Origin of the sequence: Methanoculleus sp. DTU007 (assembly GCF_001512385.1) — an archaeon.
GTDB lineage: Archaea > Halobacteriota > Methanomicrobia > Methanomicrobiales > Methanoculleaceae > Methanoculleus > Methanoculleus thermophilus.
Map to the genome: position 1 here is coordinate 1 of NZ_LFRO01000029.1, position 53,971 is coordinate 53,971.

General features: G+C 57.9%; 53 protein-coding genes. 26 read left to right on the forward strand and 27 right to left on the reverse strand.

The window, feature by feature from the left end; genetic code table 11:
* Both ACI94_RS02630 and fdhF read right to left on the reverse strand, forming a co-directional pair.
* Positions 1-392 (reverse strand): coenzyme F420 hydrogenase/dehydrogenase beta subunit N-terminal domain-containing protein (locus ACI94_RS02630; RefSeq protein ID WP_286681063.1); only part of this gene is annotated, 392 nt, incomplete at its 3' end.
* A gap of 2 nt (positions 393-394) precedes the next feature.
* Entirely contained in the window at positions 395-2,461 is a 2,067-nt protein-coding gene (fdhF, locus tag ACI94_RS02635) for a formate dehydrogenase subunit alpha (RefSeq protein WP_066958300.1), read from the reverse strand.
* 416 nt (positions 2,462-2,877) lie between these two features.
* Here fdhF and ACI94_RS02640 point away from each other — a divergent pair, with 416 nt between their 5' ends.
* Positions 2,878-3,477: a hypothetical protein gene (locus ACI94_RS02640; RefSeq protein ID WP_066958299.1), complete on the forward strand. Its 600-nt coding sequence runs from the start codon at positions 2,878-2,880 to the stop codon at positions 3,475-3,477.
* A 77-nt stretch (positions 3,478-3,554) separates the two neighbouring features.
* On the opposite strand, the gene ACI94_RS02645 is transcribed toward ACI94_RS02640, so the two are convergent.
* Positions 3,555-4,481, reverse strand: a complete 927-nt coding sequence (locus ACI94_RS02645; RefSeq protein WP_066958297.1) for a hydantoinase/oxoprolinase family protein — start codon at positions 4,479-4,481, stop codon at positions 3,555-3,557.
* A complete protein-coding gene (locus ACI94_RS02650; protein WP_066958295.1) occupies positions 4,478-5,368 on the reverse strand; it encodes an ATP-grasp domain-containing protein in 891 nt (296 codons plus the stop codon). Before ACI94_RS02650 ends, ACI94_RS02645 begins: the two co-directional genes overlap by 4 nt.
* An 83-nt stretch (positions 5,369-5,451) precedes the next feature.
* On the opposite strand from ACI94_RS02650, the gene surE reads away from it, so the two are divergent.
* Together surE and rpiA are read left to right on the forward strand one after the other, a co-directional pair.
* Positions 5,452-6,231 carry a 5'/3'-nucleotidase SurE gene (gene surE / locus ACI94_RS02655; protein WP_066958293.1) on the forward strand — a complete coding sequence of 260 codons (780 nt, stop codon included), beginning with the start codon at positions 5,452-5,454 and terminating at the stop codon, positions 6,229-6,231.
* 37 nt (positions 6,232-6,268) lie between these two features.
* Complete coding sequence (gene rpiA / locus ACI94_RS02660; protein ID WP_286681064.1) at positions 6,269-6,967, forward strand: ribose-5-phosphate isomerase RpiA; 699 nt, start codon at positions 6,269-6,271, stop codon at positions 6,965-6,967.
* On the opposite strand, the gene ACI94_RS02665 is transcribed toward rpiA, so the two are convergent.
* The 4 genes from ACI94_RS02665 to ACI94_RS02680 all read right to left on the reverse strand — a co-directional run bounded on the left by ACI94_RS02665 (position 6,956) and on the right by ACI94_RS02680 (position 10,940).
* Positions 6,956-7,336 carry an ArsR family transcriptional regulator gene (locus tag ACI94_RS02665; RefSeq protein ID WP_066958289.1) on the reverse strand — a complete coding sequence of 127 codons (381 nt, stop codon included), beginning with the start codon at positions 7,334-7,336 and terminating at the stop codon, positions 6,956-6,958. The genes rpiA and ACI94_RS02665 overlap by 12 nt on opposite strands.
* Before the next feature lie 347 nt (positions 7,337-7,683).
* Positions 7,684-8,247 carry a TATA-box-binding protein gene (locus tag ACI94_RS02670; RefSeq protein WP_066958287.1) on the reverse strand — a complete coding sequence of 188 codons (564 nt, stop codon included), beginning with the start codon at positions 8,245-8,247 and terminating at the stop codon, positions 7,684-7,686.
* Between the two features lie 41 nt (positions 8,248-8,288).
* Positions 8,289-10,187: an acetate--CoA ligase gene (acs, locus tag ACI94_RS02675; protein WP_286681065.1), complete on the reverse strand. Its 1,899-nt coding sequence runs from the start codon at positions 10,185-10,187 to the stop codon at positions 8,289-8,291.
* A gap of 438 nt (positions 10,188-10,625) precedes the next feature.
* Positions 10,626-10,940 carry a transcription factor S gene (locus tag ACI94_RS02680; protein ID WP_066958284.1) on the reverse strand — a complete coding sequence of 105 codons (315 nt, stop codon included), beginning with the start codon at positions 10,938-10,940 and terminating at the stop codon, positions 10,626-10,628.
* A 171-nt stretch (positions 10,941-11,111) separates the two neighbouring features.
* Here ACI94_RS02680 and artA point away from each other — a divergent pair, with 171 nt between their 5' ends.
* The gene (gene artA, locus ACI94_RS02685; protein ID WP_066958282.1) at positions 11,112-11,936 is read left to right on the forward strand and encodes an archaeosortase A; all 825 of its coding nucleotides are present in this window, start codon (positions 11,112-11,114) and stop codon (positions 11,934-11,936) included.
* A 131-nt stretch (positions 11,937-12,067) separates the two neighbouring features.
* Here artA and ACI94_RS02690 read toward each other — a convergent pair whose 3' ends face one another.
* Entirely contained in the window at positions 12,068-12,700 is a 633-nt protein-coding gene (locus ACI94_RS02690; protein WP_066958280.1) for a CDP-alcohol phosphatidyltransferase family protein, read from the reverse strand.
* Between the two features lie 142 nt (positions 12,701-12,842).
* Between ACI94_RS02690 and ACI94_RS02695 the strand changes: the two genes are divergently transcribed.
* Positions 12,843-13,535, forward strand: coding sequence for a dihydrofolate reductase family protein (locus tag ACI94_RS02695; protein ID WP_066958278.1), 693 nt, complete (start codon positions 12,843-12,845; stop codon positions 13,533-13,535).
* An 81-nt stretch (positions 13,536-13,616) separates the two neighbouring features.
* Here the strand turns inward: ACI94_RS02695 and truD are convergent, their stop codons facing one another.
* Both truD and pth2 read right to left on the reverse strand, forming a co-directional pair.
* Positions 13,617-14,888 carry a tRNA pseudouridine(13) synthase TruD gene (truD, locus tag ACI94_RS02700; RefSeq protein WP_066958276.1) on the reverse strand — a complete coding sequence of 424 codons (1,272 nt, stop codon included), beginning with the start codon at positions 14,886-14,888 and terminating at the stop codon, positions 13,617-13,619.
* On the reverse strand, positions 14,885-15,247 hold the full coding sequence (gene pth2 / locus ACI94_RS02705; RefSeq protein ID WP_066958274.1) for a peptidyl-tRNA hydrolase Pth2: 363 nt from the start codon (positions 15,245-15,247) through the stop codon (positions 14,885-14,887). Before pth2 ends, truD begins: the two co-directional genes overlap by 4 nt.
* A gap of 756 nt (positions 15,248-16,003) precedes the next feature.
* On the opposite strand from pth2, the gene ACI94_RS02710 reads away from it, so the two are divergent.
* From ACI94_RS02710 to gyrA, 8 genes are all read left to right on the forward strand, one after another.
* The gene (locus tag ACI94_RS02710; protein ID WP_236707448.1) at positions 16,004-17,137 is read left to right on the forward strand and encodes an NAD(P)/FAD-dependent oxidoreductase; all 1,134 of its coding nucleotides are present in this window, start codon (positions 16,004-16,006) and stop codon (positions 17,135-17,137) included.
* A 63-nt stretch (positions 17,138-17,200) separates the two neighbouring features.
* On the forward strand, positions 17,201-17,839 hold the full coding sequence (cbiM, locus tag ACI94_RS02715) for a cobalt transporter CbiM (RefSeq protein ID WP_273258983.1): 639 nt from the start codon (positions 17,201-17,203) through the stop codon (positions 17,837-17,839).
* A complete protein-coding gene (locus tag ACI94_RS02720) occupies positions 17,839-18,189 on the forward strand; it encodes a PDGLE domain-containing protein (RefSeq protein ID WP_066958269.1) in 351 nt (116 codons plus the stop codon). The genes cbiM and ACI94_RS02720 overlap by 1 nt, the downstream gene beginning before the upstream one ends.
* Before the next feature lie 30 nt (positions 18,190-18,219).
* The gene (locus tag ACI94_RS02725; protein ID WP_066958267.1) at positions 18,220-19,053 is read left to right on the forward strand and encodes an ATP-binding cassette domain-containing protein; all 834 of its coding nucleotides are present in this window, start codon (positions 18,220-18,222) and stop codon (positions 19,051-19,053) included.
* Entirely contained in the window at positions 19,050-19,865 is an 816-nt protein-coding gene (cbiQ, locus tag ACI94_RS02730) for a cobalt ECF transporter T component CbiQ (RefSeq protein ID WP_066958266.1), read from the forward strand. Before ACI94_RS02725 ends, cbiQ begins: the two co-directional genes overlap by 4 nt.
* A gap of 108 nt (positions 19,866-19,973) precedes the next feature.
* Positions 19,974-20,288, forward strand: a complete 315-nt coding sequence (locus ACI94_RS02735) for a hypothetical protein (protein WP_066958264.1) — start codon at positions 19,974-19,976, stop codon at positions 20,286-20,288.
* Positions 20,289-20,490: 202 nt separating this feature from the next.
* Positions 20,491-22,461, forward strand: coding sequence for a DNA topoisomerase (ATP-hydrolyzing) subunit B (gene gyrB / locus ACI94_RS02740; protein WP_066958263.1), 1,971 nt, complete (start codon positions 20,491-20,493; stop codon positions 22,459-22,461).
* Positions 22,451-24,868, forward strand: a complete 2,418-nt coding sequence (gene gyrA / locus ACI94_RS02745; RefSeq protein WP_286681066.1) for a DNA gyrase subunit A — start codon at positions 22,451-22,453, stop codon at positions 24,866-24,868. Before gyrB ends, gyrA begins: the two co-directional genes overlap by 11 nt.
* 45 nt (positions 24,869-24,913) lie before the next feature.
* Here the strand turns inward: gyrA and ACI94_RS02750 are convergent, their stop codons facing one another.
* The 6 genes from ACI94_RS02750 to ACI94_RS02775 form a co-directional block, all read right to left on the reverse strand.
* Entirely contained in the window at positions 24,914-25,627 is a 714-nt protein-coding gene (locus ACI94_RS02750) for a PP2C family serine/threonine-protein phosphatase (protein ID WP_224732832.1), read from the reverse strand.
* A gap of 56 nt (positions 25,628-25,683) precedes the next feature.
* A complete protein-coding gene (locus ACI94_RS02755; protein WP_066958260.1) occupies positions 25,684-26,622 on the reverse strand; it encodes a radical SAM protein in 939 nt (312 codons plus the stop codon).
* Positions 26,623-26,870: 248 nt separating this feature from the next.
* The gene (locus ACI94_RS02760) at positions 26,871-27,236 is read right to left on the reverse strand and encodes a hypothetical protein (RefSeq protein WP_286681067.1); all 366 of its coding nucleotides are present in this window, start codon (positions 27,234-27,236) and stop codon (positions 26,871-26,873) included.
* Positions 27,237-27,273: 37 nt separating this feature from the next.
* A complete protein-coding gene (locus tag ACI94_RS02765) occupies positions 27,274-27,897 on the reverse strand; it encodes an ArsR family transcriptional regulator (protein ID WP_066958256.1) in 624 nt (207 codons plus the stop codon).
* A 36-nt stretch (positions 27,898-27,933) separates the two neighbouring features.
* Positions 27,934-29,400: an IMP dehydrogenase gene (guaB, locus tag ACI94_RS02770; RefSeq protein WP_066958255.1), complete on the reverse strand. Its 1,467-nt coding sequence runs from the start codon at positions 29,398-29,400 to the stop codon at positions 27,934-27,936.
* 3 nt (positions 29,401-29,403) lie between these two features.
* Positions 29,404-30,093 carry a (5-formylfuran-3-yl)methyl phosphate synthase gene (locus tag ACI94_RS02775; protein ID WP_066958254.1) on the reverse strand — a complete coding sequence of 230 codons (690 nt, stop codon included), beginning with the start codon at positions 30,091-30,093 and terminating at the stop codon, positions 29,404-29,406.
* A gap of 44 nt (positions 30,094-30,137) precedes the next feature.
* Between ACI94_RS02775 and ACI94_RS02780 the strand changes: the two genes are divergently transcribed.
* Both ACI94_RS02780 and tmk read left to right on the forward strand, forming a co-directional pair.
* Complete coding sequence (locus ACI94_RS02780; RefSeq protein WP_066958253.1) at positions 30,138-30,818, forward strand: HisA/HisF-related TIM barrel protein; 681 nt, start codon at positions 30,138-30,140, stop codon at positions 30,816-30,818.
* Positions 30,812-31,429 (forward strand): dTMP kinase, encoded by a 618-nt coding sequence (gene tmk, locus ACI94_RS02785; RefSeq protein ID WP_066958252.1) that lies wholly within the window; start codon positions 30,812-30,814, stop codon positions 31,427-31,429. Before ACI94_RS02780 ends, tmk begins: the two co-directional genes overlap by 7 nt.
* Here tmk and ACI94_RS02790 read toward each other — a convergent pair.
* Positions 31,386-33,980, reverse strand: a complete 2,595-nt coding sequence (locus tag ACI94_RS02790; RefSeq protein WP_273259077.1) for a valine--tRNA ligase — start codon at positions 33,978-33,980, stop codon at positions 31,386-31,388. The two genes, tmk and ACI94_RS02790, sit on opposite strands and share 44 nt — an antisense overlap.
* Positions 33,981-34,175: 195 nt before the next feature.
* Here ACI94_RS02790 and ACI94_RS02795 point away from each other — a divergent pair, with 195 nt between their 5' ends.
* Complete coding sequence (locus ACI94_RS02795) at positions 34,176-35,372, forward strand: DUF92 domain-containing protein (protein ID WP_286681068.1); 1,197 nt, start codon at positions 34,176-34,178, stop codon at positions 35,370-35,372.
* A 417-nt stretch (positions 35,373-35,789) separates the two neighbouring features.
* Here the strand turns inward: ACI94_RS02795 and ACI94_RS02800 are convergent, their stop codons facing one another.
* The gene (locus tag ACI94_RS02800) at positions 35,790-36,617 is read right to left on the reverse strand and encodes a hypothetical protein (RefSeq protein ID WP_286681069.1); all 828 of its coding nucleotides are present in this window, start codon (positions 36,615-36,617) and stop codon (positions 35,790-35,792) included.
* Between the two features lie 2 nt (positions 36,618-36,619).
* Complete coding sequence (locus tag ACI94_RS02805; protein WP_286681070.1) at positions 36,620-37,120, reverse strand: pyruvate kinase alpha/beta domain-containing protein; 501 nt, start codon at positions 37,118-37,120, stop codon at positions 36,620-36,622.
* Positions 37,121-37,293: 173 nt separating this feature from the next.
* Between ACI94_RS02805 and ACI94_RS02810 the strand changes: the two genes are divergently transcribed.
* Entirely contained in the window at positions 37,294-38,463 is a 1,170-nt protein-coding gene (locus ACI94_RS02810; protein ID WP_066958244.1) for a redox-regulated ATPase YchF, read from the forward strand.
* 109 nt (positions 38,464-38,572) lie between these two features.
* Positions 38,573-38,893, forward strand: coding sequence for a hypothetical protein (locus ACI94_RS02815; RefSeq protein ID WP_066958242.1), 321 nt, complete (start codon positions 38,573-38,575; stop codon positions 38,891-38,893).
* A gap of 245 nt (positions 38,894-39,138) precedes the next feature.
* Here the strand turns inward: ACI94_RS02815 and ACI94_RS02820 are convergent, their stop codons facing one another.
* The 4 genes from ACI94_RS02820 to larB form a co-directional block, all read right to left on the reverse strand.
* Complete coding sequence (locus tag ACI94_RS02820; protein ID WP_286681071.1) at positions 39,139-39,975, reverse strand: hypothetical protein; 837 nt, start codon at positions 39,973-39,975, stop codon at positions 39,139-39,141.
* Between the two features lie 84 nt (positions 39,976-40,059).
* The gene (locus tag ACI94_RS02825) at positions 40,060-41,361 is read right to left on the reverse strand and encodes a hypothetical protein (RefSeq protein ID WP_286681072.1); all 1,302 of its coding nucleotides are present in this window, start codon (positions 41,359-41,361) and stop codon (positions 40,060-40,062) included.
* Positions 41,362-41,405: 44 nt separating this feature from the next.
* Positions 41,406-41,912: a nicotinamide-nucleotide adenylyltransferase gene (locus tag ACI94_RS02830; RefSeq protein WP_066958237.1), complete on the reverse strand. Its 507-nt coding sequence runs from the start codon at positions 41,910-41,912 to the stop codon at positions 41,406-41,408.
* Complete coding sequence (gene larB, locus ACI94_RS02835) at positions 41,909-42,682, reverse strand: nickel pincer cofactor biosynthesis protein LarB (protein WP_066958236.1); 774 nt, start codon at positions 42,680-42,682, stop codon at positions 41,909-41,911. Before larB ends, ACI94_RS02830 begins: the two co-directional genes overlap by 4 nt.
* A 48-nt stretch (positions 42,683-42,730) precedes the next feature.
* On the opposite strand from larB, the gene ACI94_RS02840 reads away from it, so the two are divergent.
* The 4 genes from ACI94_RS02840 to ACI94_RS02855 are packed head-to-tail and all read left to right on the forward strand — an operon-like array spanning position 42,731 to position 47,182.
* Positions 42,731-43,063, forward strand: coding sequence for an ABC transporter permease (locus ACI94_RS02840; RefSeq protein ID WP_066958234.1), 333 nt, complete (start codon positions 42,731-42,733; stop codon positions 43,061-43,063).
* A gap of 16 nt (positions 43,064-43,079) precedes the next feature.
* Positions 43,080-44,312 carry a histidine--tRNA ligase gene (gene hisS / locus ACI94_RS02845; RefSeq protein WP_066958232.1) on the forward strand — a complete coding sequence of 411 codons (1,233 nt, stop codon included), beginning with the start codon at positions 43,080-43,082 and terminating at the stop codon, positions 44,310-44,312.
* A complete protein-coding gene (locus ACI94_RS02850) occupies positions 44,299-46,101 on the forward strand; it encodes a DNA topoisomerase VI subunit B (protein WP_066958231.1) in 1,803 nt (600 codons plus the stop codon). The genes hisS and ACI94_RS02850 overlap by 14 nt, the downstream gene beginning before the upstream one ends.
* Positions 46,094-47,182: a DNA topoisomerase IV subunit A gene (locus ACI94_RS02855; protein WP_066958230.1), complete on the forward strand. Its 1,089-nt coding sequence runs from the start codon at positions 46,094-46,096 to the stop codon at positions 47,180-47,182. The genes ACI94_RS02850 and ACI94_RS02855 overlap by 8 nt, the downstream gene beginning before the upstream one ends.
* Before the next feature lie 49 nt (positions 47,183-47,231).
* Here ACI94_RS02855 and ACI94_RS02860 read toward each other — a convergent pair whose 3' ends face one another.
* Entirely contained in the window at positions 47,232-47,591 is a 360-nt protein-coding gene (locus ACI94_RS02860) for a helix-turn-helix domain-containing protein (protein ID WP_066958228.1), read from the reverse strand.
* An 86-nt stretch (positions 47,592-47,677) separates the two neighbouring features.
* Here ACI94_RS02860 and hcp point away from each other — a divergent pair, with 86 nt between their 5' ends.
* Positions 47,678-49,294 (forward strand): hydroxylamine reductase, encoded by a 1,617-nt coding sequence (gene hcp, locus ACI94_RS02865; RefSeq protein ID WP_066958227.1) that lies wholly within the window; start codon positions 47,678-47,680, stop codon positions 49,292-49,294.
* Between the two features lie 95 nt (positions 49,295-49,389).
* On the opposite strand, the gene ACI94_RS02870 is transcribed toward hcp, so the two are convergent.
* Both ACI94_RS02870 and ACI94_RS02875 read right to left on the reverse strand, forming a co-directional pair.
* On the reverse strand, positions 49,390-50,058 hold the full coding sequence (locus ACI94_RS02870; protein ID WP_066958225.1) for a cyclase family protein: 669 nt from the start codon (positions 50,056-50,058) through the stop codon (positions 49,390-49,392).
* On the reverse strand, positions 50,031-50,705 hold the full coding sequence (locus ACI94_RS02875; RefSeq protein WP_066958224.1) for an HAD family hydrolase: 675 nt from the start codon (positions 50,703-50,705) through the stop codon (positions 50,031-50,033). Before ACI94_RS02875 ends, ACI94_RS02870 begins: the two co-directional genes overlap by 28 nt.
* Before the next feature lie 167 nt (positions 50,706-50,872).
* Here ACI94_RS02875 and ACI94_RS02880 point away from each other — a divergent pair, with 167 nt between their 5' ends.
* The 3 genes from ACI94_RS02880 to ACI94_RS02890 all read left to right on the forward strand — a co-directional run.
* Positions 50,873-52,177: a CDP-glycerol glycerophosphotransferase family protein gene (locus tag ACI94_RS02880; RefSeq protein ID WP_066958223.1), complete on the forward strand. Its 1,305-nt coding sequence runs from the start codon at positions 50,873-50,875 to the stop codon at positions 52,175-52,177.
* Between the two features lie 334 nt (positions 52,178-52,511).
* Positions 52,512-53,585 (forward strand): glycosyltransferase family A protein, encoded by a 1,074-nt coding sequence (locus ACI94_RS02885; protein ID WP_083524843.1) that lies wholly within the window; start codon positions 52,512-52,514, stop codon positions 53,583-53,585.
* A 207-nt stretch (positions 53,586-53,792) separates the two neighbouring features.
* Positions 53,793-53,971: GDP-mannose 4,6-dehydratase (locus ACI94_RS02890; RefSeq protein ID WP_286681073.1), on the forward strand; the 179-nt coding region annotated here is incomplete at its 3' end.

Consider the following 53,971-nt stretch of genomic DNA (forward strand, 5'->3'; position numbering starts at 1 on the left):
CCACCACAGTTGACGCCGATCATCAGGATGTTGTCCAGGTTGACCTGGTTGCGCTTCGCAAGTTCGTAAAGACCCATCGCGTCGCAGCCCTTGACCGTGACGGCGATCTTCATATTCTCGGCGCCGTCGAGGTACTTCTTGACAAGTTTCGAGAGCAGGAGCGTACCACAGTGGAGGGATCCTGCCGTCTCTGCGATCTCTGCGGGGTCGGTGATGAGTGTGGGGACGGCGTCATAAATATCCTGTCCCTTCTTGACTGCAAGGACTGCGTCCACCATGCCGGATTTAAGGGCGTGCGTCAGCAGAGCGGTGATCGCTCCACCGCACTCGCCCCTCTCCTGGCAGACGGCGTCGGCTGCCCATGCGTAGAACATGTCGCCTTTTGCTGCCATTTTCAGGCCTCCTTTGTGATCTTCTCGACCTTCACGGCACAGGCCTTGAACTCCGGGATCTTTGCGATCGGGTCGAGAGCGTTGTTCGTCAGGACGTTCGCTGCGCACTCGGCGAAGTGGAACGGCATGAACATGACGCCCTTCATGATGTCAGGGGTCACCTTTGCGGGGACGTCGACCGAGCCACGGCGGGTCGTTGCGCGAACGATCTCTTTGTTCTGTATGCCGAGCGCCTTTGCGTCTTCGGGGTTGATCTCGATCCAGCCCGTGGGGACCTCGTTATCGAGCGTTACAGACCGGCGGGTCATGCTGCCGGTGTGCCAGTGCCAGAGGATACGGCCGGTTGTGAGCACGAACGGGTACTCCTCGTCGGGGACCTCCGCCGGCGGTTTCCACTCGATTGGCGCGAAGATGCCGAGACCGTCGGGGGTGGCGAACTTCTCGCGGTGCAGGATGGGCGTTCCAGGGTGGTCCTCGGATGGGCAGGGCCAGTGGAGAGCTTCAGGCTTCTCGAGGCGGGCGTAGGACATGCCGTGATAGGACGGCGTGACCGCGGCGATCTCGTTGAAGATCTCCTCGGGGCTCTTGAACGAGAACTGTTTCTCGTAGCCCATCCTTGCGGCGAGTTCGCAGATGATCTGCCAGTCTTCCTTCGCCTCACCGGGCGGGTTCTGGGCCTTTCTCCAGCGCTGGACGCGCCGCTCGGTGCTGGTCTGGGTGCCGTCGCGCTCAGCAAAGCAGGCGGCGGGGAGAACGACGTCGGCGAGTTCGGCGGTCTCGGTCATGAAGATATCCTGAACGACGATGAACTCGGCGTTCTTGAGGCCCTTCTCGACGTGATGAAGGTCGGGGTCGGAGAGCATCGGGTTCTCGCCCATGATGTAGAGCCCCTTGATCTCGCCGGGCTTGTCGGCGAGGACGTTGATCAGTTCGGTGACCGTGTAGCCGACCTTGCCCTCGGCAATATCGTCGACGCCCCATGCCTCGATGAACTTCTTGCGGGTCGCTTCGTCGGTGACCTTCTGGTAGCCGGTGTAGACGTTCGGGAGGGCTCCCATGTCGCAGGCGCCCTGGACGTTGTTCTGGCCGCGGAGTGCGTTCACGCCGGCGCCGGGCTTGCCCAGGTTGCCGAGCAGCATCTGGAGGTTCGCGACCGACCGGACGTTGTCGACGCCGACGGTGTGCTGGGTGATGCCCATCGAGTAGAGGATTGCGCCGGGCTTACAGGTGCCGAGCCACTCTGCGGTCTGCTTGAGGCTCTCGACGGGGATGCCGGAGATCTTCGAGACGTTCTCAAGGCTGTAGTCCTCCTTCATGACGACTTCCTTGAGTTTCTCGAAGTCTTTCGTCCTCTTCTCGATGAATTCCTTGTCTTCCCAGCCGTTCTTGATGATCTCCTGCATGAGACCGTTCAGGATAGCGACATCGGTCCCGGAGATGAACGGCATGTAGAGATCGGCCTGCCGGGCGGTCGGGGTGTAGCGCGGGTCGGCGTAGATGATCTTTGCGCCGTTCTGCTTTGCCTGGACAATCTTGCGGCCGATGAGCGGGTGCTGCTCGAAGGTGTTGGACCCGATGATGAAGAGGCACTTCGACTCGGCGATATCGTTGATCGAGTTGGTCATCGCACCGGAGCCGAACGAGGCGGCAAGACCGGCGACGGTGGACGAGTGGCAGAGCCGGGCGCAGTGGTCGATGTGCGGAGTCTTGAGGACGGCCCGGGCGAACTTCATCATCAGGTAGTTCTCTTCGTTAGAGACACGGGCTGATGCGAGGCAGGCGGTCTCACCGGGCTTGTAGGACTTGAACTTCTGTACGATCAGGTCGTATGCCTCGTCCCAGGTCGCCTCGACGAACTTGCCGTCCTTCTTGATGAGCGGCTTTGTGAGACGGTCCGGGCTGTTTACGAACTCATGAGCATAAGTCCCTTTGGGGCAGACCCTTCCCTCGTTGACTGGAGAGCGGGTGTAAGGCTGTGTGCCGACAACCTTCCCGTCCTTCACGACGAGGTTGAAACTGCACCCGGTACCACAGTACGGGCACGTTGTCTGTACATACTTGAGATCCATGGTAAAACCTCGGATACACAAATATGGACTATGGGAATATTTAACAGTAGTGATTAACAGGTCTGTTTTTGATGAATATGTGTGGGTAAACCCGGTCCCATCCGGTTAGGTCGGATACGGTCATAGGAGTAAAGGGTCCGATCCGGTCTTGGAGGGCGGAGATGGGTGCATATCACGGTGCGCCCCTTCAGAACAAAACTGCCGTAATTGACGCCAAGCAGGAGATGGTCGCCCATACCCTCAAGTTCCATATGGTGCCCTGATTGATACGTGAGTATGTGGCTGAGTAAAAAGATGCAATATTGTATCCGAAAACGGCCTTTACGCCATGAATTAGTTGTCTTTCATGTTTTGGGAGTGATGTTTATTATTGGTGGACACCTATTTTTACATACCACAGCGAGAGGACTGTTGTTGTGAAGAAGAAACTCTTAATTCCCCCGATGCTCGTCGATCTGGTGGGAAATGCCCTTTCGTCGATGGAAGGTGCCAAGTTCGTCGATCTTGATGCCTGTCCATCGTGCGGCGGTCCGGTGAGCGGACACGATCTGCGGGCAAAACGATTTGCCGTTCTGCTTGAGGACGGAAAAGAGCGAACAATCCAGGTGTATGTGAAGCGATTCTACTGCCTGAAATGCGGCGCCCTCTGCTACGCCGACGCGCCATTCTATCCCGACACCCGTCTAGGATCACCCATCGTTGACCTCTGCCTCGTTCTCTCGCATCAGATGCCCTTCAACCGCGTGGCACAGTACCTCCGGGCAATGGGGATCGTCGTTGATCGAGGGACGATCCGGAACTACGCCTCCCGCGACTTCGGTCCAATTCCGGCAACCGAACTCTTTGGCATCCCTCTACCGCTCTCCCTGCTGAACCTAGCCACTTTCATCCTCGACTCTGAGCGGCGACCCGTCATAGGGGCAGAAGCGCTCGCTGCCTGCGGTTTCCCAACCGCAGGTCGGGCAGCGCTTCATGGCTGGCGGTCTTCCAAAGAGCGGGATCAGCGGTATAAATAGAAAGAGCAGGAAGAACGGAAAGCCTAGGGCCAGCGAGACTGCCGTGATGGCGATCGAGACTGCCAACAGAGCGAGGGTCAGTCTCCAGCGCGATGCCGTGATGCCACCTCCCTGACTGCGTACGCCGGCAGTGCATCCGCGACTTCCCCAATCTCCCCGTTCAGTGTGATACCCCCCAGTTCACGGGCAAAAAGGTCTGCCCCAATGCCCGCCGTGATCACCTGCTCGGCTCCACTCTTGAAGAGCGCACGCCCCACTGCGCGAGCGATCAATGTCCGCTGGGCTTCCCAGAACTGCCGTGCCACCTGGATTGCCCCGGATTCCCCGATCTCATCGAGATCCGCGCAGACAACCCGGGCAAGCCTGCGGAGCGCACCCTCTGTGGTCTTCGCACCATTATCGGGTGTCGGGCAGGTGTACTCCTCCGGGGTGATATGGCCGAGAACGAGGTGTGCGTCGGCGCTTGAAGCAAAGTACTCGGTACTCACCGGCGTCGCGGTCCCGTCAAGCGTGACCGTGGAGAGGATCGTGGCGATATTCGTACGGAGCATGCCGGTGTAGACGAGGTACTGTTTCTGTAGCCGCATGGTGTCGGTCAGCCCTTTGAGGCTCTCGAAGTCGTTGAGAGGGATGATATCGGCGGTGGTGCTCCCGACGTCAAGGAGGACCGCATCGGGATACTCCTCGCGCAGATAATCAGCCGAAGCCAACCAGTTCGCGGCGGCAAGGTTCGGGACCGGCTGGGTATGGAAGGCTGCATCGGTGCCGTAGAATATGGCGCTGGGGACAGTGCTCTGGACGGCCCCAACGATCCATCGAATACCCTCGATTTTGCTTGGAAAGCAGTCTGCGAGTTCTCCGCTCATCACCACGGCAGCGGGCCCTTCGTACTCTTTGAGAAGCTCTCTGAGTGGTGCGCCCTGCCAGAGCGGGCAGTAGTGAATATGCACGCCGTCGTCGTCGACGACCTTGAGGTTCGCGCCACCGACATCGATGCCGATCATAGCAGGTTGATCCTCCCGCCTTTATCAAACCGAACTCTCCCGGAGAGGTTAACTTCTCCGGGTGCTTCGCCATGAGACGCTTTTACGAGGATATCGGCGATCTCCTCCTCCATTACGGCCGCGATGCCAACTAGACTGGTCGTGGGCCGGGGATTGACGTCCACTACGTAGATGTCATCATCACCGACGATGACGTCGACCCCGGTATACCCCTGGCACCCAAGGACGTTCATCGCCCGGATGGCGGTCTCGACGATCTCGTTCTCACGTTCGTGGTGGACGGGCGTCTCGCCGCCGAGGTACTCAAACCTCCCATCGTCAGTTATGGCAATCTCCTGCCTGTTGACGGCAAGCAGGAGCGGTGGGTTGCCTGAGTAATACTCGCAGACGTCACCGGTCACCCGGCTCCCCACAAGGCTTACGCTCAGCGCTTCTCCCTCTATGTACGCCTGAGCAAATTCGCCGTCGCCGGGTTCCTCATCAGTCAGTCTTACTCCCTGAGTGCCGCAGCCCATTATCGGTTTGACAACCCTTCTTCCTTCGCCGGCATCAGGGGGGACCGCTATCCCGTTCCTGGAGAGAATCGCTGCTGCCCGCTGCTTGTTTGCGCAGACAGCCGCATTCATGCTTCCACACCCGATGTTGTGGGTGAACTGCTCAAGAAGATACGTATACCGAAAGAGTAGATGGTCGGGGGCAATGACCAGACCTACGTCGCATCCCGGGGCAAGCCTCCGGATCTCGCCCTCGAAGTCGGCTTTCTCCGGCGTCACCACATCATAGCCGCACCGGGCAAAACTCTCGCTTATTGCGGCGAGCATGGCCGCACCCTCGGGCGCAAGCTCGGGGTCGTTGCATATGGAATACTCGGCAAGAAATGCCTTCATCGTAGTACTGATTGGCTGCCAGGCATTTGACCCTGACGATCGGGCAAGTATTTGACACGCGGAGACGATCCCTATAGGCAAGGATGAAGCCGAAGATTATGCTCACCAATGATGATGGTATCACGTCGGCGGGACTCTGGGCTGCCTACGATGCGCTTGCACCCATCGCTGATGTTACTGTGGTCGCACCTGCTACCCAACAGAGCGCCGTAGGGCGTTCGATCTCCATCTTTGAGCCTATTCGCGCGACGCAAGTGACGATGAACGGCGTGCCGGCGTACTCGGTCGGCGGAAAACCTACCGACGCCGTGATTATCGGGCTCTTTGCATTGCACCTGAACCCGGACCTTGTCGTCAGCGGGATCAACATCGGTGAGAACCTCTCATACGAATCCATCATGACATCGGGCACTGTCGGGGCCGCACTAGAAGCTTCCAACCAGGGAGTTCCATCCCTTGCCTTCTCGCTTCAGGTTGAGGATCAGGGCGACAAGTTTGACGATCCATCAAGGATCACGGACCGGTTCTCTGATGCAAAACGGGTTGTCCGCGAGATCTGCGAGAAGATCCTCTCAAACGGGTTCCCCGCGAAGGCTCACGTCATCAACGTCAATATTCCAACTCCGGTTCGCGGCGGCTACGAGGTAACCCGCCTTGCTAAGAAACTCTTCTACACCGGCGTCGAAGAGCGCCTCGATCCTCGCGGGCGCCCCTACTACTGGATCGACGGACCGCTGCATGAGGATGCGGAAGAGGGGACCGATGTACATGCGGTGCAGAAGGGCAACATCTCCATAACCCCCATCACGCTGGACTGTACGGCCTTCGATGCTACGGACGACCTCCGGAGCATCTTCTCCTGACGGCACGGCTATCTGGGTTCGAGGTGAAGAGTACGTCATGAATGCAGCAGAGCAGGTTGGATCGAAGCGGAATGCAGGCTACCGGGCGGCCGATATGGTCGAAGACGGAATGATCGTTGGCCTCGGTACCGGATCGACCGTCTTTTTTGCGATGGAGCGGCTTGGTGAGCGGATTGCCAGTGAAGGTCTTTCGATCGCCGGTATTCCGACATCATACCAGGCGGCCCTGCGGGCACGCCAGTACGGCATCCCGATCACAAGCCTCGATGAGCACCCTGAGATCGATATTGCCATTGACGGGGCTGATCAGGTTGATCCGGACCTGAACCTGATCAAGGGACGGGGAGCGGCCCTCCTCCGGGAGAAGTGTGTCTGTGACGCAACCCGGAGGATGCTTATCGTTGTTGACCAGACTAAGATGGTGGATACCCTGAGCGCGCCTGTACCGGTTGAAGTACTGCCTTTCGCCTCAGCATCTGTTTCCCGGCGCCTCACTCTCCTTGATGGCAGGCCGGTCCTCCGGGAAGGGATAAAGAAGGACGGCCCTGTCATCACCGACAACGGCAACTTCATTCTCGATTGCGACTTCGGGGCGATAGCAGACCCGCGGCACCTGGAGGCAGAGGTGGCCTCGATACCCGGTGCACTGGAGTGCGGCCTTTTCACCGCTTATGGAGAAAAAATTGTGGTCATTGTTGGTGAGGAAAAGGGTTGTCGCATAGTATCATTGCGTTGAGATACAGTCCCGCATCTTCTGGATAAGGTCTAGTTGGTGCCGGGCTTCTTTCCTTTTTTCGTTCTCAATCGTATCCATGATCTCGGTTATCGGGCGAGAGAGTGCATATATCTTCACTGGCCGTCCTTTGCTCTCGGACTTGCTCTCGCGGATATTGATCCAATCACACTCTTTGAGGTAACGCATGGCAATGCTGACTTCGGGTTGACGGAGATCTGTGCCCCGCTCAATGTCCCGAGATGTTGCCTCCTTGGTATTTGCAAGATATACCAGCACTTTGGAGACATTTCGCTTGATACCGATACCCATGAGAAGCTCGGCGAGTTCTTCATCACGCGGTGTAAAATACCGTACCTTATCTGACCTCATCCGTTCACCATCAGATATCTATTGTTTTAAATCTAACTATAAAAATATTATTATCTCAATAGGAGATCTGGCGATTGTGGTGGTCTAGAGAGATTCATTCGAACATCGCATTGATCTGATCAGCCTGTTCTCTGCTGAATCATGCTTTCCCGATAGTGAAAGGATATTTCCGGATATAGATTGGAAGCCTCGGTTCCTTTGCGGAGAAATCCTGGCAGGATGCGCCCTGGCGCAGTTGCTTGGATTAGTTCCGGTGTTCTCACCCTGGACGGGCGCCTCAGGGTATCCTGGTGGGCTGCCGGCGAATCAGCAGTCACAAAGTATGGGAGTAGAAGTAAAAAAAGAGGTTAGATGAGCCCGAGGTTGGATAACTCAGAGAGGATTCTCTGTACTGCCCGCCGGGCATCCTCGGGTACTTTACCGCCCGTGATGATCAGTTTGCCGGACCCAAAGAGGAGGACGACAACCTTTGGATCGTCGAGCCGATAGACCAGGCCGGGAAACTGCTCTGGCTCATACTCGATCTTGTCCAGGTTGAACCCTACTGCAATCTTATTCAGGTTGATCGGCGTCCCGAGGTCTGCGGACGTGACAATGTTCTGGATCTTGTAGGTCAGGTTTTCAGGTATATCGATACCGAGCGCTCGCAGCTGGTCGCCAAGGATCTCCAGGCCGCGTGAGAGGCTGTCGATACTCTTTGCACCGGTCAGAACGACCTTGCCGGAGCCAAAGATGAGCGCAGCAATCTTCGGGTCTTGCATTCGGAGAACGACGCCGGGAAACCTCTTTTTATTATATTCCGCATCCTTCAGCTGGGAGGCAAGAGAGGGGAGATCAAGGGATTCAGTCACTTTTGCTGAAGCAACTATATTTTCTATCTTGAGAGACTCCTCTGGCTTGTGCTCATTCATATTTATAACATGCTTAAAAGAGTATATAAAGAGTTGGTTATTTATTCCTCTAGAGTTGAGATGTCTCCGGGATCCATCCCCAATTCTCGCGCTTTTAAGACACGCCGCATGATCTTGCCGCTCCGGGTTTTAGGGAGCGCGTCGACGAAATCTATCTCGGACGGTATGGCGATGGGCCCGAGCGTCATCCTGACATGGTAGACAAGGTCGTTTTTCAGTTTCTCACTGGGCTCGCGACCGTTCTTGAGGATGACGAAGGCCTTGATGGTGTTCCCCTTCAGTGCATCTGGTTTTCCGATAACGGCGGCCTCCGCGACGGCTTCATGAGAGACAAGCGCGCTCTCGACCTCTGCGGTTCCGATGTTGTGCCCGGCGACGACGATCAGGTCGTCGGACCGGCCGATGACCATGATGTAGCCGTTTTCATCCTTCACTGCGAGGTCTGATGCAGTGTAGCACCCGGGGATGGTGTTCCAGTACTTGCAGTAGCGCTCGTCGTTGTTCCAGATCGTCCGCATCATGGATGGCCAGGGCTCCTTGATGACCAGGAGGCCGCCTGTCCCGGGTGGGACCGGGTTGCCCGCCATATCAACGACATCCGCAACGACTCCGGGGATCGGCTTACCGGCGAATCCCGGGCGCATGGGCTCACCGATCATCGTGGTCACCATGTGCATCCCGGTCTCGGTCTGCCACCATGTGTCCACGATCGGGTACCTCTCCTTCCCGATGACACGGTAGAACCATTCGAACGCCTCGGGGTTGAGAGGTTCGCCGACAGATCCGAGGACCCTGAGCGATGAGAGGTTGTAGCGGTTCGGCCACTCTTCACCCACCCGCATGAACATGCGTATTGCCGTCGGGGCGGTGTAGAAGATGGTGACACCATACTCATCGATGAGATCCCAGTAGGTACCCGGGTTCGGGTAATCCGGGGTTGCCTCCGCGATGAGGCAGGTGGCGCCGTTCAGGAGCGGACCATACACCACGTAACTGTGGCCGGTGATCCAGCCGGGATCGGCGGTGCACCAGTAGACGTCGTTGTCTTTGACGTCGAAGACGTACTTCGTCGTGTAGTAGGTCCCGACCATATATCCGCCGCAGGTGTGGACGATCCCTTTCGGGGAGCCCGTGGTGCCGCTCGTATACAGAATGAAGAGCGGGTCCTCGGCGTCCATCGGCTCGGCCGGGCACTCCCGTTCTACGCCCTCCATCAGGTCGTAGTAGTCCACTTCCATCTCCGGGTGGAGTTCAACGGGCTTATCGGTGTCCCGACGGAGAATGACGATTCGCTCTACGCTCGGGGCGTTGACGACCGCTTCCTCCACGATATTCTTGAGCGGGATTGCTTTGCCGCGCCGGTAGGTGACGTCGGCAGTGATCACAACCTTTGCGTCGATCCCGGTGATCCGCTGGTTGAGCGCGCTGACGCCGAACCCGCCAAAGACGACCGAGTGAATGGCTCCGATCCGGGCGCAGGCGAGCATCGCAATGATCTGCTCGGGGACCACCGGCATATAGATGCAGACCCGGTCGCCCTTCCTGACGCCAAGGCGTTTCAGTCCGTTCGCGAATCGGCAGACTGCCTGGAAGAGCTGGCGGTAGGTAAGGATCCGCTCTTCGTCTTCGGTCTCTCCCCGCCACATGATCGCGACCTTGTTGCGCCGCTGGTTGTATACGTGGCGGTCCAGGCAGTTGTAGGTGATGTTGAGTTTAGCATTCAAGAACCACCGGGCGTATGGGTAGTTCCACTCTTTAACCTGGCTCCAGGGTTGGAACCATTCGAGTTCCTTTGCAATGCGGTCCCAGAACCCGTCGGGGTCTGAAAGGAATTCCTGGTAGGCCTGGTTGTAGTTGCCTACCCAGGTGTGCTCTCTACAGCTGGCCTCGGGAGTGTAGTACTTTGCCTCCTCGAGTTTGACATCAAATTTCTCAGCCATCCGGTTACCCCGTATTATACATTATTAATAATGTATATTGTATATCAACATTCTGGTCAGGAGGACCTCGACCCGGTGGAGGCGGCAGATCCGGGTTCGGTTGTCGGGAATTCTGTGGGACGGATCAGGGTTAAAGACTCGCTAGATTCGGGGTGATATTCTCGATTCGCTCCTGGTGAGCGTTGCAGAAGGTGATGAGGGTTTCCCGAGGGGCACGCAGGTGGAGTGTCCCGGTCGCGGGGCCGGGTATACTGACAAAGGGAACGCCGCGGCCCATAGTTTTGGACGGTCCTCACATCTGCAGGATCAGAAGAGGTGGTGCGGTGTGATGAGATCGAGAGCGAGTTCGGGCTCGTACGGGTAGGGTTTACTGCTGCAAAAAAACAGTGTTAAATCGGGAAAAGAGGATGGTGCCCGGGATGGCAGAGCGAGTCAAACTTAATCGTATTCGCGCCACGTCTTTCCGCAGGCGGTGCAACGGAAGAATCTGACCTCGCTCTCATCCGCCGCCCGCAGTTGCCGCAGCCACCAGTATGCTGTCGTACACTCGCACTCCGGACATTTGATGTTCGTAGTCGGGAGCGTTGCTACTTTATCCTCTTCATCGACGATGGTGATCTCTTTTTCGATGCGTTTATCTGTCATTTTCAACCGGTCACCGGCCTCTATCTCCCGGATATAACCACACTTTTTGCACTTTAACTGGCCTCCGGACGATATCATCAGGCCTTTGCACTGTGGACAGAACATCATTATAAGAGATGGGGTCCCAATCGAAATTAATTTGTGGGGTGGGGCAACCTCATCTGTGAGTGCGGGGTTGTTACCTTCCAGTCGCACTGCAATAGCGTGGCCACACAGCAGGTGCCTCGTTCGAATGGGGCGCACAAATGCTTTAATGCCAGATACACCGAAAGGTAAGGGATGAAGGATTACCTGGTGCTGATCTCCTGCATCTGCTTTCTCGCCTTCCTTATCCCGGGAAGGTTCCGAAAGTATCTCGCCATCGGCGGGTGGGCAAGCATCGTCGGATATCTCCTCCTTGAGCTCCCTTACTACTTCTCGATCAATAACTTCCTGTACCCGACAATAACCATCCTCTCCCTTCCTTTCCTCTATATCACCGCAAAATACCTGCTTCGTGCAGACCCCCGGGTAATGCAGCTCTCGACGATAGCGGCTGTTGCGTTCCTTATTTACGCTCCCTTCGGCTACATACCGTCACTCGGGAACTGGCTGATCGCGGTCGTCGCGGAACAGACATCCGTCGCGCTCTCAGCGGTTGGATATCCTGTAAACTTTGAGGCCTGGAACCTGATGGAGCGCAACGGGTTCCGGACCGAGATCATCCTCGCCTGCACCGGGATTCAGAGCATTGCGATCATGCTCGGGGTCGCATGGGGTGTGCGGTCGACGACAAGACAGAAGATCGCTGGATTTCTCATGGTCTTCCCGACGATCTACATCTTAAACATCTTCCGCAACGTCTTCGTGGTTACAGCGTATGCCGAACAGTGGTTCCCCTACTTGCCTGAGATCGCCGGCAACGGCGAGTTCGGCTACGAGAGTTTCTTCTGGGCGCACAACGTCATGGCTGAACTGGGCGCGCTGGTATTCCTTGTGATCCTTGCGTATGGGCTCTTCTGGCTCCTCCCCGAACTCGGCGACCTCGCCAACGGTCTCTACCATCTCTACCGCAATGAAGTAGTGCAGATTGTCCGGCCGAAGATCAAAGAATCCGAAGTCTAACCTCGTGTGGGTTCATCTGGGTCTCGTTGGCGGGAGGCCCGGATGAGCCCCCATGTTTTGGGGTTTATCTGCCGCGTACGCGGCAAAATTCGGATGAATTGAGTCCAGAGGGGGGCAGGTCTCTTCAACCGTCAGGAATACTGCCGGTAGAGGTAGAAGAGCCGCTGAATCGCAGAGATGTTTGTGCAGACTGCGATGAGGAGTATCGAGACCCAGATGTAGCCGGTGACGCCTCCGAGCACCAGAACGAGGATCGTCTCGGGCCTGCCGAAGAAGCCGACGCCTTCGAGAGGGTCCTCAATCTTGCCGGCAATCCTCTCGGTATAGCCGATCTCTGCGTAGGTCACCGGCTTGATGAATGTATTGATCAACGACCCGATGAGCGCCAGCCCCACGATGCCGAAATCGGCCATCTCCGGGAGATTCATGAGGTGGCTGACGATAGGGATGCCCGAGAGTCCCACACCGAGGATGACCGCTGCATCGACGTATTTGTCTGCAACCCAATCGAAGACGGCCCCAAATTTGCTCTCGGTATGGTTCTTTCGGGCGACGCTGCCGTCCACCAGGTCAAGGACCGCCGAGACAAACAGGAGCAGGCCGCCTGCAAGGAAATAGCGTTGGGAGAAGGCAAGTGCGCATAAAAAGCCAAAGAGCAGGGCGAGGGCCGAGACCTGATTCGGGGTAACGCCCAGGCGTGCAAAAAATGACGCGATAGGCTCAGTATATTTGATGAATTTCGGCCGTAGAGAGGTTATATTCATCGCATATTTTTATCAGTCTGTAAGAGTTTAACCTTTGCTGCCTCCGGCAGAGGGGCAACATCCCCTCTGAATGGCGCATACGCTCCAAAATCACCAGATTCATAAATGCTCCCGTTAGATAGATCTGTGGGAAGGAGATCCAATGGCTGAATACGACAGGCCGCACGTTCTTATGATGTCGGAGATCACCGTCGACGGGAAGCTCACCCTGAAGCGCGGGGCCTCCAGCAAGATCCTTATGAAATACATGGCACCCGAGACCGAGATTCTTCTTCACCAGACCCGGGCAGCATGCGATGCCATCATGGTCGGAGCAAACACTATCCGGATCGATAACTCCTTCCTGACAGTTCGGCTGGTGGAGGGGAAGAATCCGCTCCGCGTTATTCCGTGCAGCCGGGCCGATCTCCCACCGAATGCAAACGTGCTCGGACCGGACGCGCGGACGGTCATCGCGGTCAGCAAGGCCGCGCCGGCGGAAAATGTTGCCCGTCTCCGGGAGACCGGAGTCGATCTCGTCGTTGCCGGAGAAAACGAGATCGACCTGCCCGAACTGATGCGGATCCTTAAGAGGGATTACGGTGTCCGCCGGATGATGATCGAAGGTGGACCAACGCTGAACTGGTCCATGCTGAACCATCACCTTGTCGACGAGATTCGCCTGATCCACCTGCCGTTCATCGTCGGCGGTGCCGATACCCCGTCGCTCGTCGGCGGCATGCACATCGAGACTGAAAAAGAGATGATCCGGCTCGCCCTGAAGCGCCACTTCATGTGCGGGAGCAACCTGGTCACCGAGTGGGACGTACTCTACAGAGACGGTCCCGAAGAATAACCATTTTTCACTTGCCCTCTTGAGTGCCCCTTCATATCGCCGGGGGAGTGAATGATCTGATCCGGAACCTGCCTTTGCGTCTCAGATCATCACGTAGGGATCCGCCTTCATAAACTCCCGGCAGACCGTCGTCGCGTAGTGGCCGGGGGGGAGGGTAAACCGGAGCCGGACACTCTCACCGGATATATCAGCCTGAACATCCGCAGAGAGACTGATCGCCCGGAGAGTTCCGGCGAACTTGGTCTCCACGAACCGGGAGGCACGCTCGAAGTCTTCTGCAGTGATCCCCGACTTCTCCATCAGATCCTGCATGATCTCATCCATCGGACCGTGCGATGCCATCGGTTCGGAACCCGGAATGAATAGGGCAATCCGGCACCGGCCGCGGCGGATCTGCATGAGAGCCGCCTGCCGGTTCCGCGACGAGACGATATCCTCGCGGCCGTTTGCAAAGAGGAGACGGTCGCCGACCTCCGGCTCGGTGAGCGAGAAGCCTGCATCGATGCGGGAGGAGAGCGCGCAGTTGAAGAGATACGACTGGAACGCGCTTACGAGGAGCGAGAGGAGTTTTGGCGGAAGAACCCGGAGCGCGCCGGCGTAGTCGCCGGGGTTCGCGACGAGGTGGTTTGCCATCGCCCGCTCGTACGTCATCTGGATGGGAAGGTCGGCGAGCGCCGCCCGTGCATCGCGGGTCTCTGCAAAATTGCGCCTGGCCCGTTGCGCCGTCTCCGTCTCGAGGGGATACGTCCGGCCGATGTACGTGACCACGGCGCCCTCGTAATTGCCCTTGAGGATCTCCTCACCGACGATATGAGTGACCGGCCGGACGACGCCGAATCGCTGGAGCCCGTAGTAGTTTGGCACCCCGGCGGATACCGCCTCTGTGGCCGCCTGGACACGTTTAGCAAGTTCCTCCGGGTTACAGTCCCGGATAACGATATCGAACCGGTTGCCCGCAAGATCTCCGAGGCTGAGCGGATGCTGCGACCGGCCCACGACCTCAAGCAAGATATCTTTGATGCGCACCAGCCCGACCGCTTCGGGCGTGACATCGTAGATCGATATGAACTGGGTGGTCACCGCGTTCTTGTCCTTGGTCCCCGCCCAGGCGATCCGCCGGTGGCTGATCCCGAGGTGCTTAGCAATCTCTTTGACCGCCTGCTGGAGTTCCCAGTTCTTCTTGGTGAGCCGGCAGATGAGGTATGGTCCGTTCGGGTCGCTGATGGGAAGCGGAAGTTCTTCGACGACGAAGTCTTCGGGGCTTGAACGGAGCCGCCCCCCGATACCGGGGGAGTCGGATGCGTAATAGCGCATCCCGAGGTCTTTCTCAAGGGGATAGGGTGAGGGCATCATAGCAGGGAGAGGTCGCCGGTGATCCGGTCGAGGTCTTCGGAACGAGCGGGTCCAAGACCGAGCGCCGTCACGGTCCCCGGCGGGATCTCGGTCAACCCGGCGTCCTGGATGATCGAGGCGGGGATGCCCGCCTGCTCTGCGATCGTCTTGAGTTCAAAGAGCTGCCGCTCATTTTGCACCTTCAGCACCACTTTCTTCTGCCCTTCGTCGAGCCAGGCCTTCTTTGCGATCTTATCGGCCTTCTCGTAGGCGCTGACGGCGGCGTGGGCGATCTGCGCACACTTCTTGCCGCAACTCATCTTGATGTCGGCGCGCACGACCAGACACTGCTTCCACTTAAACTCCCGTTCTTCCGGCATTTCGGTACTACCTGGGGCATGATCCGTCAAATATGCAGCTAATGGGGGCAGGGGGCGGCAGGTGCTACTGGTATCGTTGATCTGAATGCTGGGGGGCACGATAGGACGAAAAATTAGGTATTCGGCGTGACTCACACTCGGGTGTTCCTGCTCTGTCCCGGGGTGTGTTGCATATTGGATCTGGTCTAAAAACCGGAGCCCATCCATGAGGTTTTGTTCTTAAGAGTGTGTGCACGGCTTTCCATGGGGCATCGTATCTGGGGGGTGGGGACAGGGGAGGGGGGCGTGCCCCCCTCGCACCTACCGGTGCTCGAGCTCCGGTCCTTCGGACCGTCGCACTCCCCGTCAGCCCCACCCCCCATGGCGATTCCCCCACGGTCCAGTGCAAGGGGTTTTGTGGGCGCATTCACCGTTCTGATTTAAAGCAAATATGCTCTGGAACTACCTATCCCTCAAATTTTTGAACTAGACCCGACAGGTTGCACAATTAGGAACAGACAAAACAAGCAAACTCAAGTGTGAGTCAACACTCTGAAGAACAAAACCTCATGAGATGGCTGTTGTTGGAAGTCCAATGGATGCCTTATCTGTCCAATCCGAAGACCGGCCGTACGACTATAAGTACCTCTCATCCACCCCATTTTATGCCTCCATAGGTCTATTATTGTCAGGAACCAGGTGCCGGCCTGAACACACGCACCCGGTCGCCGGAAACCCACGTCTGCGAGGCATGGTAATCTGATCTGGGATGTAGTTGTGGTTGGCGCAGGCCCCGCCGGGAGTGCTGCCGCGCGGGCCTGTGCTGAGGAGGGGCTTTCAACGCTCTGCATCGAGGAGCATGGAACGATCGGGTACCCCGTTCAGTGCGCGGGCCTCCTCTCCGCGTCCGCGTTTGCGGAGTGCGACGTCTCGAAGAGGTCGGTCTTGAACGAGGTGACCGGCGCCCGGATGTTCTCCGGTCTTGGCGGGGAACTCCTCTTCGACGCGGGGGTCACGAAGGCGTACGTCGTGGATCGGTGTCTCCTCGATCGGGAGATGGCGGAGAATGCAGCGAACGCGGGAGCGGAGTTTTGCTTGAAGACCAGCGCCTGCGGCATCCGGGGCACCACGCTTCTCGCCCGCGGGGTTTGCGGGCGCGAGGAGATTCCCTTCCGCCTCCTGATCGCCGCCGACGGCCCGCGCAGTTCCATCGCCCGAATGCTCGGTCTGCAGCGAGCGGAGACCTACCTCGCCGGGGTGCAGGCGGAGGTGCCGCATGAGATGGACCCGCGCTATGTGGAACTGCACCCCAACGCCTCCCCTGACTTCTTCGGGTGGGTGATCCCGGTGTCGGAGACCCGGGCACGCGTCGGGCTCTGCGCACGGGAGCAGGCAAAGGACCACTTCGATCGGTTCATCGCCCGATACGGGGATAATATCCTCCACCTCGTAAGCGGAGTCATCCCGCTCGGGGTCATGCCACAGACCTATGGCCACCGTGCGCTCTTCGTCGGCGATGCGGCGGGGTTTGCGAAACCCACGTCGGGAGGCGGGGTCTATACCGGCGTCCGGTCGGCAAAGCACGCTGCCGCAGTCGCAGCGGCCTGCGTGGCCCGCATGACGTTCGACGACGAAAGCCTCCGGGATTATGAACGACGCTGGAAGAAGGATTTCGGAAGAGAGCTTGATATCGGGATGAAGGCGCTTAGGATGAGGCAGAGGATGACGCCGGAAGAGATCGACCGCCTCTGCCGGGCCCTTAATGACGAAGACCTCATCGCGACGATTGTGGAGCACGGCGATATGGATCGGCCGGGTGCATTGCTCCGCAAACTCGCCCTGAAACCCGCATTAGCCAGGGCAATGGGCATACTTTTCGCATCAGGAGTACGTCAGATTCTTACCGGCTGATATCCCCGTCACGTTTAGTAATAACTTTATATCAAAACGTATTACAGTTCGTCAGGGTGCGACATGCATATTCCTGACGCGTTTATACCGATGGGACAGGCCCTGGTCTACTGGGTCATTGCCCTTATCTTCATTGCTCTCGCCCTCCGGTGGGCGCGACGTTCGATGGGAGAGGAGAAGGTGCCGCTGGTTGCCGTGCTTGCGGCAGGCATCTTCGCCATTCAGGCGTTGAACATCCCCATTCCCTGGGGAACGAGCGGCCACATGGTCGGCGCAGCGCTCGCGGCAATCGTCCTCGGGTCACCGTATGCAGGCGTCTTTGTCCTGACGCTGGTGCTCCTCGTGCAGGGCGTCATCTTCGGTGACGGCGGCATCACCGTCATGGGCGCCAACATCGTCAACATGGGCGTCGTCGGCGGATTTGTCGGCTACTACGGGTATACCGCCGTTAAGGGCGTAATAGGCAACTCGTATGCCGCTGCATTCATCGCCGGCTGGGCATCGCTCTTCATCTCCGCGATCCTCTGTGCGGTCGAACTTGCAATCGCCGGGACGTTCCCGCTTGGACTCGGCCTCACCATGATGGGGACCTACCACGCCGTCATCGGTCTCATCGAAGGAGGCATCACCGCGGTTGCTCTCTACCTGATCGCGTCGGCACGGCCCGACATCCTTGAACATCCCACGGTGGTGAGTGCGTAATGGAGAGAAAGCAGTTTGTCATCATCGGTATCGCGATCGCCCTCGTGATCGCCGTTGCCGCGCCGTTCCTCGCGTCAGGGGACCCCGACGGGCTAGAGAGTGCGTTCTTCAGCATCTACGGGGCAAAACCCTTCATGGGGAGCGAACTCGATGAAGATGCCGCCGGCGCCGCAGAGGAGCAGGTAGTCGCCGTGACCGGAAACGACTTCACGTATGAGGCGCTCATGCCCGATTACAGCATTCCCGGGATGGATAAGGCCGGAGAAGTGATCGCGATCGTGATCGGCACCCTCCTCATGCTCGTCCTGGTGCTCGGTGTTGCGAAGATCTCCGCACGGCCCGATAACTAAATACATAAAAAGTTCCTATTTTTTGCTATCATGCACCTGATCGAGACCCGCGATCTCACCCATATTTACCACGGCGGTGTTCGTGCCCTCGAGAGTGTGAACTTCATTGCAGAGCGAAAGTCACGCATCGCCGTCATCGGGCCGAACGGGGCCGGAAAGAGCACCCTTTTTAAGCATTTCAACGGCATCCTCAAACCCACGTCCGGCGAGGTGCTGGTCCGGGGCGAGCCGATCACGAAGGAGAACCTCCGCGAGGTGCGCAAGTTCGTCGGGATCGTCTTCCAGAACCCCGACGACCAGATCTTCTCTCCGACCGTGGAGCAGGATGTCGCGTTCGGTCCGACCAACCTCGGCCTCGACGAGACAACGGTTGCTCACCGCGTCGAGGAGGCGCTGCATCTCCTCGGGATCGAGGAACTGCGGGATCGCGTGCCGCACCACCTCTCGGGTGGCGAGAAGAAACGGGTGGCCATCGCGGGCATTCTCGCGATGGAGCCGCAGGTGCTGGTGCTTGATGAACCGACCGCGGGGCTCGATCCACAGGGTGTCTCCGATCTTGTCGAGTTCATCAATCGACTGCCCAATGAGTACGGCATGACGGTGGTCTTCTCGACACACCATCTCGACCTCGTTGCAGAGATGGCGGACTTCGTTTACGTGATGGATAAGGGGAGCGTGGTCGGCTCAGGGACGGTTGAGGAGATCTTCGCCCGGTCTGAGTTGCTTGCCCGTACAAGGCTCAATATACCGCCTATACCGAAATTGATCCGGTCGCTCCAGGAGAACGGCATTCCCATCGAGATGGCCTATACCTACGAGGATGCGAAGAAGTCGTTTCTCGAAGCCTATGCAAGAAGAGTATGATCGACGACCTCTATGCAATCGAGAAACATGCTGGCAGGATAAGCCCCATCCACCAGCTGGATGCGAGAATTAAACTTCTTATAACGCTCGCTGCCATTGTGGCCATCGTCGCCGTACCTTACTCGACGAGGATTTACGAGCTCGGTACCGTCTTCTTTGCTCTCTTTGCCGGACTCTGGGTTGTATCCCGCCTCTCTCCGGTTGTCTACCTCCAGAGGCTTGCGATCATCCTGCCGTTCGGGATCTTTCTCGTTATCTTTCAGGTCTTCATCAAAAATCCGTACTATGACGCCTTTCATACGATTGCAACCCTTCCCTTCGGGATCGAGGTCTACGCAGAATCTGTAGAGTTTGCGTCGATTCTCCTCGTGAAGTTCATCGTCAGCGTATCGTTCATCATCCTGCTCTCGTCAACGACAAAGATGCAGGATATGATCGAGGCCGCGGGGAGGCTTGGTCTGCCGCGGGAGTTCACCCTCACGCTCGGTATGATGGTCCGCTACATATTCGTCTTTGCCGAGATGTTCGGCAGGATACGGACCGCGATGGAGACCCGGTGTTTCGATCCCCTCGACCGGACGCTCCCCTACCGCTACCGGCTGCACCAGATCGGCTACACGGTCGGGACGATCTTCATCCGGTCCTACGAGCAGGGCGAGCGCACCTACACGAGCATGCTCTGCCGGGGCTACGGAGCGAACGCGAGCCTGTATATCCGGCGAAAGCCTCTCGGTGCCGGAGAGATCGTCTTCTTTGTCGGAGTACTGGCCTTCATCGTGCTCTCTACGGTGCTCATCTATATGCAGCCGTAGGTCGGTGGTGCCTGCAAGCCCCGCCCCCACACTTCCTAGATGGAACAGGGATTCTTCTCTGCCGCACAAAACGGATCATTCATATCAATCGGGTGTACATAGGAGAGTATGGCCGCAAAAAGCGAATTCGGCAGAGGCTTTATCGTCAATCTCATGCTTCTTTCGCGGCACTTCGGTCTGCCGCCGGAGAGGGCCTTCATTGGCGCCGCCGATCACCTCAACGACTTCATCGTGCCGGAACAGTTCCGGGGGACCGAGATCGAAGAGCTCGCTGAGCGTCTTCGCAAGATGGTAATCTGGCACCAGCCGGGTATCATGGACAAAGAGGATGCTGCAGACGTAAGAAGGCTTCTCAACCGGATAGCAGTAGCCATCGATACAGAGCTTGGCATACCGAACCCCGACACAGGGAAATACGATTGATTGGGATGCTCCTCTCCTGCACGGTCGGGCTGTTCATATTCCCTGGCAGATGCGGGCGAAAGCTCCATTGTGCTGTGGACCGCGAGGATAATCCTGAAACGATGAATTTTTTGGAGCCATACAGTATAAGTGGTTATAAGACCAATATATAGTGTGAGTTTTGTTGCGATTCAGGACACCGCTCTTCTAGCGGAGGTCATAGATGACTGATACTTACGATGCTTCTCATATTACGGTACTGGAAGGCTTGAGACCGGTGCGGGAACGTCCCGCCATGTACATCGGCAGTACGGATACCCGGGGGTTGCATCACCTGGTCTACGAGGTCGTGGACAATGCTGTGGATGAGGCTCTTGCCGGGTTCTGCGATCGGATCCTGGTGATCATCAACCGGGACGGTTCGATCACGATCGATGATAATGGCCGGGGTATCCCGGTCGATCTCATGCCGCAGTATGGCAAGAGCGCTCTTGAGATCGTCCTTACCGTACTCCATGCCGGTGGGAAGTTCGATAAGAACACGTACCAGGTCTCCGGCGGTCTGCATGGTGTCGGTGTCTCGGTCGTCAATGCTCTCTCAAGCTGGCTCGATGCAACGGTCTATAGGGACGGCAAGATCTACACGATGCAGTTCCGGCAGGGTCTGGTTACAAAGCCGCTTGAGAGCCGCCAGGAGACCCAAGCCGAGATGGAGGTGCGCTACGCGGAGCGATACGGCGACCGGCCGGGACGTCATATCGACTACGAGCGTCTTCGGGGCACCCGGATCACGTTCCAGCCCGACCGCTCGATCTTCGAGACCATCGAGTTCGATTATGATGTTCTGGACCACCGGCTCCGCGAGCTTGCCTACTTAAATAGCGGCCTTACGATCGTCCTCCGGGACGAGCGGACCGGCGATGCGGTCACATACTGTTTCGAAGACGGTATCCGGCAATTCGTCGCTCACATCGGCGAGGGGAAGGAGAGCCTCCACGATGATATCATCTACTTCCAGAAGCGCGACTCCGAGAACATGGTTGAGGTCGAGGTCGCCCTGCAATATAACAACTCATACACGGAGACGATCTACACCTACGTCAACAGCGTCAATACCCGCGAGGGAGGCACTCACCTCGAAGGCTTCCGGAGCGCTCTCACCAGGGCGATCAACGGCGCCGCCCACCGTAACAACCTCTTAAAAAGCAACGATGCCCAGGTACGGGGCGAAGATGTCAGGGAAGGGCTCGCGGCCGTCATCAGCACCCGGATCGCGAACCCCCAGTTCGAGGGGCAGACCAAGATGCGCCTTGGAAACAGCAACGTTCGGGGCATCGTGGACTCGCTCGTCTACTCCTCCCTCACCGAGTACTTTGAGGAGCATCCAAAGACCCTCCAGGCGATCGTGGAGAAGGCAATGGCGGCAGCCCGGGCCCGTGAAGCTGCCCGGGCCGCGCGCGATCTCGCCAGACGCAAGAGCACGCTTGAGTCAACCGGTCTTCCTGGGAAGCTCGCCGACTGCCAGGAACGTGACCCGGCGAAGAGCGAACTCTATATCGTGGAAGGAGACTCTGCAGGCGGTTCTGCGAAACAGGGCCGGGACCGAAAGTTCCAGGCGATCCTCCCCCTCCGGGGAAAGATCTTAAACGTCGAGAAGGCGTCGGCACACAAGATCCTCAAGAACGCTGAGATCCAGGCTCTGATCTCCGCTATCGGCACCGGGGTTGGGGACAATTTCGACGTGGAGCGAGCCCGCTACCACCACATCATCCTGATGACCGATGCGGATGTCGATGGGGCACATATCCGGACGCTCCTTCTCACGTTCTTCTACCGCTACATGGTGGAGATCATAGAGAAAGGCTACGTCTACATTGCCCAGCCGCCGCTCTATCGGATCGTCAGAGGAAAACAGGTGCAGTATGCCTACCGCGAAGAGGAGTTGCACAAGATCATCTCTGAGTCCGGCGAGAAAGGTCTCACCATCCAGCGTTACAAGGGTCTTGGTGAGATGAATGCAGAGCAGCTCTGGAGCACCACGATGGATCCGGAGAATCGGATCCTCAAACAGGTGAGGATCGAAGATGCCGCTTACGCAAACGAGATATTCGAGAAACTCATGGGAGAAAACGTAGACGCCCGGAGAGACTTCATCCGCCGGCACGCAAAGGAGGTGAACAACCTTGACATCTAAGCAGGTTGTTCCGATAAACATCGAAGACGAGATGAAGTCATGCTACATCGACTACGCGATGAGCGTGATCATCGGCCGGGCCATCCCCGACGTGAGGGACGGCTTGAAACCGGTCCATCGCCGCACCCTCTACGCCATGCGGGAGCTCGGCAACACCAGCGACAAGCCCTACAAGAAGAGCGCCCGTATTGTCGGAGACGTAATGGGTAAATACCATCCTCACGGCGATGCAGCCATCTACGATACGCTCGTGAAGATGGCCCAACCGTTCTCCTACCGCTACACGCTGGTGGACGGCCAGGGGAACTTCGGCTCCGTCGACGGGGACTCTGCTGCCGCCATGCGATACACGGAGGCGAGGCTCACCAAGGTCGCGGAGGAACTGCTCGCCGATATTGAGAAGGAGACCGTCGATTTCGTTCCGAACTTCGACGGATCGCTTGAGGAGCCCGCTGTCCTCCCTGCCCGGATCCCGAACCTCCTCGTCAACGGATCGAGCGGGATTGCGGTCGGTATGGCGACGAACATGCCGCCTCACAACCTCCGCGAGGTCTGTGAGGCGATCTGCCGTGTCATCGACGAGCCGGGTGTCTCCACGGAGGAGCTGATGCAGATCATGCCGGGCCCGGACTTTCCGACCGGCGGGATCATCATGGGCTCCGAGGGTATCCGCGAGGCCTACCTGACCGGGCGCGGGAAGTGCGTGGTCCGTGGAGTCGCAGAGATCGTGGAGGAAGGCCGGACACCGCAGATCATCATCACCGAGATCCCCTTCCAGGTGAACAAGGCGCGCTTGATCGAGAGCATCGCAGGCCATGTTCGTGAAAAGAGGATCGAGGGCATCAGTGACATCCGCGATGAGTCGGATCGCGACGGCATGCGGGTCGTGATCGACCTTAAAAAGGGTGTCTCGCCCCAGGTGGTGCTGAACTACCTCTACAAAAACACAGCGCTTGAGTCTTCCTTTGGGATCATCAACCTCGCGATCGTCGACCACCAGCCCCGGACGCTGAACCTCAAGGAACTCATCCACGAATATCTCAAGCACCGGGTGGAGGTCGTCCGGCGAAGGACCGAGTTCGATCTCGCTAAGAGCGAGGAACGAATGCACATCCTCCGCGGTCTCCTCGTCGCGCTCGAGAATATCGATGCGGTCATCGCGACCATCCGGGCATCCGGGACGACCGAGGAGGCTGCAAAGGCCCTGGTGGAGAAGTTTGCGCTGGATGAGGTGCAGGCCGACGCAATCTTGAAGATGCAGCTTCGGCGGCTTGCGGCGCTTGAGCAGCAGAAGATCCTCGACGAACGTGATGCCCTCGCCAAAGAGATCGAGCGGCTCACCGAGATCCTTGCAAGCGAAGCAAACATTCTTGCCGTGATCAAGAGTGAACTCGTCGATATTGGTACGCGCTACGGTGACGAACGGAGGACCCGGATCGAGCGCAAAGTCGAGACGCTCGAGGTGGAGGACCTCATCGAGAATAAACCAATGCTGGTCTCGCTCACCTCTTCAAATTACATCAAGCGCATCGACCTTGACACCTACAGGAACCAGCGGCGCGGGGGACGCGGCGTCATCGGAATGGCCACCAAGGAAGACGACGGCGTCGAGCGGGTCTTTGTCGCCAATACGCACGATACTCTCCTCTGTTTCACTGATAGAGGGAAGGCGTACTGGCTGAAGGTCTACGACCTTCCCGAGGGGCAGCGGGCGAGCAAGGGCAAGGCCCTTGTCAACCTCTTAAACCTCGGCGGCGACGAGCGGGTGACTGCTGTCACTCCGGTCAGGGAGTTCCGGTCAGATCACTACCTCTTCTTTGCGACGAGAGGAGGAACTGTCGCAAAGATTGCGCTCGACGAGTTCTCGAGGCCCCGGCAGACCGGGATCAATGCTATCAACCTCCGCGATGGCGATGCGCTGGTGGATGTGAAGGTGACCGATGGGAACCAGGAACTGATCCTGACGACCAAGTTCGGGCAGAGCCTCCGGTTCCACGAGGAGGCGGTTCGCCCGGTTCACCGGGGTGCCATGGGCGTGCGGGGGATCAAGCTCCGCAGCGGGGATACCCTCCAGGCCATATCCGTGGTTGAGGGCGACCATCTCCTCACCATCACGGAGCAGGGCTTCGGGAAGCGGACGGAGTTCGACGAGTTCCGCGGCCACGGGAGAGGCACGCTCGGCGTACGAAACATCCTCGTTGACGCCCGGGGCGGCGGTGTCGTCGGATCGATGGCAGTCTCCGACGATGCCGAGATCATCGTGATGAGTGCGTCCGGCATCGTAATCCGGACGAAGGTCTCCGAGATCTCGGTCCAGAAACGAGGAACTCGCGGCGTCCGGGTCATGAAACTCGATGACGGCGACCGTGTCATCGGATTTACGATCCTCGATAAGGAAGATGCGTAAATCCCTCCTACTCCGTCTTTTTTAACCCGGACACCGGGTCGCTTATCACGCTCTTGCGACGATTGCGGTGATGTTATCGGTGCTTGCTGCGTCCTTCGCGGCCTCGATCAGCCTTCGGCATGCCTCCTCGGGCTCACTGGCAAGCACAATCTCCTGAATGGCGCTCTCAGGGAGATAGTCGTGGAGACCGTCTGAGGTGATGACGAGAACCGCCCCGGCAATCATCTGCTCATCTAGGTCCACCCGCACCCATCTCTCCAGGCCAAGAGCCTGGGTCAGGATGTTCTTTCCGGGGTGAGAGATCGCTTCTGCGGGGGAGATTACCCCGGAATCCACAAGGCTCTGGACGTAATTCTGGTCGCGCGTATGCCAGACGGACGAGGGCGTGATGATGTGGGTTCTACAATCGCCCACCGTGCCGATCCAGCACCTGCCCGAATCATCAACGATCGCAGCCGAGAGTGTCGTCCCGGAGTTCAGGCGGTTTTCCTGGTTGTAGGTGCGTATTCTCGTATTTGCATGCTGGAAGATGCGCTCAAGCACTGCGGGAGGTTCCATCGCGGGAAGGCACCTTTCTGCAATCGCCTCCAGAGCCTGGATTGCCATCCTGCTTGCGACCTCCCCGCGCTCGTGCCCCCCAAGGCCGTCAGCGACGGCAAATACGTGATACCCGTTGACCTGGCCGGTAAAATAGGCATCTTCGTTCTGCTCACGTAGCCCCATATCGCTCATCGCCGCATATCGAATCACCGGCTTCACACCTACCCCACATTCCTCTGGATGCGCGAATGAATAGTCTTTTGTGCTCCGCTGCCTCATGGGAACCCACGGGAAAGACCGTTTTCCTTCGCGCACCTGATGGCATACTCATACTCTCGTGCAGTAATCGGGCGCTGCAGTGCCGCGAGCACCGGACTTCTCCCACCTTCGGCCGCCTTCCATGCCGGGTGGTACTGGGCCATGATATTCACGTAAGCGTCTTTGGAGATCTCCTCGGCGATGAATCGCATTACGATCTCGCTGTTTGCAAGGTTCCCCGGGAGCACCAGGTGCCTGATGATCATACCCCGCACGGCTATGCCGTCTCTGATCTCCAGGTCCCCGACCTGCCGATGCATCTCCTTGAGCGCAGCCCGCATGCGGGCAGTGTAGTCAGCGGCATGAGAGAGTTCCCATGCCACATCGTCCCGCCCGTATTTCGCGTCAGGCATGTAGATATCGATGACGCCGTCAAGGAGCCGCAACGACTCCACTGAGTCGTAACCCCCGCTGTTATACACCAGCGGGATCTTGAGACCGCGATCGGCGGCGAGGGCGACTGCACGGAGGATCTGGGGGACGACGTGCGAAGGTGAGACGAAGTTGATGTTGTGGCATCGGCGTTCCTGCAGACGGAGCATGATCCCGGCAAGTTCGTCGCATGAGACTGCGTAGCCGATCCCGCACTGGCTGATCTCAAAGTTCTGGCAGAACTCGCATCGCATGTTGCAGCCAGAGATGAATATTGTTCCAGATCCGTACCTCCCGACCAGTGGTGGCTCTTCACCGAAGTGTGGACAGTAACTCGAGATTCTTGGCAGGAGTCCGATCCGGCAGAACCCGAGTTCGTCATCAGTACGGTTCACATGGCATTCCTGGGGGCAGATGACGCAGTCGCGGAGCACTTCGTACGCCTTCTTCGCCCGCTCCTCCAGTTCGCCGCTCCGGGATAGATGCACATATCCGGGTAGCAAGGCCTCTTCCACCTCAGTCATACCTCCCTGTACCGGGCATGAGGGGTAGGGTTAATTAACCCTTCTCTCCCCGGTATGGCCGCGGCAAGTAGCCCTCCTTGGATTGACTCTCTCAGCTCCCGCCCTCTCTGCGCCTGTTATCTGCTGCAGGGCTCATTACATAAGGAGATGCGGGGGATATGACAAATGAGCAACCACGGCCCGCAGCCGTGGGCGGTCAGGGGGCCGATAGGCTGCAAAAAAGTGACGTAAAAAGAGGGTTCCTTGCCTTAAGGGCGGACAAGTTCCCCCTGAATGGGCTTCTTCCGGCAGACTGCGTCAATCACGCCGTGCCGTACGTTGTAGAAGCTGTGCGGGATATCAATCTCGCAGTCGAGATCGATGACCGTCTCCTCGTCTCCTCCGACGCAGAGGGTCACGGAGTTATTTTGGAATGTGACGTATGGGGCTCCCTGTGCTCGGGTGTCCACTGCCGCGGTGATGAAGATACAGTCGTCCCCCTCGATCACCTCAAATTCGGGCCCCTCTTCCTCCTCGTAGGGGTAGTAGGGCACCCCTTCGGGTGGACCGCTGATGATCGTAAACCCGATGATCCTTGGCTCCTGAAGAGGCATATCGCTCAGAATCTTCTCCATTATCCGTGCGATATTCTTAAACATCTCATCGTATGGATTAATCGCCATAAGTACCACGTATTTTGTATCGATTGTTGGTCTGCTTGACAACCCCTGTATACATGAGGTTATCCAGTCTCTGTTTCAGCTCATCCGTGGACAGGCCGCTCGCTTCCTTGAGTTCCATGAGTGTCATGTCTGCGTGAGAGAGGGCAAGGATGATCTCGATGTCCTTATCGTCCGAGATAAGGCCTCCCTTCATGCGCATGATCTCAGCGAACTTCGATTCGATCTCCCGCTCCAGTTGTTCGAGGTTATCCAAGAGTTCGTCATGAACCCTGACCATTCTTTTGAACATCTCAAGGTCTCTGGCAAACCTTTCCTTTGGATCCTCTTCAACCGAGGGGAGTATAATTCCATCCAGTTTCTGCAGGTTTACGATGACATTGATGTCGTGCGAGAGATAGTAATACTTTCGCCTGCGCTCGTCCTGGCAGGAGATGAGGATTTTCTCGCGCTCCATCATCTGTAGATGTTCGATAACCGCTTTTGGACTGATCAGGAGACGTTCTGAGATCTCCGTCACAAAACACGGCTTCTGCCTCAATAATTCTATTATTCGTCGCCTGTTCCGGTTTCCCAGAATATCAAGGAGGCGGGAAACCTCGCTGCCCTCAAGCATACTTACTAAATGTTAGTGTTTTGTGTATAAAAAAGGTTACTCAAAGAGGCGGTAGTTCGGCGCCTCGTCGGTGATCATGATGTTGTGCGGGTGGCTCTCACCATACCCAGCAGGCGTGATTCTGATGAATTTCCCGTTCTTCTTTAAGTCTGCTATCGTCTTTGATCCGGTGTAGCCCATTGCGGACTTCAGGCCGCCGACGAGCTGGTATATAACATCCGAGACCCGGCCGACGTAGGGAGTGACCCCCTCGACGCCCTCGGGAACGAACTTGGTCCTTCCGATGTGCTTCTTCTGGAAGTAACGATCGCTCGATTCGCCGCTGCTCATGACGCCAAGCGATCCCATTCCGCGGTACTGCTTGTAGCGCCGGCCCTTGATCGTTGTTATTCGCCCCGGTGCTTCGTCGGTACCGGCAAAGAGACTGCCGGCCATTATGCAGTCCGCACCTGCAGCAATCGCTTTTGCGATATCACCGGAGTAGCGGATCCCGCCGTCGGCGATCACCGGCACATCTGCCTCATGCGCCACCTCAGCGACATTCGCTATCGCGGATATCTGCGGGACGCCCACACCTGCAACAATCCGCGTCGTGCAGATGGAACCCGGTCCAATGCCGACCTTCAGCCCGTCGACAGAATCTACCAGGGCGGAGGCCGCCTGGCTTGTCGCGATGTTTCCGGCCACCACATCGATCGTGACGCTGCCTTTAATCTCCTTGACGGCTTTCACGACATTCATGTTGTGGCCATGAGCGCAGTCTACTACCAGGGCGTCTACGCCTGCCTCGACAAGCATCATGGCGCGGTTGAAGTCGAATGGTCCCACGGCAGCGGCAACGCGGAGCTTGTCGTTCGCATCCCGGTTGGCGAGGGGGTACTGCCTCTTCTCCAGGATGTCGCGCATCGTGATGATGCCGACAAGACGCCCATCCTCATCAACGACAGGGAGGCGCTCGACCTTGTTTGCATACATCGTCTCGAGCGCATTCTCTGCGGTGATGCCCTCCGAAGCCGTGATCAGTTTCTTGGTCATGTACCCGGTGATCTGCGCATCGCCTTTCTTTGGAAGGATTGCCCTGATATCCCTGCGGCTGACGATGCCGATCACTTTATCGTCCTCGACGATGGGGACACCGCCGATACCATACTGCTTCATGACCTGTTCGACTTCGGTGACCGTGGACTCTGGCCCTACAGCCACGACCTCGCGCTCGATCAGATCCTCGGCCTGTTTGACGACCTTGACTTCGGCAACCTCCCGCTCAGCGGACATGTTCCGGTGAATGACGCCGATGCCGCCTTCGCGAGCCATCGTTATCGCCATCAGCGACTCGGTTACCGTATCCATGGCGGCGCTCACGAGTGGAATATTTAGGGGGATATTTCGTGAGAACCGCGACCTGACGTCGGCTTCATCGGGCTCGACCCAGGATTCGGCGGGCACGAGCAGCACATCATCAAACGTGAATGTTGTTTCCAGTTTCATCTTCTCGATGTACATACATCACCTGATCATCATCATTGCTTTCTCTACCAACTCTGCCCTGATCGAGTCGGACCGATCGCCTCCGCAGACCATCCCTCGGACGCCGATGATCTCGGGGTTGATTCGTTTTAATGCGTCAAGGTCCTCGAACTTCAGCGAACCCGCAAGGGCCGTCTGCAGTCCGAGGTCACGGTTCTGTTCGGTGAACCGCACCAGTGCCTCTTCGTTCATAAAATCAAAGAGACCCTTCCCGTCTTTAATACCTGTGTCGATCATGGCGACATCCGCCCCGGCATCCGCAACCAGCTGACTGATGTCGAACGGGGAGATCGTGTTCAATCTCTCAAAATCGGCATACGCAGCGATCACAACGTACTTTTCGGGGAACTCCTGTTTGACTGCCGTGGTCACGGCCTTAATGACGTCTCTGGCACGTTCGGCCCCGTCAAACATCAGGCCGACCTTGATATAATCAGCGCCTGCGTGTGCGGCACCGTATGCAGAAAGAGCGGCCGTTCCCGGTTTATACTCATTGTCCCCGATTGCAGCACTGACGGGCTTGACGCCGGCGATCTCTTTGATTCCCCGGATAACCCAGGGAAAATTGGCACCCAGTGACCCTTCAGAGGGTTGCTTTACATCGATGATGTCAGCGGAAAGCGAGCTTTTTGCCTCCTCAATGCTGCTTGGACTGACGAGTAATTGCATAGAAATTAATGATCCTTCTCCCTAATAGTGATTGCGTTGAGGACATGGAACTGATTCTTGCGATAGATCTGGCAGGCGGTCTTGTGGTGCATGGGAAGTCTGGAGACCGCGCCGGCTACCGCCCCCTCACCTGGGGGCTAGCCCCTTCGGCTGAACCGGAGGCCTATCTGGCCACCTTGCAACCCAGATATATCTATATTGCGGATCTCGAGAGTATCCAGGGCAGACAACCACAGGACAGTCTTGTCCGGCGTTGTGCCGCTCTCGTTGAGCGGTGCTACCTCGACCGGGGCTGTCGTTCACCTGCTGAATGCACGGCGGTTTCCGGCGTGATCCCGGTCGTCGGCACCGAGACGGCGGCGAGAACGATCGAAGACCTTGCGGCGTACCGGACTGGCTATCTCAGTGTAGATATCAAGGATGGGCGTGTACTTCCCTGGGGCATCCAGCCGGTGGAGATGCTGCGTCGTGCATCCGGGCTTTCGTTTGAGGGATGCATCATTCTGAATATCGGCGCCGTAGGAACGGAGCGGGGACTTGACCGCAAAGACCTTGAGGAGATGCGTTCGTCTTATCCCGGTCGCCTCTTCTATGGGGGCGGTGTTGCCGGAATCGACGATATCCGGCTCCTTGCTGACGTTGGATTTGACGGAGCGATCGTCTCAACCGCCGTCCATCATGGTGCGATACCGCTTGAGTGGATCCAGAGAGGGCACCCATGCTGATCACCATCGAGGGGATCGACGGGAGCGGGAAGAGCACGCTCCTCGCCAGTCTTCGGGAACTGCTCGCCGACCTCGATCCGCTCTTCACTCGCGAGCCCGGCTCCACCTGGGTCGGCGGTTCGGTACGGCGGGCTGTTGCCGAGCGGATGGACCCGATCACCGAGGCATTGCTCTTCTGCGCCGATCATGCCGCGCATATCGAGACGGTCATCCGACCCGCGCTTGAGGAGGGAAGGCTCATCATCTCGGATCGCTACTCCGATTCACGGTTTGCCTATCAGCCGGTCGTCCTTGACGGCGTCATTCCCGACCCTCTCTCCTGGCTTCGCCGGATCCATGAAGGGTGGTCAATCCGGCCAGATCGGACGTTTCTTCTGGTTCTGCCCATCGAGGATGCCATATCAAGGCTTGATCCTGAAAAGAAGAGAGAGTATTTTGAGAGCCCCGAGATCCTCGCGCGGGTGCAGGAAAACTATCTGAACCTTGCAGCAGCGGATCCCGCCCGGTTTATCATCGTCGATGCACTTCTCCCAAAAGAAGAGGTTGCAGGGTTCGTGGCAGACGAGATCAGGACGTGTGCCCGATCGTCACGATCACGTCCCCGAACGTGAGGACGTCCACCTCTTCCCCTGCCACCTGGTAGGTGACCTTTGGCGTAAATGAGCCGGGCGGCACAGGGATCTCCTCTCCGTCGACCATGACGGTTGCCGGCGGATTCTTGAGTTGCTCCGGCGGGAGCGCCTCGATGGCCTGCATGAAGCGCCTGGCCTGCTTGCGCAGCGCCGGGCCGATGACGGCCATATTGAAGTCTATGCCGCTCATGACCTCCTCGAGTTTGGGAGTGCCAGTGCTCCACCGGGCGTCGGCGGCAAGCGCCCGCCCGGCGTCACCGGCGTCGTCGACCGGTTCAGGCGCATAAATCGTGACGTGGCCGAGCGGTGCGTTCAGCGCCATGCCCTTGTCGTGCTTGTAGCGCCGGATTTCCGCGACCGTCTTGACCAGGAGGTCGCCGTGACGCCGTGCCTCGTCGTCGGCGTACGTGAAGTCCGGCCAGGCCTCTTTGTGAACGCTTCTTCCCGTGAGGTGGTGGTAGCACTCCTCGGCAAAGTGCGGGATGATCGGCGCAAGCAGGCGGCAGAGAACGTCCATGGTTGTCCGAAGCGCGTTGCAGGCGCTGTCTCTGCTGCCGCCGTCAGCATACAGCCGTCCCTTCACAATCTCGATGTAATCGTCGGCAAGCGTGTTCCAGGCGAACTCCCTGATTGCCTTGAGCGCCCGGTCGAACTGGTAGCCCTCCATCGCGGCGGTGACCTCTGCGACGGTCTCGGAGAGCCGGACGAGGAGCCACCGGTCGATAAGTTCTGTCACCGGTGCTGCAGGGTCCGCTCCATGCTCAAGGTGCCCCATGACAAACCGGAAAATGTTCCAGAGTTTGGTCTGGAACCGGGACGCCGCGATGACGTCGTTCCAGTTGAACATGATATCCGATCCGGTTGCAGCACCTCCCGCACCCCACTGCCGGAGAGCATCCGCGCCATATTTCTCAACGATCTCTTCAGGGGAGATGATGTTGTTTCGGCTCTTGCTCATCTTGAACCCGTCTTCACCGAGCACCATGCCGTTCACGAGGATCTCGTCCCAGGGGTGACCGCCGACCAGAGCATTCGCCCGGAGGATGGTGTAGAACGCCCACGTCCGTATGATGTCGTGACCCTGAGGGCGGATCTGCGCGGGGAAGAGCGGGGGTTTTGCATCGGTTCCGTCCCACCCGGTTATGTGGAGCACCGATATCGAGGAGTCCATCCAGGTGTCGAGCACGTCCTTTTCGCCGATGAAATCGTTTCCACCGCACTTTGGACAGGGTTTTTTCGGTTTATCGATGGTCGGATCGATCGGGAGATCCTCTTCGTCCGGGAGGACTATCTCACCGCACGATGCACAGAACCAGACAGGGATCGGTGTCGCAAAGATCCGCTGGCGTGAGATGCACCAATCCCACTCCATCGAGTTCGCCCAGTTCTCCATCCGGGAGAACATATGCTCCGGCGTCCAGGAGATCCTCCGTGCCGCATCAAGGATCTTGTCCTGGTGAACCCGGACGAACCACTGGCGCTCCAAGAGGATCTCAATAGGGGTCTTGCACCTCCAGCAGGTCCCCACCCTCTGTTCGATCTCCTCCTGCCGCTTCAATATTCCGGCCTTCTTCATATCGGCAAGGATCGCCTCTCTGCAGGCCTCAGATGTCATTCCTTCATAGGGGGCCGCGATCGCGGTCATAACGCCCTTCCGGTCGATTGCCTTACGAAGAGCCAGGTTGTGCTGTTTCCACCAGTAGACGTCCGTCTTATCGCCGAACGTACAGATCATCACCGCACCGCTGCCGAACTCCGGGTCGACCACAATATCCTCGATGACCGGCACCTGGTGTCCGAAGATGGGGACCGTGAGCTTCTTTCCCACAAGGTCGCGGTAGCGTTCATCCTCGGGATGGACTGCCACCGCAACACAGGCTGCGAGCAGTTCCGGCCGGGTTGTGGCGATCTCGACTCCATCGAAGTCAAAGTAGTTGAGCTTGGTTGTGCGGGGAGTGTAGTTGACCTCGGCGAACGCGATAGCCGTCTCGCACCGGGTACAGAAGTTCACGGGATGCTCGCTCTGGTAGATGTCGCCGGCTTTGAACATCTTAATAAACGATGCCTGAGTCTTCCTGTAGTACTCAGGAAGCATGGTGATGTATTCATGGCTCCAGTCGGTCGAGAACCCGAGCCGCCGCATGGTCGCCCGCATCTTCTCGATGTTGCCGAGCGTGAGATCGCGGCACATCTGGCGGAACTTCTCGCGCGGTACATCGTTCTTGGTGATCCCGTAGGTCTCTTCGACCTTAACCTCGGTGGGGAGACCGTGGCAGTCCCATCCCTGAGGGAACATGACGTTGTAGCCGCGCATGCGCTTGTACCGCGCGATAAAGTCAATATAACACCAGTTTAAGGCGTTTCCGATATGGAAGTTTCCAGTTGGATATGGCGGTGGCGTGTCGATGATGAACCGGGGTTTTGGCGAAACAGGATCGAAATAGTTGTCCTCATCCCGCCAGGTGCTCTGCCAGCGCCTCTCCACTTCTTCGATATCGTAGTTTTTTGGTAACTGGTATGACGGCGACATTTTCAGCGTATGATCTCTCTCTTTTCTGTGAAATATATTGTTCGACGGATCTTTTGGGCCGTCAGGAACCCTTGCGTTGCGAGTGGATCCCTCGCTCCTGCTTCGGACCATCTTGAACTTTCGCCATGATGGACGGCACAGGTGGAGACGCCCGGATCCTAAAGGCTTTTTCCCTGAACCGCCAATACTGTAAGAATGATAAAGCAGCCGGGGTTGGTTCTGGCATCGGCGCTCACCCTCGTCTTTATTGGTCTTGCCCCACTGCTCCAGCCAGCGTGGCTGCTCACGCTTCTCCTCGTGCCGTTCTCGCTCGTTCTCTTTCTTATTCGGGATACACGGTATGTGTCGCTCTCGATCATCGCGCTTGCCGTACTCTACGGGCTAGGGTGGCTCTCGACGTTCACCTTCACCTGCACGCTCGGCATCGTCGTGATCGGGGAACTCGCATTCCGTCTTGCCGGGGAGAGACAGGCAGCATACCTCTCTCACCTGATCGCCGCCGTCGGCGTCTCGCTCGCGGTGATGCTCTATCTGGGGTATACTGCGCCGCTTGTCGTCGTGATGGGCGTGGTTGCTGCGGTCCTTCTCCGCGCGGCCCTCCGGGGGCGGGATGATGCCCTGATGATCGAGGCGCTCGGCGTGGCGATGACCATGTTCCTCTTTGAGGAGCTCAACTTCGAGGTCGACCTGACCATCCTCGCAGCAGCGGCTGCAATAGCCTTCGGCTTTGGCTACACCTCTTACCGGCTCAGGGTTGCCGATGTCAGTGGCCTCTTCTCGGGTGCGATGATCGGCATCATCCTCATCGTCTTTGCGGACGTCCGGTGGTTCCTGATCATGCTCACATTCTTCGTCATCGGCGCCGGGGCGACCCGGTACCGCTACGCCGACAAAGAGCGGCTCGGGGTCGCCCAGGAGCACGGGGGTGTGCGTGGCTACTTCAACGTCTTTGCAAACGGCCTGGTGGCAACCGGTGCCGCTATCCTCTACGGCATAACCGGGCATCCGGCCTTTGTGGCGCTCTTCATGGGGAGTGTCGCCTCCGCTGCGGCTGATACCGCGGCAAGTGAGATCGGGGTCACAGGGAAGGTGCCTTATCTGATCACGACGCTCCGACCGGTGCCCCGGGGGACGAACGGTGGGGTGACCGTGCGAGGGGAGGCGGCGGCCGTCCTTGCATCTCTCATCGTCGCCGGGGTTGCCTGGATAATGGGCGTCGCCGATCCCTGGATGGTCGTCTCCACGGTCATCGCGGGGTTCATCGGCACCAACATTGATAGCCTTGTGGGCGCAACGCTCGAAAATCATGGCAGGATAGGGAACTCGGGCACCAATCTTACGGCAACCTTCGTTGGCGGCGTCGCGGGGATGTTGATCTATCTGCTTGCGTGATGGGGCCGCGGACTCCGGTGCGATTTCTCTTTTAGATGGGCTACTGTTCGGATCAATCGGTCGGGTGCGGGCTTGCGAGATCGTGGATCCACCTTGCGGCCATCCGGCCCGCCTGAGGTTGTCCGGTTTCGGGTTTATACATCCATGCTCGCCTCCACCAATTTTGGATGTCTATATCCCCAGCCCCACCCGGCCTTCGGCCTCCTCGCACCTCGCGGTGCTTCAACTCCTGCCGTTCCGGCAGTCGTTCCCCGCCCCCGGAGGGACGGGAGGCTGTGCCCTCTCCGGAACATCGTTTGACAAAGCCTATGAACTTGCGAAGGGAGAGCGTTTGGAGCAGAAGCACCGGATAGAATTTCGAATTTCAAAAATCAGAACTAGGGAGAAAAACGGGAATATATTCCCCGATCACCCACGTCAGTATTTATACCAGCGTCCCTTCTCGTCGTACTCGCCCTGCAGGGCGAACATGCCTTCAGCATGGTTGCGGAAGAAACTTGCCTTGTAGGTGTAGAGGAACGCCGAGAAAAGGATGATCACCACAGCATAGAGGGCGGCGGTGATCCAGATTCCTTCCGTCCCGATGAGGGCGAGGATATCTCCTGGCATCAGGGTCTCGAGTTCGTCTGGACTCATATAGATGAGCGGTTCGAGTTTCTCCATGAGAAGCGCGGACCAGGCAAAGAGAGCCACAAATCCGAGGACCAGGAAGACGACGATATTCACCAGATAAAATATCAGAACGCTCCCGAGGTTGTTCATGACGAACTCGATGCTCCGTCGAATCGACTCAAAGACGTTTGTCTCTTCAAAAACCGCCACGGTATCATAGAAGAACGTGAAGAAGATGATCGAGACAAGCACCCCGAAGAGGAGCGGCGCCATACCTGCGGCGGCACCTAGACCGAGGAGTGCAAGCGGGATTGCAAGCAGAAAGACCGTCAGAATAACCGCAAAGAAGATGACGAGCGCCGGCAGGAGTATCCGGAAGTAGTAGGTCTTGCCGGACTGGAAGAACTCTCCCATGGAGAACCTCTCTCCTTTGACCATGCCATAGACCCCTCCGGCGAGGAATGGTGCCACAAGGACCTGCAGGAGTACCAGGGGCTCTGCATAAATGGCCTCCCCATATATGGGGATTACGAAGTCCAGAACCGCCAGGAGACCCATGACAAGGCCGACTGACCAGAGGACCGGGTGCTGCCGGAGGAGTCCGGCGGCATTGCCGACCGATTCGAGCGTCATGCTCACCGGTTCCTCGGCATTGCGACGATCTCGCGCACCTGCAGATCGAAGAACGACGCGGTATGCGCGGGACGGATGACGCAGACGGTGTCGGCCCCGGTTGCGGTGCCCCCGACCGCGATCACCTCTTCATCGACGCCGACCGCGCCCTGGTCCGCCGCGATGAGGACGCACTCCACCGCGACCTTCAGGCCGACCGCGANNGCGTGCGTCCCGGTGACGATCGTTGCACCCGCGGCTCGGAGAGTATCGGCTGCCTCCGATGAGAACTCCCACTCTCCGGGTTTTGAGAATCCGACCGCGTGGGTGACGACGATCAACTGGAGATCCGTCCCCGCCATGGCGTCCCGGAAGGTAAGCGCGGTCTGGCCGCTGGTGCTCGCGACCACGATCTTCTGGATCCCGAGCTCCTGCGCTCTCTCGACGGCGAACCGTGCGGCGTCGAGAGTGTTCTGTGCGCCGGGGGCATCGAAATAGTAGGTATTCCTGGTAACGAAGCCCATACTCTCATGTTGTTTTCACTCCTAATTGAATCCCCCGTTCCGGCGATGCGACAGTAAGAGTACCGGCAATAGGTAGCGGCACAGCCCTCGCCGCACCCGCGGAGAAAGAAGGTGATAAATGGTGTATTGCCCAACACTACTCTCAGCTGAACGGTGCGGTAGAGGAATTCTTCATGATAACACTGGCTATTGCTGGGAAACCAAACTGTGGGAAATCGACATTCTTCAGGGCAGCAACCCTGGCTCAGGCAGAAATTGCCAATTATCCGTTCACGACGATCGATGCCAACCATGGGGTCGCGTACGTCCGGACGGCCTGCCCCTGCCAGGAGATGGGCGTTCCATGTGGGAACTGCCAGGACGGAGTCAGGTTCATCCCGGTCGGGCTGATCGACGTGGCTGGCCTTGTCCCCGAAGCGCACATGGGAAGAGGGCTCGGGAACCAGTTCCTCGACAACCTCCGTCAGGCGGATGCAATCCTCCAGATCGTCGATGCCAGCGGGGCGACGGACGCCGAAGGAAATCCGGTCGAGATCGGTTCGCGTGACCCGGTGAAGGATATCGAGTTCCTCCAGTATGAGATGTCGATGTGGATGTACGGCATCCTCTCGCGGAATTGGGCGAAACTCCTGCGGCAGGCTCAGTCAAAGAACTTCTCTTTAGTCTCTGCGATTGCCGAGGTCTTCGCCGGCCTCGGCATAACGTTTGAGCACGTCCGCGATGCCGTCGAGGCGACCGATGTCGACTTGCGAACTGCCGGGGAGGAGGACCTGATTCGGTTCTGCCGGGAACTGATGGCGATCAGCAAACCTATGCTGATCGTCGGGAACAAGGCCGATCAGGCGCCAGAGGCGTGCCTTGATCGACTCAAGGCGCATGACGTCATCTTTGCAAGTGCGGCGGGGGAACTTGCGCTCCGGATGGCCGCCGAAGGGAAGTTCATCCGCTACCTCCCCGGCGATCAGGGTTTCACCGTGAACCCTGATGCGAATCTCAGTGCTGCGCAACGTGCAGGGCTCCAGAAGGTAGCGGACTTCATGCAGAGGTTCGGTGGCACCGGTGTTCAAAAAGCGCTGGATACCGCAGTATTCAACCTCCTTGACCTGATCGTCGTCTTCCCGGTCGAGGACGAGAATAAACTCACCGACGGCAGAGGTCGGGTGCTCCCCGACGCGTACCTCATGAAGCGCGGCTCAACCCCCCGTGACCTTGCCTACCAGGTCCACACCGAGATCGGTGAGGGGTTCCTGTACGCCATCGATGCAAGGACCAAGATGCGGATCAAAGACAGCCAGGAACTTAAAAACGGTGATATCATCAAGATCGTCAGCGTCCGGAAGTGAGCCGGGGCTGGCTTCCTTCCCCGCTCATCCCCGGGAATATGACCCGCGTTTTACAGGGTGAATATGAACCGATATATTTTTATGGGGTATTGAGAAATACTCGATCACCATGGGCGGCGAGGTCTACCAGGCGCAGATCCTCCGGAACTTCTTCGATACCATCACCGGAACGGACAGGAATCTGACGCGAATTTATATGTGTGTGGTGAGCCTCGCCAAGCTCCGCATGGAGTCCCCCGAGAAGATGATGTTCCTCGTGGACCAGTTGCGCAAATCCAAACAGAAGCGGGAACTCTCGATCGATATCATCGATTATATGTGCGACGCGGCGCGTGATCTCGAACTCTCCACGGTTCAGACCGCATTCGGTGTGAAAGACCTCAATGCGGTCGCGGACGAGTTCACCGGAATCAGCCTCGACTCACTCTGATTTTTGGTTCAGAAAGGGATCCGGGTGCCTTGGGCCAATTCAGCAGAGTCGGTGGGCTTTTGTTCATTTATCGCTTGCATTAGGCCCGGTAAAGGCTCATGAGTGTAGCAGCGCAATGTGAATCCCTGCCTGTGATGGGTGTGGAGTGCCTCACCACGATCTTGGGGCACCCCGATTGATAATCTCGTGGTATCGGCGCCGCTGCCGCAATGAGGGGGTGGAGGGGTTACCCCTGGTCGGCCCGGTCATGCGGTCAGTTTTTCTTTGTAGGATTCCAGGATCTGGATGATGAAGCGCTGGTGCTCTTCGAGCGCCTGCTCATCATCGGGAGAGGTCTCGATCCCGACAGCGTAGAGCAGGATCAGTGCGTTATCGAGATCGAGCGCAACAGGATCCTCTACCTGGTCCGGGCGGAGGCGGATGGCAAGGTCATTGTAGTCCGTCTCCTCAAAGACATGCTTGGGGTTGGTCGTCACCCGTGACTCGGCGAAGCCGCCGGCGCGCTCCTGGAGGATCAGGAGAGCTCGTTCCAGCGCGCTCTGGCGCGGGGTGATCTTCTCAAGCCGTGCGAGTGTCTCCTTGCTCTTTTCGGCTGCATTATCATAGAGCCCGAACTTATACGTCAGCAGGGACTGCGCGATCAGGTGTCCGGTCTCCTCGTCGACCAGGGAGATGATCGGATTGATGCGGCCGATGTACTCATTCAGTATCTGCTTCATGGTCTTCTTCTCTGCCTTTGGCGCATTAAACGTTTTTTCCACCCGAACCGCGAGGAGAGTGATCGTTGCAGCGAAGAATATCTGCACAATCGGGCCTCCTGAACTGATCTCGTTGGGTATAACGAGGATGAAGAATGCAAAGAGCGGTGTAAAGATCGAAACGAGATCTTTGCGCGGTTTATGATATGCCTGATAACAGAGAACGAATGAGGCTATCACGCACCCCGCGACGCCTGCCAGGATCGCATACGGGATCCCGGCGGTGGCGAGCAGCAGTCCTATCCCGATACCTCCGAACGAGATTGCCGGTACCGCTAACCAGCGGTGTGGGATTGACCCGGATGAGGTAGTGTCTGTTGTCATCAACTCTTCTCAGGAAGTATTTGTGCACCGAAACATTAAACAGGGTTTCCTTTTGGATGAGGATGGCCGATTTTTCTGCCCCGGCTAGATGGACGGCGACGGGAGGTCGGGTACGTCCACCTCCACTTCCTTACCGGCAAGGGCGGCAGCGCGGGATTGAAGATTCTCGCGCTCTTTTGCATAGGATGCCCGCGCTGCATTCTCCTGGTCCTCTGCCCGGCTCAGTGCCGAACGCATCGCATCGCGCTCTCTCTGCAGTTCTGTGAGCGCGGAGGTGAGCCGCTGTTCCTCGACCACTACCGGGAGTGCGGCCAAGGCCTCCTGCAGCGCTGCATCCTCCTCCCGGACCTCGCGCTCCCGCTGCATGACCTCACTTAACTCGGCAGGCAGGGTCTCTGGGTCCGAGAAGAGACGGATCTCATCCTGATTCTTCAGAACAAGATCCCCCTGCCGGACCATGGCGAGCGTCGCCGGCATCGCTGCCTCAATCAGTCGAACCAGGTTCTCTTCGTCACCCGACGGGCGGTTCGCGTATGCATCGAGGACCCGATTGATTGTCGTGGCCGCTGCATTGTTTCCTGTCTTTCTCGCGATCTTTTCGGCCTTGCTGAAAACATGGAGAGATGGGTTTCGCAGAGTTAGAATCTCTCGCTCAATTTTATCTTCAAGGTCTTTAAGTTCCCGGATCTTCTTCTCAACCTCATCTTTCTTGGTATAATCCGGCCGCAGTTTGAGGGCAGCCAGGCCCTCCTCCGTCTCCCGGATCTTCCCGCCAATCCCCTCGATTGCCTCCCGGGACTTCTGTATCTCGGCAAAGACCGCTACATTTTCTTCCCGGATCCTCACGAGGGATTCGTATGCTCTCCGGACCTCTTCCACCTGCTGTTGGCCCGTTCGAGCGCGGGTGATCGCCTCTGTTAGCGTGTTGATCCCCCGCCCCAGTTCCCTGATGGCCGCGCGCACCTCCTTCATCTCGTCCGGGTAGAGAGCGGAGAGGTATTTCCCCTGCCCTTTGACCGCCCTGAGTACACCCTTTAGGATCTCGGCGGCGGTAGCATAGAAGGTCTCCGGGTCTCCCGAAGGGTCACGGGAGAGGATCTGGGTCATCGATTTTGTGAACTGAGGGAGCGCCTTCTTTGATATATCCCGGAGCCGGGGGTGAACCTCCTCATTCCCCTCCGTCGTCTTCATGCGAGCAACGATCTCCCGAAGATTGTCGAGGGCGCTACGGATTGCTTCTTGCGGTGGTTTGGCCGCATCGGAGAGTTCGCGCCCGATCTCCTCCTCGCGGGCATCCAGCCATGCGGGAAGCTCCTCAAAAGAGAGTTTCAGGTTCTCCTCAACTGGTTCGGTTCGTTTAAAGAGGTCTCGCAGTTGCTTAAACATGACTTCACCGGATTGCGACGGCCATCCCCATCAGGTTTTGCCCCTCAGTCGGTCCTCGCGATCTGCCGCAACCGCTCCACCCCGTGGACCTCCTTGATGACGTTCACCACGGCAGGAGGAACCAGGTGCTCCCAGGGCTCGCCGTCAAGCATCCGCTGTCTGATGGCGGTGCCGGAGTATGTCAGCCGCTCGTACATATCGATCGATTTGACGGTCATCCCTGCCTCGGTAAAGAGTTGCACAACGAGGGGATTTGAAGAGTAGACGGTATCGAACGGAGGGGTCATTGCCCGGACGTGGGCAACCCAGAGAGCGTTGCGCTGAATATCCTCGATGGGGATGACATAGAAAGGGCAGTCGAGGTCCGCAAGGGACTGTGTGAGCATCAGTACCCGTTCTCCAGCCGTGAAGGGATTCGTTATTGTATGGGACTCCTGGGCACTCCCCACCCCGATGACGATCTCGTCGGAAGAGCATGCTATCTGCTCCAGCACCTTCTGGTGCCCGTTGTGGTATGGCTGGAAGCGCCCGATGTAGAATCCCCGGGTCATGCCCGGTGGCCTCCGTGTGCGATCTGTGCGGCAAACGCGCCTGCCGTGAAACCGGCGTCGATGTTCACGACTGCGAGGACCGAACAGGCCTGAAGCATGCTCGCAAGCGCCGCTTCCCCGCCGCCCATGTAGCCGTATCCGGTGCTGACGGGGACACCAATCACCGGGCGGTCGACCAGTCCTGCGACAATCGCAGGAAGTGTCCCTTCCCGGCCGGCGGCCACGATGAAGACGTCCGCCGGTATCAAGTCCCTGATCGCCGAGAAGAGACGGTGGATCCCGGCCACTCCGACATCGTACGCCGTTCGAACCTCGCATCCCATCTCCTCGGCTATCAGCCGCGCCTCCTCGGCGACAGGGATATCGGATGTTCCTGCGGTCAGGATGGCGACGGTTCCCCCATGGCGAACGGGTTCGGCCCCCGTAGAGAGGATGACGGCCCGTGCCGCCTCCCTGTGTTCCATCCGGATCTCCGGCGGGAGACGGTTCTCGAGGGCTTTGAGATGCTCCGGGGAGACCCTCGTCGCAACGCTTCTGCCGGCCGCCTTCACCTGAGTAAGCATGATCTCTGCAAAGGCTTCTGGCTCCTTCCCTTCAGCGAGCACCACTTCGGGGATCCCACAACGCACGCTTCGTCCGGCATCAATCCGGGCCATACCGTCGATTATCTCGATGCGAAGCCCTTCGAGGGCACCCACAGCCTCGTCTTCAGATACCTCACCGTTACGATACATTCGGAGGATGTCCCTGATGGTGGTATTCGGCTGCATAGTTTCGATAACAAAAATAGGGGTGGAAGTATAATATTACTTCATCTCATGTCCTATCTTGCCTACGTTGCGGGGTTCGGCGTTGCCGTCACCGCCTTCCTGTGGCTGCGCGACCTGCGCATCTTTTACCGGACCGGTCTTCCCGGCTACCGGAGAGCAGCCTACTGGGGAGTCCCCTACACGGCGCTGGCCCTGCTGGGTTTTTTCGTGACAGCATATGCCGAAGCCTGGGAGTTCCTCGGTCTTGGGCTGGTTCTTCTGGCCCTCTATCTCCAGGGCAGGGTCGACCGGGAGAACGTATGGCATGGCGAGAGTGCCCGCGAGAGGTTCTTTGGCAGGGCGCCGCGCACAAGTGATAAGGGTTCACGCAAGAGACTATGATTTGGGAGAATACCGAATGTTTCAGAAACCACGGGGTACGCGGGACTTTTTACCCGACGAGATGGAACGGCGGCGGTTGATCGAACAGCGGATGCGGGAAGTGGCCCGCAGATGGGGATATCGGGAGGTCAGTACGCCCGACTTCGAGCATCTTGAGCTCTTCACGATGAAGTCCGGCGAGGGGATCATCCAGGAGATGTACGTCTTCGAGGACAAAGGCGGGAGAAAGTTGACGCTTCGGCCAGAGGTGACTGCGGCGACTCTCCGGATGTATGTCAACGAAGGCAAGGTTCTCCCGAAACCGATCCGCTGGTGTTACTTCGCCGACTGCTTCCGCTACGAACGCCCGCAGAAAGGACGTTACCGGCAGTTCTGGCAGTTCGGCGTCGAACTCATCGGCGCGGATACGGCCCTCGCCGACACCGAGGTGATCATGCTCGCCGACGACATGCTCCGGTCGACCGGGGTCACCTTTGACCTCCATGTCGGTCATCTCGCGCCGATGAAGCATATTCTCGCCGAGCTGGCGCCCGAAGAGCAGCGGGCGATCATGGCATACCTCGACAAGCACGATAAGGAAGGGCTCGAAGCGGCGCTCGTTGAGAGAAATCTCACCCACCTTGCCGAACCGCTTGCGGCCCTCTCGGAGTGCCGCGAGATCGCCGAGGTCTTTGAGGTCGCGGGCGACGTCCCTGAGCGCGCCCGGATCGAGGAGACGTTTGCGCTCCTCGACTCCCAGAACATCAACTACCAGCCGGACTTCGGGATCGCCCGGGGGCTCGACTACTACACCGGGATGGTCTTTGAAGGGTTCGCAAGGAACCTCGGCGCGGAGAACCAGATCCTCGGCGGCGGCACCTACCGCCTCGCCCACCTCTTCGGCGGCGACGACGTCGCTTCCTGCGGGTTTGCCATCGGGTTTGACCGGGTGATGGTCTCGATCGGGGACTTCGATCTTGCGCATGAGCCCGTTGTCGGCGTCGTCTGCACGCCCGAGGCACGGGTACGGGCACTCGAAGTCGCCCGGGCCTTCCGGAATGCCGGGATCCGGGCCGAGGTCGACCTGATGCAGCGGGGGATGGGCGCCCAGGTCTCCCACGCCGCAAAGACCGCAGACGTTGCCGTTATCCTCGGGAAGCGCGAGGTCGAAGCGGGCACGGTGACCCTCAAGGACCTCCACTCCGGGGAGCAGCAGGAAAAGAGCCTTGCGGACGCCATCGCCTGGGTGGCACGACATGGTACTTGCTGAGGATCTCGCCAAGCAGCAGCGGAGCATCAGCGTCGCGGAGTTCTTTGAGAAGAACAAGCACCTGCTTGGTTTTGACTCCCCGACGCGGGGCATCATCACCACCATCAAGGAGGCGGTGGACAACGCTCTCGATGCCTGCGAGGAGGCCGAGGTTCTTCCCGATATATTCATCAGCATCAAAAGGGTCGATACCGAGGTCTACCGGATAACCGTCGAGGACAACGGCCCGGGGATCGTGCCGGAGAACGTCCCGCTGGTCTTTGGAAAACTCCTCTACGGCTCCCGGTTCCACCAGATCCGCCAGAGCCGTGGGCAGCAGGGTATCGGGATATCGGCAGCGGTGCTGTATGCGCAGCTCACCACCGGAACCCCGGCACGGGTCACCTCCCGGACGGGGGCAAAGGTGAGGGCTCATCAGTTCGAGTTGATGATCAAGACCGAGACCAACGAGCCCGAGATTATCAGCCACGAGGAGATCGATTGGGACCGGACACACGGCACAAGGATTGAGATCCAGTTCAAGAGCAGCCTTGCGGCAAAGAAGCGGCTGATGGATTATCTCCGCCTCACCGCAATCGTTAACCCGCATGCCCGGATCACGGCCGAGATCGATGGCGAAGTGACCGTGTTCGAGCGGGTGGCAAACGAGGTCCCACCGTGTCCGAAATCCATACTCCCCCACCCCCATGGGATTGAGTTCGGGGCGCTCAAGCGGCTCGCGGCCGCGAGCACCGGGACCGTCGAGGAGTTCCTCATCGGGAGTTTCTCCCGCGTCGGGAAGAAGACCGCCGACGAGATGATCGCGCTTGCCGGGCTCAAACCCACCCAGAAGGTAAAGAAGCTCGAACCTGAGGAGTTGACCCGGCTCCTCGATGCCATGCAGGCCGTGAAAGTTCCGGCGCCGCCGGCGCAGCAGTGCCTCTCCCCTATCGGCGAGGACCTGATCTGCAAGGGGCTTGAGAAGGAGATCCAACTCGACTTCATCAAGGCCCGGACGCGCCCGAGCATGGTCTACGGCGGGCACCCGTTCATCATCGAGGCGGCGATCGGCTACGGTGGCAAGATCCCCCCTGAAGGGAGCGCCCAGATCTTTCGATTCGCAAATCGCGTCCCCCTTCTCTACCAGCAGGGTGCCTGTGCAATCACAAACTGCGTCTCGCAGGTGAACTGGAAGAACTACGGCCTCTCGCAGCAGGGCCTCCCCATGGGTCCGGTGCTCATCATGGTCCACGTGGCGTCTACGAACGTCCCCTTCACGAGCGAGAGCAAGGACGCTGTCGCCTCCATCCCGGAGATCGAGCGGGAGATCGTTCTCGTTCTCCAGGAACTCGGCCGGGAGCTCAAGACATATCTTTCCCGCCGCGAGAGGAAGAAGCAGCAGGACGACCGCGCGAGAGCTATCTGCTCGGTCATCCCCGAGATCGCCGCGAAAGTGAGCGAGATCGTGGAACTCCCCCTGGTGGACACTTCACCGATCGAGGGCAGGATCATGCGTAAGGTCGTCGCGAAGAAGCGGACAATCGATGGGAAGGTCCGTATCGACGTGAACAACTACACTGAAAGAGAGGTCACCTTCGTCCTCTACAACCTCTCCCGGGATTCGGCCGACGACGCAGATCCCCGGCCTGACTTCGTGGACGAAATAGACGGGGATTACAACAAGGTCTGGCGGCGTACGCTTGGGCCTGGTGAGGTCTGGCGGGTGGTCTACACGGGGTCGGGCGATGGAACGCTCGATCTGCGCGGCGTGGAGGATGAAAAGAAGGTGGTGGTGGATCTCGATGTCTAGGGAAGAGATGGATGCACTTGCAAAAGAGCGGCTGATGAGTATCGCCCGCGAATGGTACGACCAGATGCGGGACGGCATCGTGCCGTTCATCCGGTTGCCGACGCGGACGAAGCATAATATCGCATACGACGACGAGAGCGATGTCTGGAAGTACGGCGAGCGGGAGAGCACCCGGACGGCAACGACCGAAAAAGGCGCGATCCACCTGCTGAAGATGGCTTACGTCATCTGGTTCCTGAAGAGTCAACTTGTAGAGAACCGATCGTCGACCTTGAGAGAACTGTATTACATCTCCGAGGGCTGGAAGAAAGCGAAGTTCGCCGCCCAGGACGAGAGCAACCTCCTCATCGAGGATCTCGAGATCATCACCGAGATGCAGCGGGAAGCGTTCCACCTCCGGCCGGAGGAGGACGGAGCCTCGATCTTCGGTCCCCTGCGGATCCGGGAGACCACCCGGAGAGGTGTCAAAGAACTTCACTGCCAGGAGGACGTCGGGGAGGCGGGCTATCCCATTCCAAATAACGTCGATAATCTCGAATTCGTCGATCACGATGCGAAGTTCGTCATTGCCATCGAGACCGGCGGTATGTACGCCCGTCTGATGGAGAACGGGTTCGATGAGGACTACGGGGCGATCCTGGTCCACCTCAAAGGGCAGCCGGCACGGTCCACGCGACGGGTTTTACGGAGACTCAACGAGTCGCTCAACCTCCCCGTCGTGGTCTTCACCGACGGCGATCCATGGTCCTACCGGATCTACGCGAGCGTCGCTTACGGCTCGATCAAGAGCGCCCACATGTCGGAACTTCTCGCGACCCCGCAGGCGCAGTTCATCGGGGTGCAGCCCTCCGATATCGTTGACTACAACCTCCCCGCCGACCACCTCTCCGAGAAGGATATCAATGCTCTGAAGGCTGAGCTGACCGATCCCAGGTTTGCGACCGATTACTGGCGTACCCAGATCAACCTGCAACTCGATATAAAACTGAAGTCAGAACAGCAGGCGTTTGCGAGCCGGGGGCTCGACTTCGTAACGAAAGAGTACCTGCCGGCGCGGCTCTCGGATATGGGCGTGATCTGAGGAGAGGTTTCAAGGGGCACTAGAACTGAAGGGAGCCGGTTTCCGGCTCTCACAGTACACAGTCCCGGCAGTCCTGTGCCCCGCACGCGCGGTTCTCGATCTTCCACCTGAGCGCCCATCGCTTGATCTCCCGGATCACCCCGACCAGCTCAAGCCCGCTTGCGGTGAGCGTGTACTCGGTCTTCACGGGGAATGATCGGGCCTCCACTCTTCTCTCGACGAGACCTTCCTCCTCAAGTTCCTTTAAGCGGGCAGAGAGGACCTTTGCCGTGATCCCCGGGAGCCGCTCCTTTATCTCGGTGAACCGCCGGGTGTAGTTGTCTCCCTTGTAGAGTTCGAGGATGATCAGGAGCATCCACTTTTTTCCTAGATATGTAACGGTCTGATTGACCGTACACTCGTCCTGCATGGTATAATTAGAGAAACCTTCTCTTACTTATACCCTGGTGTCTAATTGATATCTTGTATCAAAAAGATACTAATGGGTGAACATGAATGTTCTGTAACCAGTGCGAAGAGACGGCAAAAGGCCTTGGCTGCACGGTGCGCGGTGTTTGCGGCAAGGATGCGGAGACTGCCGGGCTCCAGGACGTCTTGATCTATCTCCTCAAGGGGCTCTCCGTCCGGAACCTCGCGGCGATAAAGAACGGTGGTGGAGATCCAGAGGTCGGTGAGTTCATCGCGGGATGCCTCTTTGCCACCCTGACCAATGTGAACTTCGATCCTGCAAGGTTTGAGGATAAAATCCGGGAAGCGGCCCGCATCCGCGACGCCCTCCCGCCCGCCGGAAGCGCGGAGCCTGACGCCTGCACTTGGACTCCGGAGAGTCAGGCGGCGATCGCGGCAAAGGCAGAGGAGATCGTTGCTGCACGGGAGATGGTTGATGCCGACCTGCAGTCGCTTCGCGACCTCCTCGTCTTTGGGCTCAAAGGGATGGGTGCCTACTACCACCATGCCTCTGTCCTCGGCTATAGGGATGAGGAGATCACGACCTTCCTGCAGGAGGGCCTCGCAGCCACGCTGCACGATCACACTGCGGACGAGATGGTCACTCTCGTGCTCAAATGCGGCGAGATCGGTGTGAAGACTCTGGCCCTCCTCGACAGAGCAAATACCGCCGCCTTCGGGACCCCGGAGATCACAACGGTCAGCACCGGAGCGGGCACGCGCCCGGGCATCCTCGTCACCGGCCACGACCTCAAAGACCTTGCCGATCTCCTCGCACAGACGGCAGGAACAGGTGTGGACGTCTACACCCACGGTGAGATGCTCCCGGCGCATGCCTACCCGGAGCTGAAGAAGTACGACCACCTCGTCGGGAACTACGGCGGCTCCTGGCCCTTCCAGCGGGAGGAGTTTGAGCGGTTCAACGGCCCGGTCCTGGTCACCACGAACTGCCTTGTGCCGCCGAAGGACACCTACCGCGATCGGGTCTACACCACGGGTCCCGTCGGGTTTGCGGGGGTAAAGCACATCGGCGCGTCGTCGGACGGAAAGAAGGACTTCTCGCCCCTGATTGAGCACGCAAAGTGTTGCGAACCCCCACAGGACCTCTCCCGCGGCGATCTCGTCACCGGGTGCGCCCATGCCCCGGTCCTTGCCATCGCAGATACCGTCGTTAATGCAGTGAAGTCCGGTGCGGTCAAGCGGTTCATCGTGATGGCGGGCTGTGACGGGCGGTACAGCGGGCGCGACTACTACACCAGGTTTGCCGAGGCCCTCCCGGCGGACACCATCATCCTCACTGCCGGGTGCGCGAAGTACCGCTACAACAGCCTGGGTCTTGGGACCATCGGCGGCATACCCCGTGTCCTTGATGCCGGACAGTGCAACGACAGTTACTCCCTGGTGGTCATCGCCCAGGCTCTCGCCAAGGCGTTCGGCGTCGGGGTCAATGAACTCCCGGTCTCATACAACATCGCCTGGTACGAGCAGAAGGCGGTCCTGGTCCTCTTAAGCCTCCTCTCGCTCGGTATCAAAGATATCACCCTTGGCCCCCGCCTCCCGGGCTTCGTCTCGCCCGGCATCTTGAAGGTGCTCGTCGAGAACTTCGGGATCAAGGGGATCACGACGGTTGAAGAAGACCTCGCCCGTATGGTGCCGGGGAACTAAACACTTTTTTAGAGCGGCTGGGGATCTCCAGATCTTCCCGGAGTAGGGAGGAGGATCTTACCTGTGGCATTTCATCTGCTGATGGGGTCCCGGAATCACCTGAACTCCGCGAGTGCCACCACCGGTACTCCGTCCAGGTCGTCAAAGACCACCGGATAGACCCGCAGGGTCCAGCCTCCCTCAAGCAACCGGTCGTAGGAGAGGTCAACGTCTTCGAGAACGAAGATGTGCGGGGACCGACAGAGGAACGCTCGGTGGACGTTCATCCCCTCTTCCGGGTTTGACGGTGCCGCAATGGATATTGTATCGATCCCGAACAGCCTGAGGGCGGGGTTTTCCCTGCAGAGAAACTCCGGCACCTCGGGGTGCACCCAGGGGTGCTTTTTCGCGTAAGTCTCCGGGTCTCTCTCCCTGATCCGGCCGCTCCCGGTCCTCACAAAGAGCGCCCGGGCGCACTGGATTTTGTCAAGATGCGGAGTGAGATCGTGGATCCGGATCGGCTCCTCCCCCTCTTTCGGCACCTCGATGCACTGCGCAGGTTCAAAGACCGCCTCCGGCGCAAGGAGGGCCCGGACGGTGCCCCCACCCGGACAGAAGTGCCGGGGGAGGTCGATGTGCGTTCCGGCGTGGCTTGATACGGCAATCAGGCTCTTTTCTTCCGCATCGCCCCTCTCAAAAGACTTTGTGGGGGTGATCGTGAGCGGTTCCGTTCCGGGGTAGAGTGGTGTTGCCCGGTTTAGGGGGTACGAGATCGGGATGAGCATACACTCTCCCGTAGATACTCCCGGAGTTCATGAAGGTTCTCCACGATATGCTCCACCCCCGGCCGGCCGACGAAGCGGTTCGGATCGCCGGGGGCAACCCTTGCCACGAACCGAACGCCGGTCTCATAGGCCGCCTCCCAGTCGTTTGGGGCGTCTCCGACGAATAGCGCCTCTTTAGGTGAGGCATTGGTCTCTTTAAGGATTTCACGGATGCATTCGGCCTTCGTCTTCGGCGAGCCGTAGATCCGGACGAAGTACTTTAAGAGGTCCCGGCGGCGGGCGATCTCGTGCATCTCGCCCTCCGGGGTTGCGGAGACGATATAGAGCGGGAGCACCCGGGAGCAGTCCTGGAGAAGTTCCTCTGCCCCTTTGGTGTACGGCACGGTGAGCATGGCATCATAGATCAGTCCGGCGTATTCGCTCGCGAGCCGCTCCTCCTGCTCGGGGGTGAGGTCTTCGTGGAGAATGTTTGCGTAGATGTAACGGAATTTGTCGTACCGGGACATCCCGCCGTTTTCGAGGTGGAAGGCGATGATCTCGTCGAGGTGTTCGGGAGCAAAGGAGAAGATCTTTCGGAACGCGGCGGTCTTTAGGGGTATTGATTCGACGATGACGCCGTCGAAGTCGAGGATGAGGGTGGTAAGCATGGGTCTCACTATTTCGGTATCTCCACTTATGGGTTACCTGGATACACCATATAGTCATCTCTACTGTCCAGCGGGACGTATGCCGGGATCAGGGGCGTGCCTCCTCTGGATTAAAATCATTCGAATTCCGGTAGGTTTATCATAAGAATACCATTGCTATAGTTGCTATGGTTCAGATGCCCGATCTACTCAATCCCTTTAACTCCATTCAGGTGCAGAAGGCATATGAGGTCTGGTCGCTACTGGGCAAAGGCCTCCTGAAAGAGATCCTGAATACCGGGCTAAAAATTCTGAACAGGATGATACCCAAGAAGAATAACCAGATCCTTTTTGCAAGCATACCCGACTACTCGGACAACGCAAAAGCATTGTATGAATACTTAGTCGCAAACCAGATGCACCGTCAATACGATATCGTCTGGTTGGTCGATGATCCGGGGATTTGGAAGATATTGACGCAAAACGGAGTAGCGGCACATCTTGAGAAGAGTCTTCATGGGCTTTACGCCATCTTTCGATCGCGATACATCATCACAACCCATAACCACTACTGCCGATTAAAAGCAGGTAACCAGTTCCTGGTAAACCTCTGGCACGGGGCGCCGCTGAAAGCCATGGGATACGCGGACTGCCTGGAGACAGAAGAGGCGTTAAACGACATTCGAAAAGGGGTAGAGGCTGAGGATATCCTCATTGCAACATCGGGCATCACGAAAAACGCATTGGTGACGAGTTTCCTCATCGATCCCCGCAAAGTTGTCGTCACCGGTCAGCCTCGAAACGATTATCTCTTTACCGCTCACAAAGGCCATATCCTGGCCGGGTTACTGGAGAGGGATCTATCCAGGTACAATGCATTGCTCCTGTACATGCCGACATTTCGCGTTGGCTACGGTAGGGTCGAAGGTACCGTGGAGCACCTGGACCTGCTAAAATCTGAGCGGTTTAATAGATTCCTGAGCGACAACAGTATACTCTTCGTTCTTAAACTTCACCCTTATGAGGAGCGGTATTGGTTATCCCGCGATGATTTTAGAAAGAACAATGGAAATATTGTTGTACTGGAATCAGAGCGCCTCACGGCCAACCTTGTCAGTATATACGAGGTGCTCGGGAATTTTGATATCCTGATCACCGACTATTCTTCGATATATTTTGACTATTTGCTCTTAAATCGGCCGATCATCTTTATACCCCTGGATTTGGAGGAGTATGCACAAACCCGGGGATTTCTCCTTGAGCCATACGACTTCTGGGCGCCCGGCCCAAAGGTTACGACGGTTGATGCGCTTATTGACGAGATTCGGAAATGTCTTGCCGATCCTGCATGCTACGAGGAGGAGAGAGTGGTGGTCAATAATCTTATTAACCGATTCCAGGATGGAAACTCATCGCGGCGGGTATGGGAAGAGGTTCTGTGTAAGACTGGTGGGCCCTGTGCAGGTGGAGCCAGCAACAACCACTCGCAATGAGGCTCTCTTGACATAGACTGCCGGGGTCATCATTTTACGTACATCTTTGCAATTTCCGCTGATGTTTGCTTGGGTTGGCCCGTTAGACACATTTGCGCCAGAAGATGCCCCTCTCTCCATGGTTTTCCGGGCACCGCTGATCAGCACGATAATGTCGGTAATTCCCAGTTACTCCAGGAACCTTTAAGCCTTTGAACTCCCTCTTGGGGGCAAAGCGATGTCGGGGGGATGAGCTACGGTGATCCGATCTTTCCGGGGGAAGTCTTCCTCAATTATAGAATGTTCCTCTCTTGCAGGCGTGCAAATTCGAGGCATACATGATCCCGGATTGTCGATGAGGGTCCTATCGACGACGGAGCAGCGCTCATCAGAGTTGTTCCAGATCCCCAGGGCCAGACCTGATCGGGAGCAGCGTGTACACCACCCGATCCTACCGAATGAACTCGATAGCAGTACAGAACCGGAGATATCTGTAGTCATCCCGTTGTTAAACAAAGGGCCTCATATCCGGCGAGCTTTGCAGTCCGTAATAAGCCAGACCGTCCAGGACTTTGAAGTGATCGTCGTGGATGGAGGATCGACCGATAGCGGCCCAGAGATAGTGAAGGGGTTCGGTGACCCCCGGATCCGGTTTGTCCGGCAGAGGGGATCCGGGGTTTCTGCTGCCAGAAACCAGGGGGTGAGCATGAGCCGGGCCGATCTTGTCGCGTTTCTGGACGCCGATGACGAGTGGATGCCCCGGCATCTGGAGACGATCCTATCATTGAAGAGAGAGTTCCCAGAGGCTGGAGCCTACACAACGGCATACAAAATTCGGAAAGTGAGTGGCAGGCTCCGATGGGCGAAGTATCGGGCGATCCCGCCTGCACCCTGGAGAGGCCTGATCCCGAACTACTTCAAGTCCGCTGCACTCGGTGAATATCCGGTATGGACATCGGTTGTCTGCATCCCGAAAAAGATCTTTACCGAGGTTGGCGGATTTCCGGAGGATGCGTGGTTTGGAGAAGATGCCGACCTATTTGGTAAGATTGCGCTGAAATATCCCATTGCTTTCAACTGGTATATGGGGGCGATCTATCACTGGGAGGCTGCCAACAGGGTTTGTGGACGGCAACTCCCTCTTGCTCCTGAACCGTTCGTGAAGACTGCGCTTCAATCGATGGAGAACGGTGCAATCCCTCACGAGTTACTGAGCGATGTACAAGAGTATGTCGCGAAGAAAGAGATTGCGAGAGCTGCAAGAAACCTCATTGCCGGCGAGAGTGAGGAGGCCAATCGGATATTAAAGGCGTACAGAACAGAGTGTCTTCGGCATAGAAGATTGATCCTGCGCAGTATGGCAGCGATACCTCTTCCGCTGTTTTGGAAAGCCGTCAAATTGAAGGATTTATTTGATCTTTATATATAAGGATTGATGTCCCCCAGATTTATAGGAAATACTTTGATTATGTTTCATATGTCTTTCAAAGATTTACTGCAGAATACCGATAGCGTTTCTTGGCAGTTCCTATTTTAACCTTGATTCTCTCGAATCTCGTGAAACGTGAGAGTATATCAGCAATACAAAATCCATATAATGTGAGTTTACAAACAAGTTACTGATTGTCAAGATGGGATGGTGAATATTATCCTTAAAAAAGCTTTAATAACCGGCATCACTGGGCAGGACGGCTCGTATCTCGCTGAGTTCCTCCTTCACAAAGGCTATGAAGTACATGGAATCATTCGGCGGGCATCGACCTTCAATACTTCCCGGATCGATCACATCTATACCGATCCCCACGATGCCGGTGC

Bases quoted from the DNA above. Each gene is read 5' to 3' on its own strand.
- fdhF (WP_066958300.1), bottom strand. From the start codon at position 2,461: ATGGATCTCAAGTATGTACAGACAACGTGCCCGTACTGTGGTACCGGG.
- ACI94_RS02645 (WP_066958297.1), bottom strand. From the start codon at position 4,481: ATGATCGGCATCGATGTCGGTGGCGCGAACCTCAAGGTCGTCGACGAC.
- ACI94_RS02650 (WP_066958295.1), bottom strand. From the start codon at position 5,368: ATGAAGGCATTTCTTGCCGAGTATTCCATATGCAACGACCCCGAGCTT.
- surE (WP_066958293.1), top strand. From the start codon at position 5,452: ATGAAGCCGAAGATTATGCTCACCAATGATGATGGTATCACGTCGGCG.
- rpiA (WP_286681064.1), top strand. From the start codon at position 6,269: ATGAATGCAGCAGAGCAGGTTGGATCGAAGCGGAATGCAGGCTACCGG.
- ACI94_RS02665 (WP_066958289.1), bottom strand. From the start codon at position 7,336: ATGAGGTCAGATAAGGTACGGTATTTTACACCGCGTGATGAAGAACTC.
- ACI94_RS02670 (WP_066958287.1), bottom strand. From the start codon at position 8,247: ATGAATGAGCACAAGCCAGAGGAGTCTCTCAAGATAGAAAATATAGTT.
- acs (WP_286681065.1), bottom strand. From the start codon at position 10,187: ATGGCTGAGAAATTTGATGTCAAACTCGAGGAGGCAAAGTACTACACT.
- ACI94_RS02680 (WP_066958284.1), bottom strand. From the start codon at position 10,940: ATGATGTTCTGTCCACAGTGCAAAGGCCTGATGATATCGTCCGGAGGC.
- artA (WP_066958282.1), top strand. From the start codon at position 11,112: ATGAAGGATTACCTGGTGCTGATCTCCTGCATCTGCTTTCTCGCCTTC.
- ACI94_RS02690 (WP_066958280.1), bottom strand. From the start codon at position 12,700: ATGAATATAACCTCTCTACGGCCGAAATTCATCAAATATACTGAGCCT.
- ACI94_RS02695 (WP_066958278.1), top strand. From the start codon at position 12,843: ATGGCTGAATACGACAGGCCGCACGTTCTTATGATGTCGGAGATCACC.
- truD (WP_066958276.1), bottom strand. From the start codon at position 14,888: ATGATGCCCTCACCCTATCCCCTTGAGAAAGACCTCGGGATGCGCTAT.
- pth2 (WP_066958274.1), bottom strand. From the start codon at position 15,247: ATGCCGGAAGAACGGGAGTTTAAGTGGAAGCAGTGTCTGGTCGTGCGC.
- cbiM (WP_273258983.1), top strand. From the start codon at position 17,201: ATGCATATTCCTGACGCGTTTATACCGATGGGACAGGCCCTGGTCTAC.
- ACI94_RS02720 (WP_066958269.1), top strand. From the start codon at position 17,839: ATGGAGAGAAAGCAGTTTGTCATCATCGGTATCGCGATCGCCCTCGTG.
- ACI94_RS02725 (WP_066958267.1), top strand. From the start codon at position 18,220: ATGCACCTGATCGAGACCCGCGATCTCACCCATATTTACCACGGCGGT.
- cbiQ (WP_066958266.1), top strand. From the start codon at position 19,050: ATGATCGACGACCTCTATGCAATCGAGAAACATGCTGGCAGGATAAGC.
- ACI94_RS02735 (WP_066958264.1), top strand. From the start codon at position 19,974: ATGGCCGCAAAAAGCGAATTCGGCAGAGGCTTTATCGTCAATCTCATG.
- gyrB (WP_066958263.1), top strand. From the start codon at position 20,491: ATGACTGATACTTACGATGCTTCTCATATTACGGTACTGGAAGGCTTG.
- ACI94_RS02755 (WP_066958260.1), bottom strand. From the start codon at position 26,622: ATGACTGAGGTGGAAGAGGCCTTGCTACCCGGATATGTGCATCTATCC.
- ACI94_RS02760 (WP_286681067.1), bottom strand. From the start codon at position 27,236: ATGGAGAAGATTCTGAGCGATATGCCTCTTCAGGAGCCAAGGATCATC.
- ACI94_RS02765 (WP_066958256.1), bottom strand. From the start codon at position 27,897: ATGCTTGAGGGCAGCGAGGTTTCCCGCCTCCTTGATATTCTGGGAAAC.
- guaB (WP_066958255.1), bottom strand. From the start codon at position 29,400: ATGTACATCGAGAAGATGAAACTGGAAACAACATTCACGTTTGATGAT.
- ACI94_RS02775 (WP_066958254.1), bottom strand. From the start codon at position 30,093: ATGCAATTACTCGTCAGTCCAAGCAGCATTGAGGAGGCAAAAAGCTCG.
- ACI94_RS02780 (WP_066958253.1), top strand. From the start codon at position 30,138: ATGGAACTGATTCTTGCGATAGATCTGGCAGGCGGTCTTGTGGTGCAT.
- tmk (WP_066958252.1), top strand. From the start codon at position 30,812: ATGCTGATCACCATCGAGGGGATCGACGGGAGCGGGAAGAGCACGCTC.
- ACI94_RS02790 (WP_273259077.1), bottom strand. From the start codon at position 33,980: ATGTCGCCGTCATACCAGTTACCAAAAAACTACGATATCGAAGAAGTG.
- ACI94_RS02795 (WP_286681068.1), top strand. From the start codon at position 34,176: ATGATAAAGCAGCCGGGGTTGGTTCTGGCATCGGCGCTCACCCTCGTC.
- ACI94_RS02800 (WP_286681069.1), bottom strand. From the start codon at position 36,617: ATGACGCTCGAATCGGTCGGCAATGCCGCCGGACTCCTCCGGCAGCAC.
- ACI94_RS02810 (WP_066958244.1), top strand. From the start codon at position 37,294: ATGATAACACTGGCTATTGCTGGGAAACCAAACTGTGGGAAATCGACA.
- ACI94_RS02815 (WP_066958242.1), top strand. From the start codon at position 38,573: ATGGGCGGCGAGGTCTACCAGGCGCAGATCCTCCGGAACTTCTTCGAT.
- ACI94_RS02820 (WP_286681071.1), bottom strand. From the start codon at position 39,975: ATGACAACAGACACTACCTCATCCGGGTCAATCCCACACCGCTGGTTA.
- ACI94_RS02825 (WP_286681072.1), bottom strand. From the start codon at position 41,361: ATGTTTAAGCAACTGCGAGACCTCTTTAAACGAACCGAACCAGTTGAG.
- ACI94_RS02830 (WP_066958237.1), bottom strand. From the start codon at position 41,912: ATGACCCGGGGATTCTACATCGGGCGCTTCCAGCCATACCACAACGGG.
- larB (WP_066958236.1), bottom strand. From the start codon at position 42,682: ATGCAGCCGAATACCACCATCAGGGACATCCTCCGAATGTATCGTAAC.
- ACI94_RS02840 (WP_066958234.1), top strand. From the start codon at position 42,731: ATGTCCTATCTTGCCTACGTTGCGGGGTTCGGCGTTGCCGTCACCGCC.
- hisS (WP_066958232.1), top strand. From the start codon at position 43,080: ATGTTTCAGAAACCACGGGGTACGCGGGACTTTTTACCCGACGAGATG.
- ACI94_RS02850 (WP_066958231.1), top strand. From the start codon at position 44,299: ATGGTACTTGCTGAGGATCTCGCCAAGCAGCAGCGGAGCATCAGCGTC.
- ACI94_RS02855 (WP_066958230.1), top strand. From the start codon at position 46,094: ATGTCTAGGGAAGAGATGGATGCACTTGCAAAAGAGCGGCTGATGAGT.
- ACI94_RS02860 (WP_066958228.1), bottom strand. From the start codon at position 47,591: ATGCAGGACGAGTGTACGGTCAATCAGACCGTTACATATCTAGGAAAA.
- hcp (WP_066958227.1), top strand. From the start codon at position 47,678: ATGTTCTGTAACCAGTGCGAAGAGACGGCAAAAGGCCTTGGCTGCACG.
- ACI94_RS02870 (WP_066958225.1), bottom strand. From the start codon at position 50,058: ATGCTCATCCCGATCTCGTACCCCCTAAACCGGGCAACACCACTCTAC.
- ACI94_RS02875 (WP_066958224.1), bottom strand. From the start codon at position 50,705: ATGCTTACCACCCTCATCCTCGACTTCGACGGCGTCATCGTCGAATCA.
- ACI94_RS02880 (WP_066958223.1), top strand. From the start codon at position 50,873: ATGGTTCAGATGCCCGATCTACTCAATCCCTTTAACTCCATTCAGGTG.
- ACI94_RS02885 (WP_083524843.1), top strand. From the start codon at position 52,512: ATGAGGGTCCTATCGACGACGGAGCAGCGCTCATCAGAGTTGTTCCAG.